Origin of the sequence: Serratia sp. BNK-23, assembly GCF_047456145.1 — a bacterium.
GTDB classification, from domain to species: Bacteria; Pseudomonadota; Gammaproteobacteria; order Enterobacterales; family Enterobacteriaceae; genus Serratia; species Serratia nematodiphila.
Genome location: NZ_CP179900.1, coordinates 2448645 through 2504214 on the forward strand (window position 1 = coordinate 2448645; position 55570 = coordinate 2504214).

Here is a 55570-nt window from a genome sequence, read left to right on the forward strand (position 1 = left end):
GAGATCCAGCATCTGGCCGGGGCGGGCACGCTGTTCGATACGCTGTTGGTGGTGGAAAACTACCCGGACAACGACGCCTTGCTTGGCGGCGCAGGTTCCTTGCGCTGCGATGCCATCCGTAACAAAGGCTATACCCACTATCCGCTGACGCTGCTGGTGCTGCCGGGCGAGCGCCTGCGTCTGCTGATGGAATACCGCGATTCGGTGCCGCAGCCTGAACGCTTCGCCGCGCGGCTGATGGCGCTGCTGCAACAGTGGATAGCGCAGCCGGATCTGCCGCTGCCGCGCTGGCAATTGCAAACGCCGCAGGAGCAGGCGCTGGTCGCGGCAGTCAACCGCACCGGGCAGGCGGTGGCGGACACCACCTTGCATCAGGCGATCGCCGATCAAGCGCGGCGCACGCCGGAACGCATCGCGCTGCAGGATGCCGGGCACAGCCTCAGCTACCGTGACATGCAGCGCCAGGCCGCGCTGCTGGCCGAGCGGCTGACGGCGGCCGGCATTCAGCCGGGGGATATCGTCGCGGTGGCGTTGCCGCGATCCGTGCGCCTCAGCCTGGCGCTGACGGCGATTGTGCAGACCGGCGCCGCCTGGTTGCCGCTGGATACCGGCTATCCGGACGAGCGGCTGGCCTACATGGTGGCAGACGCCAAGCCACGGTTGATCGTTACCGAGAGCGCGTTGGATGCCCGCTTCGCCGCGCTGGCGCCGACGCTGCGGTTCGATGCGCTGGATGACAGCGGGCGTGTGCCTGCGCCGCGCCCACCGGCGGGGAACGGCGATTATCCCGCCTACGTGCTGTATACCTCCGGCTCGACCGGGCGGCCGAAAGGGGTGGTGGTGAACCACCGGGCGATCGTCAACCGTCTGTTCTGGATGCAGCATGAGTATGCGCTTGATGCGCAGGACGTGGTCCTGCAGAAAACGCCGTGCAGCTTCGACGTTTCCGTTTGGGAGTTCTTCTGGCCGCTGATGGTCGGCGCGCGCCTGGTGATGGCGCCGCCGGAGGCGCACCGCGATCCGCAGGCGCTGACGACCTTGATCGACGACTATGGCGTGACCACGCTGCATTTCGTTCCGTCGATGTTGGCTATCTGGGTTGAGGCGTTGAACGAACGGGCGCCGCAGCGCGCCTCCGCCAGCCTGAAACGCGTGTTCTGCAGCGGCGAGGCGCTGTCGTGTGAACTGGCATCCCGCTATCAGGCATTGGTTGCCGCGCCGCTGCATAACCTGTATGGCCCGACGGAGGCGGCGGTCGATGTTACCTATCAACCGGCGTCCGGCGAGGCATTGGCGGCGGTGAGCGGCGCCGGCGTGCCGATCGGCAAACCGGTCTGGAACACCCAACTGAGCATTCTCGACGCCATGCTGCGGCCGGTGCCCGTCGGCTGCGCCGGCGATCTCTACCTGCGCGGCATTCAGCTGGCCGACGGCTATCTGCATCGGCCGGGATTGACGGCGCAGCGGTTTGTCGCCGATCCCGCCGGCAACGGCGCTCGCATGTATCGCACCGGCGATATCGCCCGCTGGCTGGAGGACGGCAGCGTCGAGTATTTGGGCCGCAGCGACGATCAGCTGAAGATCCGCGGCCAGCGCATCGAGCTGGGTGAAATCGAGCAGGCGCTGCTGGCGCAGCCGGGGGTAGCGCAAGCGGCGGTGCACGCCATCGAACTGGGCGAGGGCGCGACGGGACTGGGCGGCGCCGATATGCGGCAGTTGGTCGCCTGGCTGATCGCCCAACCGGGCGTGACGCTGGATACCGCCATACTGCATCAGGCGCTGGAGGCGCGTTTGCCGGCGCATATGATGCCGGTCAGCTATGTCATGACCGACAGCTTCCCGCTCAGCGCCAGCGGCAAGCTGGATCGCAAGGCGTTGCCGCGGCCGCAGCTGAGCCCGCAGAGCGGCCGCGTGCCGCACAGCGACAGCGAGCGTCTGCTGGCGGCGCTGTTCGGGGAACTGCTGGGGCGCGAGACGGTGTATGCCGATGACGACTTCTTCGCGTTGGGCGGCCACTCGCTGCTGGCGATGCGCCTGGCGGCGGAGCTGCGTCGGCGCGTCACCCGGCCGCTGAGCGTCGGGCAAATCATGTTCGCCCGCAGCCTGGAGAAGATGGCGCATCTGCTTGATGACGCGCAGGCCGCCAACTCGGCCGAAAGCCGCGGCGTCGGCGAATGCCTGCAGCTGCGGGCCGGCCAAGGCCCGGCGCTGTTCTGTCTGCACCCGGCTTCCGGTTTCGCCTGGCAGTACTCGGGGTTGAGCCGTTATCTGCCGGGGAGCTACCCTATCATCGGGCTGCAGTCGCCAAGACCGGATGGTGCCATCGCCACCTGCGAAGACATTGAGCAGATGGTCGATCGTCATCTCGCCACTCTGCGCCGCCTGCAGCCGCAGGGGCCTTACTACCTGCTGGGCTATTCGCTCGGCGGCACGCTGGCGCATTCGATGGCCGCACGTCTGCAGCAGCAGGGGGAGGAGGTGGCGTTCCTCGGCATGCTGGATACCTATCCGCCGGAAGGCCAGGACTGGACCGGCCCCACCGAGGAAGAGGCGCAGAAGGAGGTGGCGCAGGAACAGGCCGAGTTTATGGCGGAAGATCATGGCGATCCGGCGCTGATGGCGGAGAAGGCGGCGATGTTTGACAGCATTGTCGCCAACTACCGCGACGCGGTGCGCCTTCTTTCTCAGGCGCGCAGTCAGCGTTTCCACGGCACGGCGACGCTGTTCGTCGCCGACCGGACGCTGCCGCCAGAGATGGATATCAACGCCGTGTGGGCGCCGTATCTGGATGGGTTGATCTGCCATCACCAAGGCTGCGAACACGCAGACATCCTGTCGCCGGCCTCGCTGGAGACGCTCGGGCCGCTATTGCATTCGCTGCTGACGCGGCAATACGGGTTGGTATAACGCAGCCGGGCCGGGGCGTGCGCCACGGCCCGTACTAAAACATGATATGCAGGACACTATGGCCAGACCTTCTTTTTTTCTTGATTTCAGTTTGCTGAGAAGCAATGCGCATTTTCGCGCGATTTTCTGCGCCCGCATGCTGTCGGTGTTTTCCCTCGGCATGCTGGCGGTGGGGGTGCCGATTCAGATCCAGGCGATGACCGGCTCCACGTTGCAGGTGGGCGTGGCGGTAGCGCTGGACGGGGTGGGCATGTTTATCGGCCTGATGCTGGGCGGGGTACTCGCCGATCGCTACGATCGCCGCAAGCTGATCCTGTTCGCGCGCGGCACCTGCGGGTTGGGTTTTGTCGCACTGAGTCTGAACGCCTTCGCCCCGGCGCCGTCGCTGTGGGCGCTCTACCTGCTGGCGGCCTGGGACGGCTTCTTCGGCGCGCTGGGCATGACGGCGCTGATGGCGGTGATCCCGCTGCTGGTGGGGCGTGAAAACCTGGCGGCGGCGGGGGCCTTGAGCATGGTGACGGTGCGCATCGGCGCGATCCTGGCGCCGGCGCTGGGCGGGATTATCATCGTGTTCGGCGGCGTCGGTCTCGCTTTCGCCGTCGCGGCGGCCGGGACGCTGGGCACCCTTGTGCCGCTGGTGCGCTTGCCGACGCTGCTGCCGCAGCAGCAGGAGCCGGAACATCCGCTGCGCGCGCTCGCCAGCGGCTTCCAGTTTGTCTGGCACAATAAGGTGGTCGGCTCGGTGGTGTTGCTGGGGATGTTGATGAGCATCGTCGGCGCCGTCAGGGTGCTGTTCCCGGCGCTGGCGCAGGACGCTTACCACGTCGGCGCGTCCTCTATTGGTCTGATGTACTCCGCAGTGCCGCTCGGTGCGATGTTGGGCGCGCTGACCAGCGGCTGGGTGGGGCGTTTCTCTCGCCCTGGCGTGCTGATTCTGGCCGCCGCGATCGTCGCGTTCACCGCCATCGCATCGCTGGGGCTGTTCAGCCATCTGGCGCCGGCGCTGTTGGCGCTGGTGTGCTACGGCTATGCCAATGCCATCGCCTCACTTCTGCAGTTCATGCTGATCCAGAGCAACACGCCGGACCATCTGCTGGGGCGGGTGAACAGCCTCGGCACCGCACAGGACGTGACCGGCGATTCGATCGGCGCGCTGGGGCTCGGCGTTCTGGGCAAGATGTTTACCCCGTTGATGAGCGTGCTGTCGTTCGGTGCGTTCGCCGCCTTGTTGGGCGTGCTGGTGGCCTGCAGCGTGCGCACGCTGCGCCAGTGCCGGCCGGCGGACGCGTTGGTCGAGCACGATGAACCCGCGCCGGCAACCTCAGCGGCGGCGGACAATTAACCCCTTATGGCACCGGCGGTTCCGGCCGGTGCTGTTCCCCCCAGTGGCACATCATGTCGATCACCGGGATCAGCGAACGCCCGCGCTCGGACAGGCTGTACTCCACCTTGGGCGGGATCTGCGGATACTCCTTTCTCACCACTAGCCGATCTTTTTCCAGTTCTTTAAGCGTCGAACTGAGCGTCTTGTACGAAATGGTGCCGATGCAGCACGCAGATTTTTTCCCGCTGAGCAGAGCGTTCGTACTGAAGTTGGCGCTAATGAGCCAGAAGGATGGGGGAAATAAAACATTAACAAACATGAAGCATTTATGAAAAAAAAAGAAATTATGCTGGGTGTTTTAGGGAAGATAGAGAGAAAGGAAGCATGGGAAACTACGTTCTAAATGGTAATGTCATCAAATTACAACCGTTCGCATATCCTGATGTAAGCCATCTTCACAAGGATAGTCTTGTATTACTGGGTAAGACTCAGCAATTGATAAAGAGGACAAATATTGGATATGAACAAATGGTCAATAATGCTATTGAGGCAATAAAAACAGACAGGGTAAAATTATTGCAACATCGCCTTAGTAATCATGTAGATCCAAAAATATTCCCCAGTGAAAACGCGACCAGTCGTAAAGAGTTTTCTTTCTATCAGCATGCAGAACCTGTTTTTATAGATAAACTGCTCAGTGATGAATCGTTCATTGGGTTTATCAGTGATGCCGGGCGAAAAATAAAAGATGAGTCTAACATTATTCGGCAGGGGAATATAAGAACCGTCCCTGATGAAGAGGGTGGGTACACCGAGTTTATTGATATGTCAATGCTTAGTGTGTCATTGTATTCCTTACGTGCGTATGCACTGAAAAATGATGATACGCACTGTTTGTTTGTGTCTATTGTTTTTTCCGTTATGTTTGTACACGCTCATCCGCTTTTAGACGGAAACGGTCGTGCATCCAGGCTTTTTTTTAACATGATGCTGAATAATATATCATCTGATTACATCCCTCTCACCGAGCTGTGTTATGCAGCACGTAGTGGGTATGTTCTCAGTTTACGCGAGGCATTTTTGTTCTCAGAGTGGGATAACATCATCCGATTTTACTGTAACTGTATTCATCTGCTCTATGGTTCATCATTAAGTGATCTAAATAGCATGCAGTGAAAAATGCATGCTATTTAGCTAATTTATCGACAAAGGAGCATTTATGTTAACTGAAAAAGATCTGCTTTTGATCAAGACAACAACGATGACGGATACGCAAGTCGGTAAGGGTGACGGTTGGACTACCTCTAAGAGTTAAGTGAGGTGGTCTGTTAGGTAATACTTTATCTGACCGTTGATTGCAAAGTATGGTGGGGCCCCGCCATACTATAAAAAATAAAAGGTTCCAATATGGAAAAACTTTTGTTTTTGTTTAGGTACTTCAAAGCTTCATCAAGCCAAACGGTAAAATGGCAGTTTGTCTATGTTGTATTAATATCCGTTATCACCACGCTGATGTTCTCAGTGCAACCCGTAATTATGTCATATCTGGTCAATGCCATCGAAGTAAAAGCGTACAGTTTATCCGTTGCGGTGATTGGTCTTGCCATTAGCTATATTGCACTGATGAGCATAAAAAAGCTATCCTCGGCAGTTAACTTTATTTTGATAACGTCGTTGCGTAACAATGTTGTCATTAGTCTGACAGATAGTTATTTCAAAAGTTTGTTTACTTCAAATAAAATGACGACAAATGAGAATACCGGTGATGTCACACAGCGGTTGAATCAAGCAGTGGACGAACTGACAACGTTGCTGAGAAATATCTCGCATAATTTGTTACCTCCGCTCCTGCAGTTGTTTTTTAGTATTTCAATAATATTGATTTCTGGTGATGTGGTTGTCGCATTACTCTTCGTACTTTACTTTGTTATCTATCTGTGGACGAAGAGGAAATTTAACCCGAAAATTGTTACTTTGTATTCCGATTTTTATTCATCCTCGGTAAAAAAATACAGCATAATTACAGACAGTGTTAAGAATATAGATGCTGTTAGAGTTTGTGACTCTTATGATTTTTTGTTTTCTAGATATAAAAACTTACTCAACTCAATAGAAGAGAAACATGAGGCCTTGCTTAAGGCTGACTTCCGGTTCCTGCTGATTGAGTCTATTTTAAGCATTCTATTTTTTGGTGCCACTTTCTTACTCTCCTTTTATCGCGTCATGAGTCAAGATATCACGCTCGGTCACTTTGTTATGATATCTTCCTACATTATGCTATTGGCTTCCCCCCTTGAGAATATCGGCTCCATGTATACCGCAATGCAAAAATCCACGGTATCACTGTATAAGTTTATTACTGATATGGGCACCCCTCCCCGAAATGATCATCCGGTGATGAACAATGTCCAAGGTGAAAGTGTCTCTGTGACGCTCTCAAAGGTCCTGTTTTCGTATGAAAAAAATGGAACGAATGCAATCCATAACATGGACTTAACGTTATCATCCCCAGGTTTCTATACCTTGACCGGTCCAAGCGGGGCTGGGAAAAGCACCCTGGCTAAACTGATTGCTGGGGAGCTCATGCCTGACTCAGGCGAGATATATGTTAATCAAATGCCAACAAATGGCATGTCTGACAAAGCACGAGCTAAGTTAATGTTCCATGTATCGCAAAATGACTATATTTTCATGGATACTCTTCGCTTTAATTTACAAATTTCGTGCCCACATGCATCGGATGAAAAACTACTCAAGGCGTTGCAGTTAGCTCAATTTAATGATATTCCGTATAACGATCCTGCCGAATTGTTAGATTTGCCGATAGGAGATAATGGTATGACCTTGTCAGGGGGGCAGCGACAACGCCTGTCATTGGCCAGGTTGTTTCTCAGGCAGCCACAGATCATTATTCTCGACGAAGTCACCTCGTCACTGGATATTGTAAATGAAAGAGAAGTGCTGAAAAACATAAAATCAGCCTATCCTTTCGCTATCGTCATCAATATCAGTCACCGGCGTTCAACATTTGATTACTCAGATGAGATCATAGTATTGGATCAGGATGGCATTGTTGACCGAGGTAATTTGCCCTCGCTTGCCTGCAAAAATACGTATATTCAATCCATCCTGAAAAAGGGCGACTTGGACATTGCGGGTTAACATTGGTGTTATTGTTTCGGTAACACGCCCATTTTAGGGAGGAATGGCTGGACGACGTGCTCACCTACGGCTGGGCCTACGGCTGGGCCTACGGTTCCCGCAGCGGCTATAAGATGCAGAACAAGAAACTGGCGCTGGCGGTCACGGCGGGCGTGCGCGCAGAAGATTACGCGCGTGAAGGGCGTTATCGCTACTCGCTGGAGGAAATCTTCCGGCCGTTTGAAGTCACCGCCGGTTACGTGCGGGCCGACTATGCTTCGTTCTTTGCCTTTTACGGCAAGGAAGCCGCTTCGGACGGGGCGGCAGAGCAGGTTCAGCAGCACGAGCTGGACAGCAGCGCGCAGGGCTATCGGGCATTTCTCGCCGCCCTGAATTAACGATACGCCCCGGATGCGCCTGATAGTGCTGTTGCGAATGTCCGGGGAGGAATATGATTACCGTCTCCTATGATTAGCCGGTGATAACCCCATGCCTTCGGCCGAAACGTTTATTGCTTTTCTTGTTGCACTCACCCTCCTGGAACTGTCTCCCGGACCGGACATGATGCTCACGCTGGCCCGGGGTATCGGCCAAGGCCGCCGTATCGCGCTGCTCAATGTTTTCGGCATGGTTTTTGTCGCCGGCATGGTGCAGGTTTCCATGCTGGTGCTCGGTCTCGCCACCTTGCTGCATACTTATCCGCTGGCGTTGGACGTATTGCGTTGGGTTGGGGCCGCCTATCTGGTCTGGCTGGGGATAAAAATGCTGAAGGTAAGCCGGCAGCGTTCCGATGCCGTGCTGAAACCCCGGATGATGACCGGGTGGCAGGCGGTGAAAGAAGGGGCGATTAACAGCCTGACCAACCCTAAGTCGCTGCTGTTCATGTTTGCTTTTCTCCCGCAGTTTGTTAACCCTGAAACCGGGCCGGTTTGGTTGCAATTGCTCGTTTTAGGTTCCATTCAGAAGCTGGCCGGGATCCTTTCGCTGGGCTCTGTCGCTATGGCCTCCGGCACCGTGGGGCAATGGCTCGCCCGCAGTCCCCGTTTGTTGGTCTGGCAGCAGCGATTTACGGGCGTGGTCATGATGGGATTGGGCGCCAAACTCCTCCTCGGGGGCGGCGCTGTGTCAGCGCCGCGATAAGGGGAGCGGCTCGCGCTATTTCAGGTGAATGCTAAAGCCGTCTTGCCCCGGCGCCAGATGGGCTTTCAGCGTCAACTGCGGGATCAGGTAGTCACCGGCGTTTTGCCGCCGAAACGGAATCGGCTCGGTGCGCCACAGGTTATCGAGCCGCTGTCCGAGCTGCTCGCACAGTTCGGCAAAGCGCGTCTCGTCGGTCTTACCGGCGCGGTAGGTGACGAAAGGCGGCAGCACCTCGAAGCCTGGGTAATGCAGCATGCCGTGCTGGATAGGGAACAGAATATCGTCGATCGGCCCGTTGATGCCGCGCGGGGCGTAATGGGATCCCCACCCGCCGGCGCTGACGATCAGCATCGCCCGTTTGCCCGCCAACATACCCTCGCCGTAACGGTCGCCCCAATGGGTATCGGAATGTTCACCGACGCCGTAGGCAAAACCATAGGCATAGACGCGATCGACCCAGCCTTTCAGGATCGCCGGCATCGAGAACCACCACAGCGGGAACTGCAGCAGCACCGCGTCCGCCCAACGCAGCTTTTGCTGCTCCCGTTCAATATCGGCGCTTTGCACGCCGTTGGCGAATGCGCGCCGGGAATCCAGCGAAGGATCGAAACGGGGCCCTGATGCGCCTTCCAGGCTGTCGTCGGCGTCGATCGCCGCTTTCCACTTCATGGCGTACAGGTCTGACACCTGGACCTGATGGCCGGCCTGCGTCAGGCGCTCAACGGCGAAGTTTTTCAGTGAACCGGTCAGCGACAGTGGCTCTGGGTGGGCGTAAACAATCAATACATTCATAACAACACTCCTTGGGGTGAGAGCTGCAGGTTAGGGCGTCACAAGGTATATTAGAAATGAATTACTGTTACCCCAGGTATAACCATGAATAATTTAAGGCGGCTGGATCTCAATCTGCTGGTAACGCTCGACGCGCTGCTGGCGGAGAACAACGTCACGCGCGCGGCGCAGCGGCTCAATTTCTCTCAGCCGGCGGTCAGCGTGCATCTCGCCAAACTGCGGGCGATCTTTGACGATCCGCTGCTGCTGCCCGGCCCGCGCGGCATGCGTCCGACCGCCAGAGCGGAACAGCTGCGGGAACCGCTGAGTCAGGCGCTGGCGGTGCTTGAGTTGGCGGTGACGCCGGCCACGCCGTTCGATCCCGCCGTGGCGACTGATACCTGGCGAGTGGCTGCCTTCGACTATGGCGAATCCACCATCGTGCTGCCCGCGCTGAACGGTTTGCGCTCGGCGGCGCCCGGCACCCGGCTGGCGGTGCTGGAAACCGCGCCGGCACGCATCGCCAAACTGGCGGAACAGGGAGAGATCGATCTGGCGTTTCACACCCGCGAAGGGGCGCCGCCCGGTCTGCGTCAGCGTACGCTGTTCAGTGAACGCTATGTGCTGGTGGGCAGAGTCGGTCACCCTAAGCTGCATGAAAACCTGACGCTGGCGCAATTTTGCGAATTGGAGCAGGTGATGGTCTCGCCGGACGGCGGCGGTTTCTACGGCATCACCGACCAGGTGCTGGCGGACGTGGGGCTGACGCGGCGCGTGGTGCTTTCCGTGCCGCATTTTCTATTTGTGATCTCGGTACTGACGCAGTCCGATTTGGTGGCGATGTTGCCGGAGCGGCTGGTGCGCAACCAGCCTCTATTGCAGCAGATCACGCCGCCGCTGGCGGTGCCGGGTTTTGAAATGACCATGCTGTGGCACGAACGATCGCATAGAGATCCCGCTCACCGGTGGCTGCGCGAACATATCGTGCGTTCAGTGTGAGCGGAAACAGCGCGGGAAATTACATGAACAGGAAGCGGTCGGCCAGCGGAACACCACGCTCAAGGCGCGGTGGCAACGCGTCGTCACGATCGTCAGGCTGGGCAGCCTGTGGTGCGGTGTCTTCGGCTTTTTCGATCATCAGCTCGCCGAGCAGGGCCAGAAAACGAGTGATCTTTTGCATATTCCCTCCGGGCAATGATTAACCTGAGGATGATAGTAATCGCCGCCTAACCGGATGGGAAAAACTTAAAACTCATATCCTAAGAACCGGATCGCATATCGCGTGACCGGGCGACGGTTGCCCATCGCCCGGTGAACGGCTTAGAAGGTGACGTTAACCTTGGCCCACAGGGTGCGGCCCGGTTCATTCACCGCGCTGTTGGCCGAATACCCGAAGGCGCTGTTGCCCGCCAGGTTGAGGTGCTCGCTGTAGGTCTTGTTCAGGATGTTATCCAGACCGGCGCTCAGCTTGACGTTCTTATTCAGCTTGTAGGCGGCGTTGGCGGACAGCACGCCGAAGCCGGCGCTATCGGCAAAGTCTTTGCCCACCACGTTGCCTTCGTTGATCGCCACGCGGTGCTGGCTGCTGACCAGACGCCACAGGCCGGTGCCGCTCCAGTCGCCGTACTCGTAGGTCAGGCCCAGGCGCGCTTCCAGCGGCGGGATCTGCGGCAGCGGGCGGCCGTCGCTGGTGTTTTTACCCCAGGAGTAGGCCAGGCTGGCGTCGGTTTTCCAGTGTTCGCTCAGCTGGTAGCCCATGCCCATTTCACCGCCCATAATGTTGGCGTTGACGTTATCGGCCTGGCTGAGGCGCGCGTTGTGCGGATCGTATTTGAACAGGATGAAATCATCGACGCGGCCCAGGTAAGCGGAGACCCAACCGTTGAAGCGCTTGCCGTTATACTGCGCGCCGATATCAAGCTGCGTGGTTTTCTCGCTCTTGACGCTGGAGAACGGATCCTTGCTGCCGTTCGGGCCGAGCTTCGGCGAGAACAGCTCCCAGTAATCCGGGAAACGCTCGGTATAACCGACGCCGGCATACAGCATCAGCGGCAGCTCGGCCAGCGTGTGCTCAAGGCGCATAAAGCCGCTCGGCAGGGTGTCGGAACGCTCCGCATCGCCTCCGTTGCGGAAGTTCTCCACCAGGGTGCGATCGAGACGCGCGCCGCCGATCAGCTTATCCTGCTCGCTGGTGGACCAGGTCAGTTCGCTGAAGGCGCCGTAGCTGTTGAACTGGGCGTCTTTTTCCCAACTGCCGCGGCTCATGCTGCGGTGGGTGTTGGTTTGGGTGTCCAGGCCGCTTTCCAGCTTCACGTCCTGCCACTGCCAGGTGCCCATCACGCGGCCGCCGACGGTGCGGCGATCGAGCTGCATCGTCATGCCGGAGGACATCATATGCCCGCCATGGCCGCCCATGCTCATGCCGCCATGGCCGCCGTGCCCACCCATGCCGCCGCTGCCCGGCGAGCGCAGGGTGACGTTGTCCATCACGTGGTTGGCGTAGTTGTAGTAGACCTGCGCTTCCAGCTTATCCAGCACCTCGCCGATGTTGGATTTTTCCACCCGCATGCCCAGGCTTTCGCGCTTGAACTGCGAACCGTCCATGCTGCGGCCGGCATAGCGCGCTTCGCCGTTGCCGCGGCCCATGGTCACTTCCAACAGCGTATCGTTGTCCGGCGTCCAGCCGAGCGCCAGATCGCCGTTCCATTTGTCCCAGCGCGACGGCACGCGCGTATGGGTGCCGTCCTGATAATCGTTGGCGCGGGATTTGTTGGCCATCACCCGCAAGTAACCTTGCTCGGCGCCGAGGCTGGCGTCGATATTCTCGTCCCAGCGGCCGTTGGAGCCGGTCAGCACGCTGGCGCTGCCCTTGATGCCCGGCTTGTCGAAGCGCGGGCGTTCACGTTCGAAACGCACGGTGCCCGCCGACGATCCCGGCCCCCACAGCACCGTCTGCGGCCCTTTGGTGATGGTCAGCAGATCGAAACTTTCCGGCGAGATGTAAGAGGTGGGCGCATCCATTCTCGATGGGCAGGCGCCCAGCATTTCCGAACCGTCGGTGAGGATCTTCAACCGCGAACCGAACATGCCGCGGAACACCGGATCGCCGTTGGTGCCGCCGTTGCGGATCTGAGAAAAGCCGGGAATGGTTTTCAGATAGTCCGATCCGTCACTGGCGGGCACCGGCTGGCGCGGAGTTTTCGGTGACGTCACGATGGTTAGCGGAGAGTAGAGTGGTGCGGTGACGGTGATCACGTCGCCATCATTAACCTGTGTGTCGGTAGGGTGCTGATGCGCCTGCGCCGCGTGGCCGGCCAGCAGGAACAGCGGCATGGCGGTGGTAATGGCGCGGGTGGCGGCGTTCTTTTTATAAACGGGTTTAAACATCATCTTTCCTTAAGCTAACTTTTTCCGTTCTTGGCCGAGGGATTATTCAGGCGTGGGGAGGCCTGGCGAAAATCACCATCGGTAAATACGGGGGGTTAATTCCCTGAACGTGGAAATAACCGGGCTAATAATGTCGTCTCGATGATTAACCATTGGGCGAATTAATTCCGCCGGGTTGAAGCGATCAACGGCAATACAGAGAACGGCAATGGGCTTATTGTTAAATCAGAGGAAAGAGACGGGCGGCGCGCGCGGCTGTAATTCGGTGTGAACGACGTGGGCAAACAGGGGAACGAGATAGTGGATCGGCGGCGGGCGTGAAGCCAGCGGCAGGGACCAGAACAGCGGGGCGTGGCTCACGTCCAGCAGCGGCGCATGCAACAACAGCACGCAGTAGCCGCAGGCGCTGTCGTCCATCATCATCGCCATGTTGTGGTGGCCGCCGCCGTGCTGCATCAGCGGCTGCGCGGCTTTTTCAGGTTCAGGCGACGGCGAGTGCATCTCGTGATGTATCGGCATATCCATGCCGCAATCCGCCATGACGGCCGTTCCAGCACTTCCGGCGCGTACATGCTCCAGGGATCGCGAGATCACCGGCGCAATGAACAACATCAGAATGGCAAACATCCCTAACCAGGCGGCGGCCCGATTTCGCGATGCATGGGGCTGAATTAACGACACAATCGACCTAAAAAAGGGTTAACACAGGGTAGGGAATTGTACTGGTTTATGTCGAAATGTTAAAACCTTTTATTTCTGGTCAACGGCCTGTTGATGAATATATTATCGGATAAGCGCGTTAATTTTGGCCAAAGGCTATTTTTACTGCGCCAATAACATAACGGGGAAAATATTAATGACGGAAGAACTGGCGAGCACGATTATTCCGCTTTATGACGAACATGCCGCCGCCTGGGAACGCCTCAGACCCACCACGCTGTTTGAGCGGCCGTGGCTCGACCGCTTTTTACAGCTTACCCCGGCCAATGCACGGCTGCTCGATCTCGGCTGCGGCAATGGCGCGCCGATCGCCGCCTATTTTATTGAACAAGGGTATCGAGTCACCGGCATCGACGGTGCGCAGGCGATGATCGCACGCTGCCGGCAGCGTTTTCCACAGCAGGAGTGGCGGCAGATGGATATGCGCCAGCTGAATCTGGCGACAAGATTCGACGGCCTGCTGGCCTGGGACAGCTTCTTCCATTTGGCGCGCGACGATCAGCGCCGCATGTTTCTACTGTTCAGACGGCACGCCAAGCCGAATGCCGCACTGATGTTCACCAGCGGCCCTGCAGACGGCGTGGCGATCGGCAATTTCGAAGGCCAGCCGCTGTTTCACTCCAGCCTGGCGCCGGAGGAGTATACGCGCTTGCTGCAAGAGAACGGCTTCCGCGTGGTCGATCATGTGGTGGAAGATCCCGCCTGCGGGGGAAGAACGGTCTGGTTGGCGCAAAGCATTGAGTGACTATGTCACGTGCAGGTTCTTCGGAACCTGCACGTTAACGTTATTTAGCGCTGACGCGCCAAACGGTGTTGCCCACATCATCCGCAATCAGCAGGGCGCCAGCCTTATCGACCGCTAATCCAACCGGTGCGCCATAGAGTTCCTTCTCGTCGTCGGAGACAAAGCCAGTGACCACCGCTTTGAGTTTACCGACCGGCTTGCCTTGTTCAAACGCCACGTAGCTGACCCGGTAGCCGTTCAGCGGCGAGCGATCCCAGCTGCCGTGCTCGCTGACAAAGGCGCCGCCGCGATAGTCGGCCGGCAGAGCGCTCGCGGTGTAGAACAGCAGCCCCAGCGGCGCGACGTGCGAGCTGAGGGCGTAGTCCGGCTTGATGGCTTTCGCCACCAGATCCGGCCGCGCCGGCTGCACCCGACGATCGACGTGCTGGCCGAAATAGCTGTAAGGCCAGCCGTAGAAGCCGCCGTCCTGCACCGAGGTCAGGTAGTCCGGCACCAGATCGGCGCCGATCTCGTCACGCTCGTTGACAATCGCCCACAGCTTGCCGCTGTGCGGTTCCCACTGCAGCCCGGTCGGATTGCGCAGGCCGCTGGCGAAGATGCGGCTGGCGCCGGAGGCGGTGTCCACTTCCAACACGGCGGCGCGCCGGTACTCTACGGCCAGGCCATTTTCGGTGATGTTGCTGTTGGATCCAACGCCGACATACAGCTTTTTACCGTCCGGGCTGGCCAGCAGGGCCTTGGTCCAATGATGGTTGATGGTGTCCGGCAGATCGGCCAGCTCTTTACCCGGATCGCTGATGTGCGTTTCGCCCGGCTGATAAGCGTACTGCATGATATTGCCGGTGTTGGCCACATACAGGGTGTTGCCAATCAGCTGAACGCCGAACGGAGAATCGAGCCCCTCGAGGAAGACATGCTTTTCCCAACTGCCGTCGGCGGTTGGGCGCAGCAGGGTGATGCGGTTACCGCCTTTTCCCCCTTTACCTGACTTGCCCTTAACCAGCCCGGCGATCAGCTGCTTGGGGGTGCTGACCGCTTCGGTGCCCGGCCCGTTGGCCTCCACCACCAAAACATCGCCGTTGGGCAGGGTAAGCAACTGACGCGGGTGCAGCAAACCGTCTGCCACCTTGTCAATTTTTAAGCCTTCGGCGACTTTCGGCATCTGGTTTTGCTGCCAGCCCACGCCCTTTGGCACCTGCATCGGCGGCATCAGGAAGTCTTGCGCCGCCGGCAACGCCGGATCAGGCCCCATTTGTTGTTCCGGCGAAATGACGGCGCTGTTATCGCAGCCGGCCAGCGCCAACACGGCCGAAAGCGCAATCGCGATGGATGATAGCTTCATGAAAACCTCCTTATTTTGCGCGGGCGCTCACGGCCAGCAGAATGTTGGCGAAGCTCAGCAGCGCGACCACGATCGCAGACAGCACCAGGCCTTGCGGCACCACGGCATACGCATCCCGGCTATGCACGAAAGCGTTGATAATGGCGAGAACGATGGCCAACAGATTCAGCCAGAAATGGAGCTTGACCGATGAGCCCTGTAGCCGGCCGCTGCCGAACCACACCTGCACCAGGTTAATCAGCCGGGGAATAATGGCAAAAATCAGGCCGATGGCGATCAGCCAACTGGCACCATTGACCCATTGAATATTCGCCGCGCAGGCATAGATGATGTCGAAGATGAGCGCCGCGGTAAAAAATCCGTAGGGTATCGGATTGAGCCATTCATAGACGGCCACCGCGGCCGCTGAAGGCCTTGCTGTCGTTTGCGTGGTCATACGGTTATCTCCATGAAAAATGATAGATAAAAAAGGCGTTGGCCCCTTAAAGCTTTGTTCAGATTCATCGATTTGAACAATTTTGATTCTCATTTTTAGCATGCGATGTTAAAACCGAAACCATCACTTCGGCATTATCAATGGCTTAGCAATATCAGGAGGCAGGGCATGAGCATAGAACGCGTTCAGCGTTTTCTGGCCGAGCACGCACCGGAGACGACGGTGACGGTGCTGGCAAAGAACACCGCAACGGTGGCGCTGGCGGCGGAAGCCTTTGGCGTGGAGGGCGGGCAGATCGCCAAGACGCTTTCGTTTCGTGTAAACGACGGCGTGGTGCTGCTGGTGATGGCGGGAACCGCCAGAATCGACAACAAGAAGTACAAGCAATTCTTTGGCGTAAAGGCACGCATGCTGCCGACGGAGGAGGTGGAGGCGCTGACCGGCTATCCGCCCGGCGGCGTTTGCCCCTTTGCCGCACCGGCAACGGTGAGAGTTTACTGCGATCGCAGCCTATGCAGCTACAGTGAAGTGCTTCCGGCAGGCGGCAGCGATAACTCAGGCGTGAGAATTGCGCCGCAGCGGCTGGCCAGCATCACCGGAGCAGAATGGATTGACGTGACGGGGTAACTTTAAGTGACGATGTCACAATTGCGTTATGTTAAATCCAATGCATTACCTCGTGATTAATATGCTGTTTTAACTGGAAAAATCACTAGTCCATCGAATTGTGGCAAACTGCCTCGATATTATGGCCATCCGGGGCGATCACAAATGCCGCATAGTAGTGGGCATGGTAATTGGGCCGTAAACCGGGCGCGCCATTGTCTTTGCCGCCGGCTTTTAGCGCGGCGTGGTAGAACGCATCGACCTGCTCACGGCTGCTTGCGACAAATGCCAGGTGTAGGTGCGCCGGCTTTTCGTCGGTTTGAAACAGGCACAATGACACATTACCCCGATCGGGACAAAGTTCGACGCCATAGCCGGGCTCGCCTTCAGCAACGATTTTTACGCCCAGCGGCGCCAGCGCATTGAGGAAAAACGCTTTGCTTAGGGCAAAGTCGCTGACGCCAAATTTCACATGATCAAACATGGAGAGGCTCCTGGAGCGAGGAAGAATGTTTCCATTCAGTATAGCCAACGCCGTGGTGGGCGCCGAAAGCAATGAAACGCGCGCCAATGCGCATTTGGCGTGCAAATACTGCCCGCTTAAATGACGCGTTTGGGAGAAATCTGCAGTATCGTAGCCGCCACGTTTTATCAGATTTCACGTAGCGCGATCAAAAAAGCAGGGGGTTTTTGGCCAATACCGGCAGGTATGAGCCATTGGAAACCATGCCCGGTCATCATTATTGGAGTGGAAAATATCAGCGCGCATCATCACGATCCCAAGGATTGATATATTGCTGGAGGTTGAAAGTCTGCCGGCGTTGGATAGCTTGAATGACAGGATGCGTGACATGGGATATACGCCGCGTAGCGAGAACGGCATTGCCTGCAGGCGTTACGACATCAAGGGAAACGGCAAACGCACGCATCACGTGCATGCATTTATTGCTGGAAGTGAACAGGCGATCTGACATTTGGCGTTCAGAGATTATCTGCGCAAGCATTATGATGTTCTCAGCAATACAGGGCAATCAAATACCAGGCAGCAGAAGACTGCCGGCAAAATCCAGTGGACTTATGGCCGGTTGAAAAACGAATTGATTCAACGGCACGAGCAGTTGGCGCTGGCCTGGTTGGCCACAGGTGAAACCCCATGAATCATGGCCTGGACGGCATAATCCACATACCTGCATCTAGGTGCGCATAATGTATATTATGTTAAATTGAATTACTGGATACGCACCGGGATTATCCTGCCCGTCCTTTCTCACCTCACCTTCAAGGCTTTATCAGGCGGATATCCTTTTTTATGTTTAAGCCCCCATCTCAGTTTAACCCTTAGTCGGCGTACCTTGATGAAACCGCATCTGCCAACCTGCCTTGGCTGTCAGAAGCCAAATCGATGAACGTTCGGTGCAACGAACGGCGTGGCCCTGCGCATCACGCTGAAAACTTTTATACGTCAGCAACACGGCGCCTTCGCTGATTTGCGCCAGCTTAAAACCTTCGGCAAAAATATGCGGATGTTCAGTTTCCATTTCCAGCGCCGCAACGGTTTGGCGTTTGTCATAACGCAGCCCTGAACGACCAATCTCTTCAAAGTCTTCATGCAGCAATGCCGCGACGCGCCGCGGATCGCGCCGCACCGGCGGCTGATGCAGTTCAACCTCAAGCGCCTGGATTTGGCTGTGCCACTCTGCAAAATGGGTCAAAATACCCTCCTTTTTGATCGCGCTACGTGAAATCTGGCAAACTCCGGCAGTCAATCTGCACCAGAATGACACTCGTGAGACGTGAGACCTGATTATTCCCAGGACTCCTTCTCATAAGGCTTTTGCCAGTTCTTTTCCGTGACGGGCACGAGTTCCCCGTTGAACGTGTAGGTGCAACAACGGCATCTCACCGGCACATCTTCTGCGGTAAATGCCGGGTTCACTTTCTGCAGTATCCCGCGTTCATCGACACACAGTCCGCTGTAATAGCTAGATTCACCACAGCAGACATAGCTCCGCCAGTTTTTACGGTGCAGCGCCACCAGGTAAAAAATGGGTGCTGGTTTGTCCAATCGACTAACCGCTTCGCTATGTACTTCATTCCAGGGTTGGCCCACTTTACTGAGCAGAAATTGAAATAGCGGCGTGTAATCCATGCCATGTTGTATCCGCCCATGCATGCTTTCACGCAACGGCAACTGCTCATCGTCCGCCTGTTTGCCATGGCGTCCCCAACGGTATTCACCACCGCTGGCGATGGACCCTTTGGATGTAACACTTTCTCTTCTATAGAGTTTTTTCTTTGTATCGCGATGAGCTCTCATCAAGCCTCCAAAGTGACGCTGTCACCAAAAGAAAAAGCCTCACGCCTGTTTATCTCCCAAATGCGACCGCCGAACCCGCAATTCCCCGTGCCGCCAGGCGCCGTCTGCCGTGGCGCGATTGTCGATCAGGCGATTCAAGGCTTCTTCAACCAGCCGGTCGATGCGTTGGCTATAGCTGGTCAGCGCCCAATTGGCTGAGCCGGCCTCATCGATATCGTCGAAGCCCACCACGGCCATCGCGGACGACGGCGCCGTTTGCCTGAGCGCTTCGAGTGCCCCCAGCGCCAGCACGTCATTCTCGCAGAACAGCGCCTCAACCCGCTCGCTTTCCTGCGTTGCCTGCAGGTATTCGCTCATCAGCTGGAAACCGCGTTGGCGATCGTAGTGGCCGGCGGTGAGCACCCGATCCAGCCGAAAGCCGGCGGCCATCAGTCTGTCGCGGTAGCCTTCCATGCGCAGTAAATGGCTGCTTTGCGTGTCCGGCCCCTTCATGTAACCAAAGCGCCGATGCCCTTGTTCTATCAGCAGCGCAGCGATCTCTTCGCCGGCGCGGTAGCCGTCGATATTGACCACATCAATGTGTTCGCTTTCCGTATTGCGGCACACCTGCACCAGCGGGATCTGATGCAGATCTTGCGCGATCGCCGCCCACTCTTTGGTTAACACCGTCGCCAGGAACAGAATTCCGTCGACCTGCAGCTGATCGGCCATCGCCATCACCGCCCGGTAGTTTTCCCCCGCAGTGATGTTCAGCAGCAGCGCCATATAACCGCGAGTTTGCAGCTGTTTGGTGACCATATCGAGCATCATCATCGAATGCGGGTTCTTCATCTCGTCGATGGCCACGCCAATGATGTGCGTGCGTTTTTGCGACAGGCTGCGCGCCAGCAGGTTTGGCCGATAGCCCAGCTCGGCCGCCGCCGCCAACACGCTATCACGCGCGCTGTCCGAGATCGACGCACCGGGCGTAAAGGCGCGCGATACCGTCCATTTAGAGACGCCTGCCTTTTCGGCGACGTCGCTGGCGGTGGCTTTGTGGTGTTTTTTCATGGTTGCGTCGATCCCTGCTTCGGTGAAGTTAAACTATACCCTGCTCGCTCAGATCCCCTAAGCGCCTGCCGGCATATCAGCTGCAATTATGTATCGTTTTTGCACCCGATTGCAATTTGCTGTGCAATCGGGTGCAAAACGTAAAGAGTTTGTGATCGTCCGCGCTATTTTCACCTTTCCCCTGTTGACCAAATTTTATCCATGGCCGACATTCACGGTGGCATTCAGAGACTCATCGCCGTTTTTTCTTCTGATTTGCACCCGGTTGCAAAAACGCTGTTTTTACATAACACCTCTCTTCTCAACAGGATACCGTAATGAAAAAAACCAGACTGCTGTTGATGTTAGCCTGCTCGCTGTTTGTCGTGACCGCTCAGGCCAAGAGCTATCAGGTCGGCGTGGCGCTGGCCAATTTCGATCTCAACTTCGTCTCCATCCTGCGCAGCCAAATGGCGCGAGAACTGGCTGCGCAACAGCTGCAAGGCCAGTTCGTCGATGCCAAAGGCGATGTCGCCCTGCAGGTGCAGCAGGTAGACGATCTGATTAATCAGGGCGTGGACGCCATTATCCTCAACCCGGTTGATACGCAAGGCGTCCAGCCGATGATAGCGGCCGCCAAACGCGCCGCTATCCCCCTTATCTTCGTCAACCGCAAACCCGAAGTGCCGCTGAGCGGCGCGACGGCCTACGTCGGCTCCGATTCGGCGCTCAGCGGCCGCCTGCAGATGGAGGCCCTGGCGAAAAAAATGAATTACCGCGGCAACGTGGCGATCCTGATGGGCGCCCTCTCCAACGAAGAAACCCGCGAACGCACCCGCGCGGTGGAGGCGGTGATCGCCAAACACAAAGACCTGAACGTGGTAGAGAAACAGACCGCCAAATGGCAGCGCAATGAAGCGGTCGACGTGGTCTCCGGCTGGTTGCTGAACGGCGTACCGATCGATGCGATCGTCGCCAACAACGATGAGATGGCCATCGGCGCGATCATGGCGCTGAAGCAGGCCAAAAAGAACGGCGTACTGGTTGCCGGTATCGACGGCACGCCCGACGGCCTGCAATTTATCAAAAATGGCGACCTGGCGGTGACCATCTTCCAGGATGCCAAAGCCCAGGCGATCGGCGCGGTGCAAGTGACCCGAGCGATGTTGGATCGCGCCAAAACCGAGTCTTACAACTGGGTGCCTTATGCCACCGTGACGCGAGAAAACTACCCGCAATTTGCACAGATGAACCAGAAATAAACCGTTGCCACTCTCTTTTCAACCCATTTTGCACCCGAGTGCAATACCACAATATCAGGAGTCAGCATGTTAAATGGTGAAAGAAGCATCCCTCGCCCGCTGCGTTGGGCGATGATCGGCGGCGGCCGCCTCAGCCAGGTGGGCTACAAGCATCGTTCCGGCGCACTGCGCGACAATACCGCCTATCGGCTGGTTGCCGGCGCTTTTGATATCGACGCGGCGCGCGGACGTGAGTTTGGCGTCAATCTCGGTGTGCCCGCCGAACGCTGCTATGACGACTATCAACAGCTGCTGAAACAAGAGGCCAACCGCGAAGATGGCGTTGAGGTGGTGACCATCGCCACCCCTAACGGCACCCACTATGAAATTACGCGCGCCGCGCTGAATGCCGGCCTGCATGTCATCTGCGAAAAGCCGCTGTTCTTTACCACGGCGGAGGCAAGAGAAATCAAGGCGCTGGCGGCGGAGAAAGGCCTGATCGTCGGGGTGACCTACGGCTTCTCCGGCCATCCGCTGCTGATGCAGATGCGCGCCATGATCGCGAACGGCGACATCGGCGAAATACGCATGGTCGAATTGCAGTACACCCATGGCTTCAACGCCAATGAAAGCGCGGACACGTTCGAGGCGCAAAAGTGGCGCGTCGATCCGAAAATCGCCGGCCCCTCCTTTGTGCTGGGCGACATCTCTACCCACACCTTCTACATCTCACAGCTGGTCATGCCCGACATGAAAATTGCCTCCCTGCTGTGCGATCGCCAGAGCTTTATCCGTTCCCGCGCCCCGCTGGAAGACAACGCCATGGTGCTGATGCACTACGAAAACGGCGCCGTCGGGCGCATGTGGGCCTCCGCCATCAACGCGGGCGCGATGGACAGCCAAAGCATCCGCGTGGTGGGCTCACGCGCCAGCCTGCAATGGAGTGATTCCACACCCGGCGAATTACGCTATGAGATCCAGGGGCGGCCCAGCCAGACGCTGCACCACGGCATGCCCTATCTGGACGACAGCGCCCTGGCGGAAGAGCGGCTCGGCGCGCTGCATACCGAAGGGCTGGCCGAATCTTGGGCCAATATTTACCTCAAGTTCGCCATCGCCATCAGCGCCAGTCAGCGCGGCGATCGGCAGACGCTGGCCGCGCTGATCTATCCGGATATCGATGCCGGATTGGAAGGCGTGCGCTGGATTGAAAACTGCGTTCGTTCCGCCGACAACGGCGCCACCTGGGTTAATTACCAATAAGGAAAGCACCATGAAACTTTCGTTCTGTACCGACAGCCTGGGCCATTTACCCTTCGAGCCGATGCTGGATCGGCTGCTGGAGCTGGGGGTGCGCGGTGTGGAGATGACCACCGGCGGTTGGTCCCCGGCGCCCCATCTGGATACCGAGGAACTGCTGGCCAACCCCGCCAAACGCCGGCAGCTGCAGGAAGCGCTGGCCAGCCGCGGCATGGAGATCGCCGCGCTCAATGTCTCCGGCAATCCGCTCGATCCGGGCGAGCTGGGGCAGCGTCATCTGCGCCAAACCGACAATACGCTGGAGCTGGCCGGCCTGCTGGGGGTGAAGAAGATCGTGATGATGAGCGGCCTGCCGCCGGCCAGCCCGCATGACACCATCCCCAACTGGATCACCTATACCGTCAGCTGGCCGCCTACGGTGAAAAACTGTCTGGACTATCAATGGAATGAGGTGGCGATCCCCTATTGGCAGGCGCTGGTCGCCCGAGCCAAAGCGTGCGGCATCGAGCGCTTTGCGCTGGAAAACTTCAGCGCCATGCTGGTGTGGAACCCGGAAACGCTGTTCCGGCTGCGCGAGGCCGTTGGCCCGATGGTGGGCCTGAACCTCGATCCCAGCCACTTGATCTGGATGGGCGCGGATCCCATCGCGGTAGCCCGCGCCCTCGGTCCCGCCATTCACCATGTACACGGCAAGGACGTGCGCCTGGAGCGCGGCGTCGTCGAGATCAACGGGCTGCTGGAGACCAAACCGATCGACGAGATAGCTGGCCGGGCCTGGAACTATGTCGCCGTCGGCTGCGGCCGGGATCTGCAGTGGTGGAAGGAATTCTTCTCGGTGGTGCGCATGATGGGTTACAACGACTGGGTGTCGCTGGAAATGGAAGACTTGACCATGTCGGTCGATGCCGGCATCGACTCTTCCGTTCAGGCGTTGCAGCAGACGATCAGCAGGTAGCCTCAGGCGCGGCGGCTACGGCCGCGGCGCCCCCTTTCACTCCGGTTCACTCGCCCCGGCCGGCATTTGCCGCTGATACTGAAACGGCGACTGCGCCATCACCCGTTTGAAGACGGTGCTGAACGCGCTTTCCGAGCCATACCCCAACGAGTAGGCGATCGACGAGACGTTTTCTTTACCGGCCCGCAGGCGATCTGCCGCCTGCAGCATACGCCAATGCGAGAGGTATTCCATGGCGGTGCTACCAACCAGCCCTTTGAAACGTTGAGCGAATAGCCGGCGATGCGGGCCAGCTCTTCCTGCGTCGAGTTACACGCCGGCTCGGCGTGCATGGCGGCGATCGCCAGACTGATCTGGCGCCGTGGCGTGAACGCGGTGAGGATACGGCCTTCCCCGGCGATGCGATGAACCCTGTTCAGGCGCTGTAATACCCACCTTTCAAACGGGCTGCCTATGTAGCCCTTCTGTTTTATGTGACGACGTCACATATGTCTTGCCTTCTGTCTCTGAGTCGATTGTTTAAAATTAATTGCCAAAGCAACTGTTGCCATTTAACCTATATCCACTGTTTGCCGAGGTATTCCATGTCATCGAAAGAAAAATCCCTCTATGCCCTCACCAACGCCCTGCAACCGGTTCGCCGGGTGTGGAAACAGGCTGCGACGCTGGCGATCGCCAAATCCGGCATCTCCATGTCGTTGGCTACCGTCGTGGTTCTGGTGCATCGCAATCCGCAGGGCATCAATCAGCGCGATCTGGCGGAAGAAGTCGGCGTCAATCCCGGCGCGCTGGTGCGTCTGTTGGATCAGGCCGCCGCGTTAGGCTTCCTCGAGCGGCAGGAGTCGGCCGGCGATCGTCGGTTTAAAACCCTGCGCATTCTGCCCGCCGGCGCCGAGCTGGCCAAAAAGGTCGAAACCGCGGCCGATAAGCTGCGAGTCGAGCTGATGCACGACGTGCCGTTGGAAGATATTGAAACCGCCACGCGCATTCTGCGCCTGTTTGAAGAGCGCGCAGGCCACTATCTGCAACAGGCCGGCAATGAGCCATGAGAATCGGTAAACCGCAGCTGCTGTATGCCGTGAAACTGTTTATTTCCGCCATGCTGGCCTTCGCGCTGGCGGAAAGCATCGGCCTGCAAAATCCCTATTGGGCAATGGTGACCTGCTGCGTGCTGAGCAATCCGGTCAGCGGCGCCGTACGCGCCCGCGCCACCTACCGTTTTTGCGGCACGCTGTTCGCCGGCGTGCTGACGCTGGGCCTTTCGGCCTGGCTTAGCAACACGCCGGTGCTGTTGATCGTCGCCGCTGGGCTGTCATCGTCACTGATGCTGGGCCTCTCTTATCTCGATCGCACGCCGCGCGCTTACTTTTTCCAGCTGGGCGCCATCACCATGATGCTGGTCGCTATCGCCTACATCAATCACCCGGACACGATGTTCACCATGGTCGTCACGCGGGTGACGGAGATCTGCCTGGGTATTTTGGCGGTGACGCTGGTAGACAGCGTGTTGTTCCCATCGTCGCTGGCGCCGGTGCTGCGCACGCGGCTGAAAGCCTGGCTGTCTGACCTAGCGCGTTGGCAGGAGGACAGCCTCGACGGTAAGGGCGGCGACGCCCAGACCGACGCGGACCGTATCCGTTTGCTGGGCGACATCGCCTCGTTCAATCAGATGATGACCACCCTTGGCTATGACAGTTCGGTCGATAAGCCCACCCGTCAGGCGGCGATTTCGATACAGCAACGCGTACTGCAAATCGTGCCGCTGCTCTCGGCCATCGGCAGCAGCATCGCCGCACTGCCGGTCGGTCTGCGCCCCCGCCTACAGCCGTGGCTGAATGAGGTCCGGCGGCAGGCCGTTGAACCCGCACCGCACGCTGCCCCCTCGGTGAGCTTGTTGCCACCCGCAGCGTCGCTGTCGCCGTGGGAAACGCTGATCGTCGACGAGCTGGCTGAACAGGTTGAGCAGTGGTTAACGCTGTGGGCCGAGGTACAGCAGTTGAACGCATTCCTGGACGGCGAGCCGCTGCCCGCGGCGCTGCAGGCGCAGATGATGCGCAGCCGCGTCTTCTCGCCGCCGCCGGATACCGGTATGGCGTTGCGCATGTTCGCCGGGATTTTGACTACTTACGTGCTCCTGTGCGGCCTCTGGTATTTCACCGGCTGGGAACAGGGCGCCAACATGGTGCTGTTAGGTGTGGTTGCCATCGGCTTCTTTGGCGTCGGCGACAACCCTGGCGCAGCTATCGCCACCTTTGGGCGCTTCGCCGTCATCGCTATGGTCCTCGGCGCCCTGCTCAGCTATGTGCTGCTGCCGCTGGCCGGGGATTACGGCAGTTTCCTGATCATGATGGGGCTGTTTTTGCTGCCGCTCGGCGTGTGGGCGGCAAGCAACCCGTTGGCGACGTTGGCGATCGCCCTGTCGCTCAGCAACGTCAACTTTCAGGGGCACTATGCGCCGAACAATATGGGGTTGTATCTGGAAAGCACCACCGGCACGCTGATCGGCGTCTATTTCGCATTCCTGTGCGCCGCGCTGTTCCGGCGCTGGGGCACTGATCAAGTCGTAGCGCGGCTGATGCGGCAGGATGCGCAAGAGATGCTGCGCCTCAATCGCCACATCACGGAGCGCGACTTACAGCGCTATCAGGCCCGCGCGTTGGATCGCATCACCGCGCTGGGTAGCCGCCTGGCCGTCGTTGGGCAAGCCGATCGCAGCCCACAGCTGTTGATGCGCTTAAAAACCGGTATCGACCTGATTCGTCTGCAGCAGGCCGGCGGGCTCACTCCTGGCGCTTCGCCGAACGCCGGTCTGCCGGCGGCGTTCCGCCAACTTTCTCTGCACGCCGAGGCACCCTCCGAGCTGCTGGGCCAGATCGACGCCGGTCTGCAACAGGCCTGGCGGCAGAACGATCGGCGCGCGCTGCGGCCACTTACCCGGCTACGGCTGCTGCACTTCCCCACGGCTTTGCACTGGAATCCCTGACATGATCGGTGAAATCAACATTGACGGCGTATTCATCTCGCCCTTGCTGCTGTGCCTGGTGTGCGCGTTCTTCTCGCGCATGGCGCTTTCCTGGACGCTCAACGCGGTGGGCATCTATCGCTGGGTCGCGCAGCGCCCGCTGTTCGACACCGCCCTGTTTCTTATTCTGGCCGGGCTGTTTTTCCACGGCCTGAAATGGCTTACCACCCCCTGAGGCCCCCATGTTTCGTGAACGTACCCTTGCTCTGCTACGCCCCGCGCTGACCCTGATTGCCGTTTTGATCGCGGCAGGTGTGCTGTGGCAGCTTTATCTTTATTACACCTACGCCCCGCAAACGCGCGACGGCAAGATCCGCGCCGACGTGGTGCCGCTGGCCACGGACGTTTCAGGCAAGGTGGAGGCCGTGCACATTCACGACAACCAGATGGTGCATAAAGGGCAGCTGCTGCTCAGCCTGGACAAAGTACGGCTGCGCAACGCGCTGGATCAGGCCGAGGCCGCCGTGGAGCGCGCCAACGTCCAGTTGGCGTCATCCCAGCGCGAAAACCGGCGTTATCAGGCGTTGCAGTCGGCTATTTCACAACAGGAACGCGACAATCGCCGCGATGCCCAATCGCTGGCGAAGGCCAATCTGGATCAGGCCCTGGCGGATCGGGCGCTGGCGCGCATCAACCTGCAGCGCGCCGATCTCTATGCGCCGGTGGATGGCGTGATCACCAACTTCTCCCTGCGCCCCGGCGCTTACGCGAGCGCTGGTCAGCCGATCATGGCGTTGGTGGATTCCAACAGTTTCTACATCGCCGGATACTTCGAAGAGACCAAGCTGGGCCGCATCCAGAACGGTGACAAGGTGGTGATCCGCATCATGGGGGAACGGCAGCCGCTGTACGGCCACGTCGACGGGCTTTCCGCCGGCATCAACGACAGCGAGCGCACCACCGCCGCCGGCACTCTGCTCGCCAACGTCAACCCGACATTCAGCTGGATCCGTCTGGCGCAGCGCATCCCGGTGCGCATCGCGATCGACACCGTTCCCCACGGCGTCGAGCTGATCGCCGGCCGCACGGCGACGGTCAGTCTCAAGGATAACGGGGAATAATCCGCCGCTAACCGTATCGATGGGCTTTATGGCGTGATGGCCAACTTAATCACGCCATCGCGTTTCTCCGCGAACAACGCGTAGGCCTCTGCGATATTCTCCAGCCGAAAGCGATGCGTCACGAACGGCCGGAGATCCAAACCGCCATGCTGGATGACGTTCATCATTCTGCGCATCCGCTCCTTGCCGCCGGGACACAGAGCCGTACGGATCGTATGATCGCCCAACCCATAGGCAAGTGCACTCACCGGCAGATGGAGGTCTTCGCTATAAACGCCAAGGCTGGATAAGGTGCCGCCGGGTTTTAACACCCGCAGCGCTTGATTGAAGGTGGCTTGCGTCCCCAAACACTCGATGCTGGCGTCCACACCACGCCCCGCCGTAATCTTGAATATTTCATCAATCACATCGGTTTCCTTGTAATTCAGCAAGACGTTTGCCCCCATCTTTCCCGCCATCATCAGCTTTTCGGGAGAGCTGCTGATGGCAATAATCAGGCTGGCGCCCTGCAGACGAGCGCCCGCAGTGGCGCATAAACCAATCGGCCCCTGGGCGAAGATGGCCACCGTGTCACCAATTTTAATGTTGGCATTTTCCGCGCCTTTAAAACCGGTAGACATCACATCCGGGCACATCAGCACCTGTTCATCCGTCAGACCGTCCGGTATGAGCGCCAGATTGGCTTCAGCATCAGGCACCAGTACATATTCAGCCTGGGTACCATCGATAACATTGCCGAAGCGCCAACCCGCCGTGGCTTTATATCCGTGGCAACGGCATTCCGGCAAATAGGCTCCGTCCTGGGCAGGAAATCCATCCTGGCAGGCATAGGATGTAAAAGAGGGGCAAATGGCGCCGGCCAACGCCCGCTGCCCTTCATTAAAGCCTTTAACATTGCTCCCGAGCTTTTCTATAATCCCAACCGGCTCATGACCCACGGTCAATCCGTGAGGCACGGCATATTCGCCCTTAAGAATATGAATATCGGTACCGCAGATTGTCGTCGTGGTTATTTTGAGCAAAGCATCGTTGGGGCCAGGAGAAGGAATCGGCTTTTCAATGAGTTCTATTCTCCCCCTGTCGATAAAGGCGGCGGCTTTCATCATGCGCATGGTGGAAGATCCTTTGGTTTCTGTCGAGGTAATTACAAGAAAGAATAATCAAAACGGTTATTTTCTCTATTTTAATTTCTTGTGAATTAATCACTTTCATCAATAGTTCCAATAGCGAAGTAAAATAATAAATATAATTAACCGAAGAATTAACCCCACCCCGACAAACTATTTACCTTCATATTTTCGAGTAGAGCATCGCTTAAGAAAAGAATGGTTAACACCCTAGCGAAAGCCGCATAATTTCTCTTTCTAAATACCCTGCGCTAAGCGAAAATATGCGTTATCTGATTGATAGAACATGCAGGAAACGCCATGTCACGATTCATCCTCATCCCGCTGAGCCTGGCACTTGCCGGCTGCGCGCCATTGCAACCTGATGGCTGTGAAAAAGCCGGTGCGGTGAACGATTGTGTCTATGCCTGGCGTGCAGGCAGCAATGTTCCAGCGGCAAAGCAACCACCTAATCTGGGATGCGACGGCCAAGTCTTTTATGAGCGGCCATACTATTCCGCCTCTGCGAAGGCTGAAAAACGTGAAGGCGAAGTGAGCGCAACGTTTGATGTTGATGATAAGGGTAAAGCCAGAAATATCGTACTAACGGGCACCCCGGAGTTCTATCGCGACGCCAAAAGCGCTATCGCACGCAGCTGCTGGATACCAGGCAGCGTTAATGAAACAGCGTTGTTTACTTTTAAACTCTCTGGTGATGCTGAAGCCAACCGATAAGCGCAGGATTGGTTCCCTTGCAACGGTTGACTTAACGGGTGTCGGCGGCATTCGCCGCCATTACAACATCCACTCGATCGGCAGCCAGCCGGCCACGGTGAGAACGATGCGTTTTACCCAGCCGGCGCCGGGTTCTTGCTGGTGCACCTCGGTGTGGCCGTCTTCGAAGGCTTCGTTCCACACCATTTTGCCCTTGGGCGTCAATGTCGGCCGATAGGCGGCGTACTCGAGCGGGCCATCAAACAGTTGGCGGGTGTCGGCCGCCAGCGTCGGGCTGTCGATCAAAAAGCCCATTTCGCAGTTCAGGTGCGCCGAGCGTGGATCGAAATTGAACGAACCGATAAACACCCGCTTATCGTCGATGGCGAAGGTTTTCGCGTGCAGCGCCGCGCCGGACAGCCCCAGCGGTTTGAGTTCCTTGCGCCCCGTCGGTTGGCCGGCGCGCAATTTCAGCTCGAACAGCTCGACGCCCGCCTGCAGCAGCTCACGTCGGTATTTGGCGTAGCCGGCATGGACCACCAGCACGTCGGTGGTGTTCATCGCGTTGGTCAGCACACGGATGGATTTCCCCTGTTTGGCAAGCGATTCAAAAAAGCTCGCCCCTTCCCGGCCCGGCACGAAATAGGCGGAAACCAGCTCCAACTGCTGGTTGACGCCGCCGATGATCTTGCTGAGCTGCGTCACCATCAAACGATCGCGCGACGCTTTGCCCAATCCCTTCGCCGGATCGTCGGCCACCAGCTCGACCTGGGTGAATTCCGGCTGCACGGCGCCATCGCGAAAGCGCACCGCACTGGTTTCCAGCTGCACCGCCAGTTTGCGGGCCCGGTCACTGCTTTCGGTCGCGGTGGCCTGCGTCAGGAAAGCAGGAAGATTGCCTTTGCCTCGGATAATTTGCTCAACGCCAAACACCGAAGCGCTGTTCCAGTAGCGATCGAAGACCTCGGCGGTTTCCGCCACCACGTTACCGACGCTTAACACGTCGAGATCGAGGAAATAGTTTTCGTCGCCGACCTGGAAATACTCGTCGCCGATGTTGCGGCCACCGATGATCGCCACAGCGCCATCGACGATATAAGACTTGTTATGCATGCGCCGGTTCATGCGCATAAAGTCAAAGGCGTAGCCGGCAAACTTCGGCGTGCGCACGGTTGATGGGTTGAACAGACGGATCTCGACGTTTTCTTGGGCGTTCAGCGCCGCCAGGGTCTCGTCCATCGCGACGCCGTTATCGTCCAAGAGCAGCCGCACGCGCACGCCGCGCTGGGCGGCGTCATACAGGGTTTTCAGCAGGATCTGCCCGGAGGTATCGTTATGCCAGATGTAATACTGGGCGTCGATCGACCTTTCCGCCATTCGCGCCAGCGCCAGGCGGCTGGCGAATGCATCGTGGCCGCTGACCAGCGGCACCACGCCGCTCAGGCCGGGATGCGCCGCCATCAGTTCGGCGGCTCGCGCCGGCAATAGCGCGGCAGGATCCGCCGGCAACGCCGCCTGCGGCAGACGCTGCGAAATATCCGGCAAACGAAAGAGGACTCTTGCCGCAATAATGGCGATCGTCACGGCGAGAATCAGATACACGACAATTTTTATCACGGGACGCGGCCTCTGAAGTTGACTGCTTTGCTTTATACGTCATTAGGTTGCTTCAATCTATAGGAGAAGCGCGCTATGCCATAAGGCTATAGCGTAAAGCGCGAAGGCGAAACGCCAAACAGTTTTTTGAACGCCACCGAATAGGCGCTGTGACTCTCGTAACCGCTTTCGAAGGCGGCGTGGATGATCGAGTTGCCGGCCAGCAGCAGCGGAATGGACGACAGCAGCCGCAGGCGTTGTTTCCACTGGCCGAAGGTGATGCCGGTTTGTTGGCTGAAATGGCGTTGAAAGGTCTTTACGCTGATCGACAGTGAATCGGCCCAGGCCTCAATACCGCGTTCGTCGGCCGGCGTGATGACCAACTGCCGGCAAATTTCGGCCATTCTCGCCTCTACCGGCCAAGGCAGATGCAGCGCCAGCTGCGGCTGCAGGCTCAGCTCCTCCAGGAACAACGCTCTGAGCAGCGCATTGCGTTTGGTCTCCCCCCCTTCAGGCGCCAGCGTCGCCAACTGGGCGATCAGTTCTCGCAACAGCGGTGAAACCTGTAATACGCCGTCGCGCAGCGGCAAACGCGCGGCGGTGATTTCATCGACCAAAATCCCGTAAACGCAGATGTTGCTCTGCATGACGATCTGATGTTCTACCCCCGGCCGCAACCAAACCGCGGTGGTGGGCGGCACGATCCAGCGACCGCTGCTCGCCTCGACCGCCATAACGCCCTGTTGCGAATAGAGCAAATGACAGCGTTTATGCGAGTGGTAAGGAATGACGAAGCCCGCCGGATAGTGTTTCACCAGCCCCGTCACCTCGAACGAGGAATTTTCGTGGCTGCTGAGGTCAATGCGTTTCGTTTCGGCGTTGTCGACTTCGAATCCCATGATCGTTTGTCCCTTTTGATAACGCGAATGTCTTTTATTTGATAGAGGGAGCGCATGATCCTCCATATAGTGACGTTCTCGCAAGCCACACCAGGGGCCTTATGCGAAGAAACTCACTATTTACACCAAAATTTCATCGTTCTGCGTAAAACGGAGGCGATGACGTTGCGCATGCGCTGCGCGATGGCGGCTCGTTGCGGGGGCGACGCGGCCGAAAGTGATGGAGAGGGAAAGCGCGGTGGCATAATCAGGAGGTGTACGCATCAATCAGCAGGTAGCTCGGCCTGGGGGACGGCTTACTGCTGAAGGGATAGGGAGAGCGCCTAGGCTCTCCTCCATCCAACGTTGTTATCTCATCAACGGGCCAACTCGGCGCCGTCCAGCTCGGAAATCGCCAGACAAATCACTTCCGTGATGGCCTGTACCGTATAAGCGGTATTGGCAGGAATGATCAACATCTCATGGGGTTGCAACGTCTGATCGTCAACCTTCAGTTCACCGCTCAGCACCATCAGTTTCACCCAGCCCGGATGAAAACGCGCCGGTTGCCGGCTGCCCGCATCCAGCTTCAGCAACGCCGTATGGCCAGGCGTCTCCCGTTTCAAAATGTGAAAGTGTACCCCATCGTAAGGCATGTTTTCGTAATGCAGTGACGCCAGTGTTCTCTTATGCATGGTAAGTGTCCTCGTGACCGGTGAGTAGCTGCTCCGCCTTCGGTCGCCGTAGAAACGATTGGCGGCTGTCCCTACCGAAAGCACAGGCTCGCAGCCTCTTGGCGAACGGATTAACTGTCGTACTTGCAGCGGCCCGATCGACCGCCGTTTCATGCCTAACCTGCCTCAGGCATGCTAATAAATATATAAGAGCCTCGCCGACGGCGCAAAAAACCGCTGCAACGTTGAGCGCATTACGGTGTGAATCCGTAGCCGGAAAGATTATCCAGCAGCCCGATCAGTGAATCGCGCCGGGCGGTAGCCGCGAGGAATGGCGGGATTAACGCCGTGCAGCAGCTCGTCGCTGACCAGCCGACCCAGCGTCGGAGCGCACATCACGGCCGGATGCATCACCGCCACATAGAGACAGGTGGCGCCCAGCGGCCCGAGGATGGGATAACCGTCGCGCGGCCTGGGGCGCAGCCCCACCGAACACGTCTGCAGCTGCAATGGCGCCGAGCCGTGCAGGCGGTTTTGAATCGCCGATTGCGCGTCCTCTTCCACGCGTTTGACATTGCCGCCAGCGGGATAATCCTCCGCCGCGAGCAGATCGCCATTTTGCGCATGACGCACTTCAATGTCGTCGCCCGCAATCAGCGTGTTCACCGCCTGCGCCGCCGCGTGATAGCGCAACAAAATTGCCGGCGACGCCTCGATCGGCAACGAGAATTCGCTGCCGTCCAGCAGCGCCGAGATCCCCGTACCGCAGGCGAGCACGACCCGTTCGAGCAGCCGCTGTGTCACCTCTTGCGGTTCGACCGCGCCATCGCGCGCCGCAAAATAGGCCTGGCTATCGGGCCGCCCGAGCGCCGGCTCCAGCGCCATCACCTCGGCTAAGGACAGACGCCGATTGTCGGGGTTTTGCGTAGCCGGCGCCTGACCATAGCTGAGCGCGCCGGACCAATTCACCCACAATTCCGGGATCTCCTGCGTCAGGCGCATCCAGTCAGCCACGATCTCGCGCCGCAGAAACGCGTCGGGAGCGCCATCAGGTACGCCTTCGCTGATCCAGCCGAACGAGCTGCCTGTGGCCCCCGCCGCGGGATACGCCTGCTCAACGACGATAACGCGCTGCCCCTGACGCGCAAGATGATAGGCGATCGATGCCCCGACAATCCCGGCGCCCACGATAATAATGCGTGATGATGTTCCATTCATTAATGATACCCGTGCCTCATTTCAAATGTTGTCGCCAAAGCAGCCAGGCCGCCAGACAGGCTACCCCGCCGCCGCAGGCCAGCACGGCGTAAGACGCGCCCCAACTGTGGGTGGTATCCATCACCACGCCAAAGGATAACGGGGCGAACGAACCGATGCCGAACCCCAGCAACGATCGCCAGCCCATCACACTGCCAAGCTGTTGCGGCGGCACGTTGTCCGCCATCGCAGCCGACAGCACGCCGGAGTCGCCGAGGATGAAGAAACTGCCGATGCTGACGAGCAGCAGCGTCCAGCCCGGCCCCCAGTCCGCCGACCACCCCATCAACAGCGAACCCAATGCGCCGGCGGCGCCCATAAACATCAGCACCGACGCGCGATTGAAATAGTCCGAAACGGTGCCGACAATCAATGTAGCCACCATGCCGGCCAGGTGGATCACCGCCGCGACGATCAATCCGGCGCTGAGCGGATCCAGAGAGAAGCCGCTCAACGCCTCGCTGACCAGGCTGGGCGCCCAGGCCCAGTTGCCGAGCAGCTCCCAGCTGTGGGCGATATACCCGATCAGCAACAGCAGGGTCGCGTAGGTGATAGCATAGCTTTCACGTTTCGTCTTCCTCCCCAGCGTGCGCGGTTGCGGTTCCCGATAACCGACCAGGGCCAACGATCCCGCCAGCGCTCCCAGTAACGCACCGGCGGCGCACAGAGAAAACGCCACGCCTGCGCCCCAGCGCATGGCGCTCCAACCGGCGATGAAAACCGACAGAAAATACCCCAGCGAACTGGCCGCCAGCACCATGCCGATGGCATAACCACGCCGCGCCGGACCGTTCATCCCCATCGCCAACAGCAGCGCCGGCGTATAAGCCCCGCCCTGCGTCAAACCGACGAAGGCCATCAACACCAACGCGCCGAGATAAGAATGGGCAAATACGGCGAACAGCATCAACGCAGCGGCGCCCAGCCAGGAGAACAGCAGATAAACCCGGCGGGCGCCCAACGAATCACACCACCAGGAGGCCACCAGCAGCGCCAGGGCGTTGGTCAGGCTGAACACCGTCTGCACCGTGCCGGCCGAAGCGGCGTCGAGCTGCCACTCGCTCCTGATGGTCGGCAGCGCGCCAGCGAACATCATGGTGCCCAGGCAGAGGCCTGCCCGGCTTACGCAAAGCAGAAAGAAAGCTCGCATCTCAGCGCCGCCTCCCTGTCCATCGATGGGTGAGGATGACTCGACTAACACGGATAACTGACGGGACGAAACTTAACATGGCGCACTCGGCAACGCGGGAAGGATGCGCCATAATAGTGAGCAAAATCAACGGCTGACAAACGATCTTTCGTCCCTCATTTGGTTGAGCTAAACTCAACCTATGAAAAAAGTTCACTCCCTGCCGCACCTGCCCGCTTTCGAAGCCGCCGCCCGTCTTGGCAGCTTCAGCGCCGCTGCGGATGAGCTGTTTCTCACCACCGGCGCGGTCAGCCGCCATATTCGCAGCCTGGAAGCACAGCTGGGGATCACGCTGTTTTATCGCGCACACAAGTCCGTGCGGCTGACGCCGGCCGGTGAGAATTTTTCGCGCACCGCGTCTCGGGTGATAAGCGAATTGTTTGCGGCGGAAAGCGCGCTGAAAGCGAGCGCCGGCCGGCAGCGGCTGGTAGTGCACAGCCTGCCGACGTTTACCATGCACTGGCTGATGCCAAAGCTGGCGGCATTCAATGAGATACATCCGGGGATCGCGGTTGATATCACCACCAGCACCGGCGCCGTCGATCGCAATACGCCGTTTGACGTGGCGATCCGGCGCGATCCCGCGCACTTCTCCGGGCTGAAGGCGATCCCTTTCCTGCAGGAAGACAGCTTGCTGGTCTGCAGCCAGAGCTATTTGCGCGCCATGCCGGTCAGTGCGCCGGACAAGCTTGGCGAGCATACCGCCATCCGCATTCGCGCCCGGGAAGATTTATGGCACAGCTGGCTGAATACCTACCCGACGGCGCTGGACGCCTCACCGCCGCCGCTCACGCTCGACCATACCTTCGCCGCCATTCAGGCGGCCGAAGACGGCCTGGGGCTGGCCGTCGTACCTTACCTGTTCTGCGCCAAACATCTGTCGTCCGGTCGGCTGGTGTCGCCTTTCCCGGCGTTGACTATCCGAACCGGCGTTTACTCCCTGCTGCTGCGCGATCGGGACGATGAGGTCGTGAGAAAATTCGCCGCCTGGCTGCAGACGTTCCAGGCCTAAGCGCCGTATTGGAAGCGCACCGCGTTAACGGTATTCTCAGGCGTGGAGCGTCAGCCCTTTTATCGCCTTATCCACCGCTTTCTTCGGCCCGCGCAGCGCCAGGCCGACCAAGTCCAGGTTGTCCGCGTTTTCAGCGAGAAAAACCTGCCGGTTGGCTTCATCGTGCCCGGTCGAGAACATGGCGTGCACATAGGGGATCAGCGTCAATTCCCGTTCCAGCCCTTTACGATGCGCATTTTGCAGGCCCGGCAGATCCGCGGCGAAAATCAGCATCGGCTGCCTGGAAATGCCGCCGTAGCGTCTGCCTTCCGCATCCACGTAACATTCGCCGATGATCTCCGGGGCCGCAGCGGCGATCCCCGTCGCCAGAAAGGCCACCACGTTCAGCCGCTGCCAGGTTTGCAGATCGTCACGCACGATAAACGCTATCTTGGTATCAAACATGTTTCGCTTTACTCCGTTGTGCTCTTAAAAGCGCATCATCGGCGATGAGCGAGTCAGCGGTATAGAACGTTTGTGCACTGGCGTTGATAGGCCGCCGGCGATAAACGGTAGGCGCGCCGGAACCAGCGGCCCAAATGACTCTGGTCGGCAAAGCCGACCTGCATGGCGACCTGCGCCGGCTCTTCCCCCTGCGCCAGTAACAGTCGCGCGGCACGCAGCCTCAGCCGGATCAGGTAAGCATGTGGCGACTGGCCGAAAGCGCGGGTGAATTGGCGAGTCAGACGGAAACGATCCAGGCCGCACTGAAGCGCAAGTTCCTCCAGACTGGGATTATCCGCCATGTGCTCGTGCAAGTAGTCCCGTAAACGATTCATCTCAATCAAAGCGTCATCGCTTTGGGACGTTGGCCTGACGCGTATATGCCGCGCCAAAAGCGTCAGCAGTTGGTCCAGGCTTTGATCGCGCGCCAGCCGGCCTTCCCTCTGATGCAACGCAAAAAAAGCCTGTTGTATCGCGGTCGCCAGCATCGGATCGTCGGTCAACGTGCTGTGGAAAGCGCCTTCCAGCACTGAGGCGTCCCCCAATCCGCGGCGCTGCATCGCGTCGGAGACCCAGCGCTGCGGTAGATAAAGCATCGCATAGGTAAACCCTTCGGCCTGCGGCGCATGGCCATCGTGCACCGCGCCCGGCTCGATCAGCATGGCGCGCCCCGGCCGGCTGGTATGCAGCGAGCGGTGACAATTGAAACGCTGCAAGCCCTGCTGCGTGACGCCCACCAGCATTTCATCATGATCGTGAGGATCGTAGGCATGCCCCTGAAAGTGGGCGTTGACGCTCTCGATACCGGTTTCGTCATCGCGCCGCAGTTCGAGCCAGTCGGTATGTTGATGATTTGACGCCATGCAATAAATCCGGAGTTCTGCTCACAGGAAAAGAAAAAACAGCTTACCCTGAGACCGCCACCGTTGCACGCTCACAGCTCGCAGATGGCATAAGTGCCCTTTCCGGCCGATTTCGCCTGATACATTGCGCCGTCGGCGCGGGTCAGCAGCATCTCCTCCGTCACATCGCCGCATGGGGAAATGGCCGCGCCGATGCTGGCGGAAAGCCGTACCTTCTGCGGCCCGATCTGCGTAATTTTGGCCAGTTGCGCCAACACGTTTTCGCAAAATTCGCTGACTTCGCGCCGCGGATCCGTCAACGGCCACAGGATCACCGTGAACTCGTCACCGGCCAGGCGCGAGACGCTGTGGTGCTCGCCGGCGCAGGCGCTGAGCAATGTGGCGAATGTCTTCAAGATCGCGTCGCCGAAGTCATGACCATAGCTGTCGTTAAGGGTTTTGAACCCGTCGAGATCGATAAACAACAGCGCCATCTGCCGCTGATGGCAACAGGCCTGCAGCGTGCCCGACAACCGGCGCAGAAACGCGCGGCGATTGGTCAATCCGGTCAGCATGTCGTGGGTTGCGTCATATTCCAGCCGCTGCTGCAGCCGCTTCAACTCGGTAATGTCCATCGACAGAATGTAAAACCCCTGCGCTTCACACGGCACCAGCGTGGTGTGGATCATCAGCAACCCCTTCTGGGTCTGGAGCTCATTCTCGAAACTCACCATTTCGCCCGCGAGGGCCCGTTCGATCATCGGTTTTGCTATCCGATAAACGCTTTCCCCCATGAAATCGCGCACCGTCATTTCTCTGAGACTGGACTCCTCCAGCCCGAACCAGGTTTTGTAGGCGCTGTTGGCGAACAGGTAGCGTTCATTGCCGTCGATCTGGCTGATTAAGGCCGGCATGTTGTCGGTAATGGCGCGCAAACGCTCCTTCTCCGCACTGAGCTGACATTCGGCGAGCACCCGGGTTTCAATCTCTTCGTTGAGTTTCTTGACGACCACGTTCAGCTCTCGCGTGCGGATTTCGACGCGTTGTTCCAGCTCGTGTTGCAGAGCGAACAGATCGGCCTCCGCCGCCTTGCGCTCGCTGATATCGACGATAACCGAGATGAAATGGTCCGGCTTGCCGTTAGGCAGCCGGTTTAACGCCACCGTCAGCTGCACCCAGATGATCGAGCCGTCGGCGCGGAAATAACGTTTCTCCAGCGAGTAAGTGCTGATCTCGTTTCTCAGCAGCTGCTGCAGTTTTTCCAGATCGGTGTTGAGATCGAGCGGATAGGTAATGTCCTGAAAGGTGCGATCCATCAGCTCGCGCTCGGAATAGCGCAACATTTCGCAGATGCGCGGATTGACCCGCAGCCAATACCCCTGCAGCGACACCAGCGCCATCCCTACCGCCGCCTGGGCGAAGGTCTGTTCGAACAGGGCTTCCGAGCGTTGCAGATTGGACTTCAGGTTTTCGGTATAGACGTGGCGTTCAATGCTCTGCAAATACTCCTCCACCACGGCAGCGAAATCGTGCAGGTCAGCCAGTTGTTCCGGGGAAAACGGCTGCGGCTGGCTGTCGATAATGCACAGGGTACCGAGCGGCAAGCCGTCGAGCGACAGCAGTGGCTGCCCGACGTAAAAACCGATCCGCGGCCCGCCAATCACCAGCGGATTATCGAAAAAGCGCGGGTCTTTGGCGGTATCGGGCACCACCAGCGCTTCGCGTTGCAAGATAGCATGGCCGCAAAACGAGATATTGCGCGGCGTTTCCCGGGCATCCAGACCGTAACGCGATAAAAACCATTGGCGATCCCGGTCGATCAGCGACACCAGCGCGATGGTCACGCCGAAGTATTTCGCCGCCAACCGCGTGATGCGATCCAGTTTTTCCACCGAGTTTGAATCCAGCACGTTCAGCGAATGCAATACCGACAGGCGTTCGGCTTCGTTTTCGGGGAAGCAGGGTTCGAGCATGTTGTCTCCCATTGTGTCACCGACGGACCCGGCATAGCCGGCGTGAGTCCGTTCAGCGTTTCCGTCGATTAGCGGCAAATATCCTTGTCCATCATAGACTCACTCAGTATCAATCCGATTGCGCATTCTCGCCAGCTTTGCCAGGCGTTGCGTTTGTCACCGCGCTGCGCTACAGTCGTTCACAAGGTGATGGTGTTCCACCTTTCCCAACCGCCGCGTTCGCTCGAACCGGATGATGACGCCTGATATACAACTTCGCTTTATTTTTTAGGCAGGTATGTCAGGAGTCGCTATGAATGAAATCTCACGCTTTACCCCTTTTCCACTCCAGCCCGATGCCGACGCGCGGGAAATGCCGCTTTACGTTTTCGGCCATAAAAATCCCGACAGCGACAGCATCTGCAGCGCGCTGGTGGTCGCGGACTGGCTCAATCACCTCGGCAAACCGGCCGTCGCTTTCCGCCTTGGCGAACTGACGCCGGAAACCCGCTACATACTGGCCGCCGCCGGCGTACAAGCGCCTGCGCTGCTGACAGAAGATCTCCGTGACCGTAAAGTCTGGCTGGTCGATTTTACCGACGTCGAACAAGGGCCGGCCTCATTGCCCGACAGCGATGTGGTCGGCGTTATCGACCATCACCGGCTGGGCACGTTAGTCACTCGCAACCCGCCCGATGTCTGGGTTCGCGCCGTCGGCTGTTGCGCCACCGTGATCCTGCAGATCCTGGCGGCGGAAAGGCCGATGCCGCTTTCTTCCGCCCAGGCCACGCTGCTGCTGGGCGCCATTTTGAGCGATACCGTCGCGCTGAGCGCGCCGACCGCCACCGAACAGGATCGGCTGGCGGTCTCGCGGTTGCGCGCAATTGCTCATGTCGACTATGACGCCTTCACCGCCGGCCTGCTCGCCGCCAAAACCGATCTCTCGGGGCAATCCGCCGCGCAGTTGCTGCACCGCGACGCCAAGAATTACCGCATCCAGAGCGTCTCGCTGCTGCTGTCGCAGATAGAAGTGCGGACCATGAGCGACATCGATCCGCTGTTGCCCGCACTGCAACAGGCGCTTGAACACGCGAAGCAGGAAGCCGGGCTGGAGATGGCCGCGCTATTGGTCACCGATATCACCTGCCGTCGCTCCACCCTGTATTTCTCGCCGAACCAGGTGCTCGACATTCGTCAGGTGTCTCTGCCCGGCATGACGAGCCGGAAAAAAGAGGTTTTACCGTGGTTAACCCGCCAGATCGCTAACGCAGGGAGATAAGTCATGCCGCTCTACCAACATGCTTTACTGCTGGTGCAGGATGAACGCGACGGCCGGCTGCTGTTGCATCATGCCGAACGCCTCAATCAGCAGATGAATACGCGCATCACCGTAGCGCACATCAGCGCCGACTATGCCGAGCTGGACTACCTCAGCGATTCGCTGACCAAAGATCGCCAGTCCAGCGAGGTGATCGCCGCCAAGGCCATGCTCAGCCGTCTGGTGGAGGACTGCTCAATCCCCCTGGAGGTGCGCGCAATTGTCAGTATCCATCGCTTCAAAGACGTCGAAGCCCTGATTGCCCGCGAAGGCGTCGATCTGTTGCTGTTAGGCCATCAGAACCGTCCGTTCGGCGTCTTTTCCTCCTTCGGCTTCGAGTTCATTAACCATTTGTCCATCGACGTGCTGATAAAGCATGTGCCAACTCCCTAGAATGAGGTGACTACCCATGAGCTATGAGATTGAAAGCGTAACCGCCAGAGAAATCCTGGATTCGCGCGGCAACCCGACCGTCGAAGTCGAAATGAGCGCGGCGGGCGTCGTAGCCCGGGCTTCGGTCCCCTCCGGCGCCAGCACCGGGTCGCGCGAGGCGGTGGAGCACCGCGACGGCGATCCGCGCCGTTTCGGCGGCAAAGGCGTATTGGAGGCGGTGCACAGCGTCAAAACGGCGATCAATGAGGCGCTGCGCGGGGTGGATGTGCGCCAACAACAGGAGATTGACCGCCGGCTGATCGCGCTGGACGGCAGCGAGAACAAGAGTCGATTGGGGGCCAACGCCCTGCTCGGCGTTTCTCTGGCCGCCGCCCGCCTCGCGGCGCAATTGTCTCAGTTGCCGCTGTATCGTTATCTGGGCGGCATCGGCGCCAACCTGCTGCCGGTGCCCTGCATGAATATCATCAACGGCGGCGTGCACGCCCGTTGGCAAGGGGCGGACTTTCAGGAGTTTATGATAGCCCCTCTGGGCGCGCCGTCGCTGCGCGAGGCCGTGCGCTGGGGCAGTGAAGTCTATCAGGCGCTGCGCCAAATCCTGTTGGAACAAGGCCTGTCGGTCGGCGTCGGCGACGAAGGCGGTTTCGCGCCGGCGGTCGCCTCAAACCGCCAGCCGCTGGAGCTGATCGTGCAGGCGATAGAGAAAGCCGGCTACCGACCGGGAGAAGATATCGCTATCTGCATGGATCCGGCCTCGAGTGAATTCTACGCCGACGGCAAATACCGCCTGCGCAGCGAGAACCTCGAGTTGGACGCAACCCAGATGACGGCCTATTACCAGCGGCTGGTACAGGATTTCCCCATTGTGCTGATTGAAGATGGCTTGGCTGAGGACGACTGGGCCGGCTGGCGTATTCTGAGCGACGCCCTGGGCGACCAGGTGGAGCTGGTCGGCGACGATCTGTTCGTCACCAACGTGAAATACATCCAGCGCGGGATTGATGAACGGTTGGCTAATGCCGCGCTGATCAAGCTGAACCAGATCGGCACGCTGAGCGAAACCTTCGCCGCCGTGCAGCTTTGCCAGGCAAACGGCTGGGGCGCCTTTATCTCGCACCGCAGCGGCGAAACCGTCGACAGCTTTATCGCCGATATGACGGTTGCGATGCGAGCCGGCCATGTGAAAACCGGCGCGCCGTGCCGCGGTGAGCGCATCGAAAAATACAATCAGCTGATGCGCATTGAGGACCAATTGGGCACCGCGGCGGTATATGCCGGGCGCTCCGCCTTTAAACGCCGCTAATCTGTGCAGGCCGGCCACGCACCGGCCAACTTTTCATTTTTGACCTGGCATAACCCCGCCACGCCGGATTCCAGCAAGGTAAGTCGGGTCGCCAGCAATGCTTCTCGCTGCTCATTCAGCGTGACCAACATCCGCTCGATTTCCGCCAGACGGGTCTCGACGCCCTGTATCAACCCATCCTCATAAGCGCTGCCCTGCAGCGCCAGCACGCGTTGGATCGCCTGCAGCGAAAAGCCCAGATTCTGGCCAATTTGAATCAGATGCAGCCGTTCCAGCGCGCTTTCGCTATACACCCGATAACCGTTGACGCCGCGCACCGCTTTGGGCAGCAGACCCTGCTGCTCGTAGTAGCGTATCGCCGAGGCGGCCACGCCGGCCCGTTCCGCCAATTCTCCGATCTTCATGCCCTATTGACCTTAAAGTTAACTTTAAACCTAGTATAGCGCCATTCCCCCTGCGACAGGAGCGCAAACCCGATGTTTACCCCACTGACACTGCCCAACGGCAGCCGCCTGACCAACCGTTTGGCCAAAGCCGCGTTGGAAGAAAATTTGGCCGATGAAGGCCAACTGCCCGGCCCCGCGCTATGGCGCTTGTATCGCCGCTGGGGTATCGGCGGCGCCGGTCTTATCATCACCGGCAACGTGATGATCGACGGCCGCGCCATGACCGGACCCGGCGGCGTGGTGCTGGAACAGGATACGCCGCTCGCCTCGTTCGAAACCTGGGCCAAGGCCGCGCGCCAGGAAGGCGCGCAGGTTTGGATGCAGCTCAGCCACCCGGGCCGCCAGGTAATGGCCGACATGGGTGGCAACGCCTGGGCGCCCTCCGCCATTCCGATGGCCATGGGTAAGTACAGTAAAGCGTTCGCGCAGCCGGAAGCCATGAGCGAAGCGCAGATTGCCGAGGTGATCGCCCGCTTTGCCGCCAGCGCGCACGCCGCCGAACGGGCCGGTTTTACCGGCGTGCAGATCCACGCGGCGCATGGCTACCTGATCTCTCAGTTTTTGTCGCCGTTGGCCAACCAGCGCAGCGATCGTTGGGGGGGCGAACTGGCAAATCGCGCCCGCCTGCTGCTGGAGGTGGTGCGCGCGGTGCGCAAGCGGGTCTCGCCAGGTTTTTGCGTGGCGGTAAAGCTCAATTCCGCCGATTTTCAGCGCGGCGGCTTTTCGCCGGACGAAGCCCGGCAGGTGTTGCTGATGCTCAACGAACTGCCGGTCGATCTGGTGGAGTTATCGGGCGGGAGCTATGAAAGCCCGGCGATGCAGGGCGAAACGGCAGACGACAGTACCCTGGCGCGTGAAGCCTATTTCCTGACCTTTGCCCGCGATCTCGCCGCAGTAGCCCGCATGCCGGTGATGACCACCGGCGGCATCACCCGCCCGACGGTGGCGCAACGGGTGCTGAACAGCGGCGTCGCGGTGGTCGGCATCGCCACCGCCATGGCGGAAATTCCCGATCTGCCGCGCCGTTGGCAAACCGGCGAAGCCCCTCATGCGCTGCCCGCGCCGGTAAAATGGCGCGACAAAACGCTGACGCTGCTCGCCCGCATGGCGCTGATCAAGCGCCGCATGCACGCTCTGAGCCGCAATCGGACGCGCAACGTGCGTTACTCCCCGCTGTGGTCGCTGCTCATCGATCGGTGGCGCACCCGCCGCACTCTGCGGCGCTATCATGCCTGGTTACGGCAACGTTAATGACCGCGGCGCCGGCAGACATGCCGGCACCGCACAAAAATCCCGCTGTTTTGATCGCGCTACGTAAAATCTGCAAGAAATCACCACTCTGGATACTGCGCTTTTAACGCTCGACCGCTTATATTCATCACAAATTTTGTGTATATAACCGCTATAGGACTTAAGGTGGTGAATAGATGAAAATAAGCCGCTATTTTCTATTTATGTTATTAATCGGAAATTCACCTTAATAATAAATGCATTAAAGAAGCAGCCAAAGGAAAGCAGAAAAGGATTTTTACGCAATGTTAAAGAAATGTTGTTTTCTGCCGGCAAAACCAACGGTCAACAAATCAACAACATATTGATGAGCCTAAGAAAAAACTAAACAATTCAAAACAAAATCGGCTATTGAGTCCCAGGCGAAAAAGCCATATATTGGTCGCGCTTTTCACAAGGCAGTTACTTTTCTAATTCATTAATTCAATCGTTGCGTCTTGAGACCTTCGGTTGTAGGAGAGATATGATGACGGATAAAGTCCGTATTGATACTTTAGTTGCAAACTCATTAAACGGAAACAATGAAACCTATTTGGCGCGTCAAGCCGAATTTGAGTCGAATGTTAGGAGTTATCCGCGCAAATTGCCGTTGGCAATTGCGAAAGCCCAGGGCGTTTGGATCACTGATGTTGAGAATAATCAATATCTTGATTGCCTGGCCGGGGCGGGAACGTTGGCTCTTGGACATAATCACCCCGACGTCCTGCAAAGCATCCAAAATGTCATTACCAGCGGCTTGCCGTTACATACTCTCGATCTCACGACCCCGTTGAAAGATCGTTTCTCCGATTACCTGCTCTCTCTGTTGCCTGGCGAAGGCAAAGAGTATTGCCTGCAGTTCTGCGGCCCGTCCGGCGCCGATGCGGTGGAAGCCGCGCTGAAGCTGGCGAAAAAGCACACCGGCCGTTCCGGCGTGATCAGCTTCTCCGGCGGTTATCATGGCATGACCCATGGCGCGCTGTCGGTCACCGGCAACCTGTCGCCGAAGGCGGCGATCAACGGCATGATGCCGGAAGTGCAGTTCATGCCTTATCCGCATGAATACCGCTGCCCGCTGGGCATCGGCGGTGAAGCCGGCGTCAAGGCGCTGACCTACTACTTCGACAACCTGATCAACGACGTGGAAAGCGGCGTGCGTAAACCGGCTGCGGTGATCCTGGAAGCCGTTCAGGGCGAAGGCGGGGTTAACCCGGCGCCGGCCGAGTGGCTGCAGCGCATCCGCAAAGTGACCCAGGAACACGGCATTCTGCTGATCATCGACGAAGTTCAGGCCGGTTTCGCCCGTACGGGCAAGCTGTTCGCCTTCGAACACGCGGGCATCGAGCCGGACATCATCGTGATGTCGAAAGCGGTCGGCGGCGGCTTGCCGCTCGCGGTGCTGGGCATCAAAAAAGAGTTCGACGCCTGGGAACCGGGCCACCACACCGGCACCTTCCGCGGCAACCAGCTGGCGATGGCCACCGGCCTGACCACCCTGCAGTACCTGAAAGAGCATAAGGTCGCCGACAAAGTGGCCGCTCAGGGTGAGTGGCTGAAAGGCAAGCTGGCCGAGCTGCAGAAACGTTATCCGGTGATCGGTCACGTCCGCGGTCTGGGCCTGATGATCGGCATCGAGATCGTCAAGCCGAACGAAGCGCAGGATCACATGGGCTGCTACCCGGCCGATGGCGAGCTGTCCGCGCTGCTGCAGAAGAAATGCTTCGAATCCGGTCTGATCCTGGAGCGCGGCGGGCGCAATGGCTGCGTGCTGCGTCTGCTGCCTTCGCTGCTGATCACCAACGATGAGCTGGGTATTTTCCTGGATAAATTTGAGCAGGCGCTGTTGGCCGCCGGCGTCAAGCCAGTCTGATTGGAGCGAATGACCGCGATGTCCAAGTTAAACCCGATTCTGGCTTCCTCGGCGCACAGCGCCGAGGCTTACCGCCAGGCGATCGCGCAGAGCAGTGAAGCCGTCGTGCAGTGGCTGCAACAGCCCGAGATGTATCAGGGCAAAAGCGTTGCCGAACTGCGCGAGCGCATCCAGCTCGACTTCACCCCGCAAGGCCTGGGCAACCAGGCGGCGATCGAGCGCGCCATCGAGTACTTTTTGAAAGACAGCCTGTCGGTGCACCACCCGCAATGCGTGGCTCACCTGCACTGCCCGAGCCTGGTGATTAGCCAGGCCGCCGAAGTGCTGATCAACGCCACCAACCAAAGCATGGACTCCTGGGATCAGAGCCCGTCGGCCACGCTGATCGAAATGAAATTGATCGAGTGGCTGCGCGCCCAGGTCGGTTACCAGCCCGGCGACGCCGGGGTGTTCACCAGCGGCGGCACCCAGAGCAACCTGATGGGGCTGATGCTGGCGCGCGATGCGTTCTTCGCGCGTCAGGGCCACTCCGTGCAGCAGGACGGTCTGGTGGGCGATCTGCGCAAGCTGAAAGTGTTCTGTTCTGAAAACGCCCACTTCTCGGTGCAGAAGAACATGGCGCTGATGGGCCTCGGCTACCAGTCCGTCACCCTGGTGAAAACCGATCGCTTCGCCCGCATGGACGTGAACGATCTGGCGGACAAACTGGCGCAGGCGAAGGCCAACGGCGAGCAGGTGATGGCGATCGTCGCCACCGCCGGCACCACCGACGCCGGCGCGATCGACCCGCTGCGCGATATCGCGCGGCTGGCGGCGGAGCAGAAAATTTGGGTGCACGTGGATGCGGCCTGGGGCGGCGCGCTGCTGCTCTCCGAGCAGTACCGCGACTACCTGGACGGCCTGGAGTTGGTGGACTCCATCACCCTGGACTTCCACAAGCAGTTCTTCCAGACCATCAGCTGCGGCGCCTTCCTGCTGAAAGACGCGCGCCATTATGAGCTGATGCGCTATCAGGCGGCCTACCTGAACTCCGAGTTCGACGAGGCGCAAGGCGTGCCGAACCTGGTCTCCAAATCGCTGCAGACCACCCGCCGCTTCGATGCGTTGAAGCTGTGGATGGGGCTGGAAGCGCTGGGGCAGAAGCAATACGCCGAGATCATCGATCACGGCGTCACGCTGGCGCAACAGGTGGCGCGTTACATCGCCGACCAGGAATCGCTGGAACTGGTGATGCAGCCGCAGCTGGCCAGCGTGCTGTTCCGTTACCGTCCGGCGCAGCTGGCGGCGAAAGGCGACGCGGCCGTCGCCCTGTTCAACCAGCGCATCGGCGACGCCTTGCTGGAATCGGGCCGCGCCAACGTCGGCGTGACCGAGTTCGATGGCGTGACCTGCCTGAAGATGACGCTGCTGAACCCGATCGTGACGCTGGAAGACATCAAGCTGTTGCTGGCGCTGGTCGAGAAAACCGCACAGCAGCTGCCGGCGTAACGTCGTCCCCCTGCCTGTAAAGCCGATAACGTTTGTTATCGGCTTTTTTATTGCTCATCAATCGCAGGAGACGCAGCGCTTACGCTGATATACTGCAGCAAACGCCTTCCCTTATTTCCAGCGCCACAGGATAAACGCATGACCGACCCGGATTTCAACCTGCTGATCGCGCTCGACGCGCTGCTGACGGCGGGCAGCGTTGCCGGCGCGGCGCGCCGTCTCGGTTTAAGCCCCTCGGCGATGAGCCGCACCCTCAGCCGACTGCGCGCGGCCACCGGCGATCCGCTGTTGGTGCGCGCCGGCCGTCATATGGTGCTGACGCCCTATGCCGAAACGCTGTGCGAGCGGGCGCGGCACGCGACGTTCGAAGCACGCGCTGTGTTGCGCCCGGCGCAGGGAGCATTGGATCCCGCCGCGCTGGATCGTACCTTCACGCTGCGCGCCAACGACGGCTTCGTCGAGGCCTTCGGCCCGGCGCTGATCGCCGCCGCTGCCGAACAGGCGCCGCGGGCGCGGTTGCGCTTTGCGCCCAAGCCGGAGAAAAGCGACCGCCCCCTGCGTGAAGGGCTGGTCGATCTGGAGATCGGTGTGCTGGGTGACATGGGGCCGGAAATTCGCCTGCAGGCGCTGTTCCGCGATCGCTTCGTCGGCGTGATGAGAACCGCACATCCGCTAGCGCAGCAGCGCGAGATCGGCGCCGCCGACTACGCCGCCTGCGGCCACGTGGTGGCCTCGCGCAGCGGGCGCATCCTCGGGCCGGTAGACGCCGCGCTGGCGGAGCTGGGGCTGGCACGCCATATCGCCGCCGTGGTGCCGAGCTTTCCCGCCGCGCTGGCGGTGGCGCAAGCCTCGAACCTGTTGGCGTTGCTGCCCGCCTCTTTCCTGCAGGCTCAACCTGCCGATGGCCCGCTGCGCGTCTTCGAGCTGCCGGTAAGAACGCCGCCCATCACCGTCTCGCAGATGTGGCATCCGCGCCTGGACGCCGAGGCGGATCACCGCTGGCTGCGGCAGTTGGTGTTGGCCGTCTGCCGCCAACGCGTGCAGGAACCGCTTTGCGAATAGTGACAATGTCACTAAGTTTTGCCCTGCTGATGTCGAGTGATCTAGCCGACGGCAAAACCCCCATAGCCTGAGGGTTGTTCCCCCTCGCGCGATGGGAGAACATAGCATTCACGATGCCTGACTCAGTGAAATGCCCATGACGCTTCCCCCTCTCTGGCCGGTGTTCGACGGCCATAACGATCTGCTGCTCAACCTGTGGCTACAGCATGACGACGATCCGGTCGCCGCCTTTTATTCCCGCGTCACGCCGGGCCACCTCGATTTCTCCCGCATGCAGCGCGGCGGATTCTGCGGCGGGCTGTTCGCGGTATTTATTCCCCCGGTCAGCTATATCGCCCAGATGCGTAATCAAACGCCGGAGGAGGCGCAGGCCGCCTTCGATCCGCTGGCGATCGCCGAACGGCAGATCGCTATCCTTTATCAGCTGGAACAGGCTTCCCAGGGGCGGCTGCGCATCTGCCGCACCGCCGCCGAGATAGAACAGTGCCGCCTCAACCGGCAAATGGCCGCGGTGCTGCATATCGAAGGCGCCGGCATGATCGATGCGGAGCTGACGCAGTTGGAGGCCTTCTACCGGCTGGGCGTGCGCAGCATCGGGCCATTCTGGAATCTGCCGAACGCCTTCGGCACCGGCGTCAGCGGGCCGTTCCCCGGCTCCCCCGATACCGGCCCCGGCCTGACGCCGGCCGGCGAGGCGCTGATCCGCGCCTGCAACCAGCGCCGCATCATGATCGACGTCTCGCACATGAACGAGAAAACCTTCTGGCAAACCGCCGCGCTGAGCCGAGCACCGCTGGTCGCCACCCACTCCAACGTCCACGCCCTCTGCCCGCAGCCGCGCAACCTGACCGACGCACAGCTGGAGGCCATCTCCCAGAGCGGCGGGATAGTCGGCGTCAATTTCGGCACCGCCTTCCTGCGCGCTGACGGTAAACGTGACAGTGCAACGACCGACCTAACAGAAATTGTTAAACACGTTGAGTATTTGATCGCTAAACTTGGTGAAGATCGCGTGGGATTTGGCTCTGATTTTGACGGGGTCAACGTACCGCAACCGTTGGAGGACGCCGCCGGCCTGCCGCGCCTGACGCAAGCGCTGGCGCAGGCCGGGTTCGATAACCGGCTGCTGGAGAAGCTGACCTGGCGCAACTGGCTGAACGCGCTCGCCGCCACCTGGGGTGAATAACCCGGTTACGCTTTAAAGGTTGCGATCTTCGTCACATTTCGCCAACATTGGGCCGGCCTAATGCGAAAATTTCTCATTGGGCTCGAACTATCACGATGCATGTAAAGGAGCACCGCTATGACTACCTGGACTAAACCTGAGTTTGTTGACCTGCGTCTGGGGCTGGAAGTGACGCTGTACATTTCCAACCGTTAATCGCCCGTCTGCCCGCCTTTCGCGCGGGCATTTCTTTCCCTCTTTTTCTGGTTCAGACATGCAGATAAAAGTTCTCGGCTCGGCAGCGGGCGGCGGCTTTCCCCAGTGGAATTGCAACTGCGACAACTGCCGGGGCGTTCGCAGCCACAGCATCAACGCCACGCGCCGCACGCAGTCTTCCATCGCCGTCAGCGACGACGGTAAAAACTGGGTACTGTGCAACGTTTCACCGGACATTTGCCATCAGCTGCTGGCCTCGCCCGAATTGAACAATCCCGACGTGCTGCGCGGCACCGGCATCGGCGCGATCGTGCTGACCGACAGCCAGATCGATCACTGCGCGGGCTTGCTCAATTTGCGTGAGGGCTGCCCGCACCACGTCTGGTGCACCCCTGAAGTGCATGACGATCTCAGCACCGGCTTCCCGCTGTTTCCCATGCTCTCCCACTGGAACGGCGGGTTGATTCACCACCCGGTAACGCCCGGTGAACCTTTTCACACGGCGGTCTGCCCAAACGTGCGCTTCACCGCCATTCCATTGCTCAGCAACGCGCCCCCCTATTCGCCGTACCGCGATCGTCCGCTGCCGGGCCACAACGTGGCGCTGTTCATCGAAGATACCGCGCGCGGAGCCGGGCTGCTGTACGCACCGGGCCTCGGCGAGCCGGACGAGAACTTGATGCCCTGGCTGCGCCGGGCGGATTGCCTGCTGATCGACGGCACGCTGTGGCGCGACAACGAGCTGGCCAACGCCGGCGTGGGGCGCAATACCGGCAAGGACATGGGGCACCTGGCGCTGGCGGAAGAGCACGGGCTGGCGGCCCTGCTCAGCGCCTTGCCCGCCAAACGCAAGATCCTGATCCACATTAACAATACCAACCCGATCCTCAATGAAGACTCGGCAGAGCGGCAAAGTCTGACCGCCGCCGGCATCGAAGTGAGCTGGGACGGCATGAACATCGAACTGTAGGGAATCGCCATGACGCAACCACGCCCCCTGACGCCGCAGGCATTTGAAGCGGCGCTGCGCGCCAAAGGCGCTTATTACCACATTCACCACCCGTACCACATCGCAATGCACAACGGCGAAGCGACCCGCGAGCAGATCCAGGGCTGGGTGGCCAACCGTTTCTACTACCAGACCAGCATTCCGATCAAGGATGCGGCGATCATGGCCAACTGTCCGCAGCCGGACACCCGCCGTAAATGGGTGCAGCGTATTCTGGATCACGACGGCTACGGCGGCAGCGAAGGCGGCATCGAGGCCTGGCTGCGCCTCGGCGAGGCCGTCGGCCTGCAGCGCGACGCCCTGCTTTCTGAACAGCTGGTGCTGCCCGGCGTGCGCTTTGCGGTGGATGCCTACGTCAACTTCGCGCGCCGCGCCTGCTGGCAGGAAGCCGCCTGCAGCTCGCTGACCGAACTGTTCGCGCCGCAGATCCACCAGTCGCGCCTCGACAGCTGGCCGCAACACTACCCGTGGATCGACGCCGCCGGTTACGACTATTTCCGCAGCCGCCTCGGCCAGGCCAACCGCGACGTGGAACACGGCCTGGCGCTGGCGCTGGACTATTGCGACACCGTAGAAAAGCAGCAGCGCATGCTGGAAATCCTGCAGTTCAAGCTGGACATTCTGTGGAGCATGCTGGACGCCATGATCATGGCCTATACCCTGAACCGCCCGCCTTACCACAGCGTGACCGCCGCGCGGGTCTGGCACAACCAGAGGCTGGTGTAATGACGCTGAACCCTGAACATACCCCGGTATTCCGCCGTGGCTACCGCCTGCAATGGGAGCCGGTGCAAAACAGCCACGTGATCCTCTACCCGGAAGGCATGGCCAAGCTGAACGACAGCGCCGCCGCCATCTTGCAGCTGGTCGACGGCAACACCACGCTGAATGGCATCATCGCGCAGCTGAACGCCCGCTTCCCCGGCGCCGACGGGTTGGCGGACGACGTGCTGGAGTTTTTCCAGCGCGCCTACGAACAAAAATGGGTGACCTTCCGTGACTGAACCACGTGCGCCGGCGGTGAATCCGCCCCTCTGGCTGCTGGCGGAGCTGACCTACCGCTGCCCGCTGCAGTGTCCGTACTGCTCCAACCCGCTCGATTTTGCCGCGCAGGAAAAAGAGCTGACCACCGCGCAGTGGATCGAGGTGTTTCGCCAGGCGCGGGCGATGGGCAGCGTGCAGCTCGGCTTCTCCGGCGGCGAGCCGCTGGTGCGTAAAGACCTGCCCGAGCTGATCGCCGCCGCGCGCGATCTCGGGTTTTACACCAACCTGATCACCTCCGGCATCGGCCTGACCGAGAAGAAACTGCAAACCTTCGCCGACGCCGGGCTGGATCATATTCAGATCAGTTTTCAGGCCAGCGACGAAACGTTGAACGCCGCGCTGGCGGGCTCCGCCAGGGCGTTTCAGCAGAAGCTGGCGATGGCCAGGGCAGTCAAGGCGCTCGGCTATCCGATGGTGCTCAACTTCGTGTTGCATCGCCATAATATTGGCCAGATCGACCGCATCATCGAACTGGCGATCCAGCTGGATGCCGACGACGTCGAGCTGGCGACCTGCCAGTTCTACGGCTGGGCGCACCTGAACCGCGAAGGGCTGCTGCCGACCCGCGAACAGATCGCCGAGGCAGAAGCGGTGGTGAAACGCTATCGCGAGCGCATGGCCGCCGACGGCAAACTGGCCAACCTGCTGTTCGTCACGCCGGATTACTACGAGGAGCGGCCTAAAGGCTGCATGGGCGGTTGGGGCGCCATCTTCATGAGCGTGACGCCGGAAGGCATGGCGTTACCCTGCCACAGCGCCCGTCAGTTACCGATTACGTTTCCGTCGGTGCTGGAGCACGATCTGCAGCATATCTGGTACCACTCCTTCGGCTTTAACCGCTATCGCGGCTATGACTGGATGCCGGAGCCCTGCCGGTCCTGTTCGGAGAAAGAGCAAGACTACGGCGGCTGCCGCTGCCAGGCGTTCATGCTGACCGGCAACGCCGACAACGCCGACCCGGTGTGCGGCAAATCGCCGCATCACGGCACCATTCTGGCGGCGCGTGAAGCGGCGAATCGCTCGCAGATCGGTATCGATCAGCTGCGCTTTCGCAATCAGACCAACTCCCGACTGATCTTCAAGGGCTGACGATGACACTCGCCGCTTCGTGGCAGCTCGATAACGGTTTGGCCGTCAGGGCGATAAGCACCCCGGCCGCTGAGGGCGCCGCCGCACTGGTGTGCATCGAAGCGGGCAGCTTTCAGGCGCCTGCCGCCTGGCCCGGCCTGGCGCATCTGCTGGAGCATATGCTGTTTCGCGGCAGCGCGAACTTCAGCGCGCAAGATGGGCTGATGGGCTGGACGCAGGCGGCCGGCGGCCGGCTAAACGCCACCACCCAGGCCACGCAAACCGCGTTTTTCTTTGAAGTGGGCGCTGCCCCTCTGGCGGAAGGGTTGGCTCGGCTGAGCGATATGCTCGCCGCCCCGCAGCTGGCGGCTGAGGCAATCGCCCAGGAGATCGAGGTCATCGACGCCGAATACCGCCTGCTGCGCGCCGACGGTGAAACCCGCTGCGAAGCGGCGCAGCGGCAGATGTTCAGCGGATTTGACGCGCTGCATCGCTTTCATATCGGCAGCCGCGCCGCTTTCGGCAGCGATATTTCCGCATTGCAGCAGGCGTTGCGGCAGTTTCACCACCACTATTACCGCGCACCGAACATGACGCTGTGGCTGCAAGGCCCGCAATCGCTCGAGCAGCTGCATGCGCTGGCACAGCGCTACGGTGGCGGCTTGCCGTCGGGCAGCGCCACGCCGCCCGAGACATTGCCGCCGCTGGCCGCCGGACAAGATTACACGCTGTCTCTTCCCGGCGCGCCGCAGCTGCGGCTGGTGTTTGCCCTGCCGCACTGCCGTTCACGCGGCTGGCTGCGACGGCTTGAGCGTTTATTGCTGGACGATGCCCCAGGCGGGCTGCTGGCACGGCTGCGCGCGCACGCGTGGGGTGACGCCGTTCGTCTGGATTATGCCCGCTGCGGCGAAAACAGCGCCCTGCTGAGTTTTATTTTCACCGTCAATCACGGCTCGGCGTCTGAGGCCGCCCATATCGAAAGCGCCTTGCTAGCATGGCTGCAGGCCCTGAACGCGCTGACACCGGGCCAGCTCGAGCATTTCGGGCAACTGGCGAACCGCGATTTTCACCGTTTGGCGCCGCTCGATCAGCTGCGGGCCAGGGCATTGGGGCTGCCGCCGACGGAACAGCATGACGACTGGACACGGCAACTCGCTATGCTGATGGCAGCGCCGCGCCGCCGCCTGGCCGTGCTGCCCGAGGGGGGCGGTGAAACGCGCGAAATCCAAGGGCTGCCGCTGACCCTTGGCCCCTTCGTCGGCGCCGCGCTGACGCCTACAGCGGAGCCTTTCCGCTTTTTCTCCGCTTCGGCGGCGCTGCCGATACCGCCCTTGCCGGCCGGCCAGGCGCCGCTGCAGCATCTACGTTCCGGCGAGGCGCAGCCGGTGCTGTTGCTGCGCCCATCGTCGCATGGCTCACTCAGCGAAGAACAGGCCTGTGGTTTGCAGGCGGCATTGCGCCCCGGAGCGGCCGAGTTAGCGCATCGGGAGGGACATTTAAGCGTCGAACGCCACCAGGGTGTGTGGCTGCTGCAGCTGGCGGGCAGCCACGGGCTGATCTGCCACGGCCTGAACGTCGTGAACCGGGCCCTGGCGGCGCCGTCGTCGGCCGTCATCAACGAGGCGGCGAGAAACCTGCGCCACGCGCAGTTAAAACAACAAAACGATATCGCCATTCGCCGCCTGTTAGCCCAATTGCCGGCGGCGTTGAACGTCTCTACGGCAACGGCGCCACACTGGCATGCCACCCTGGTCGGCGGCGATGGCGAGTTAAAACGGCGGCTGTCACATTTGCTGTATGACTTCCCCTACGCCATAACGGCTGAGCCGCAAACGCCGCCGCGTTTACCTCCTCCTGTCACGCTGACGGAAAGCGGCGCCGAACACGCCTTGCTGCAGTTTTACCCGCTGCAAAGCGATGAAGCCGAAGGCCGCTGGGCGCTGCGCGTGCTGGCCCGGCTTTACGCGCCGCGCTATTTTCAGCGGCTGCGCGTGGAACGCAACGTGGGCTACGTGGTGCAATGTGCCTTCCACCGCTGCACCCATGCCGAAGGCCTGCTGTTCGCGCTGCAATCCCCGACGTTCACCGCGGAACAGCTGCGGCAGTTAACCGACGAATTCTTGCAGCAGATGCATCATGAGCTGACGCACGTTAGCGTTGGTGAGCTGGAGCAAACGCAACAGGCGCTGCAACAAAACTTGCAACGCCTCAGCGCCGAGCCGTTGCAACGCGCGCGGGAGATTGCGTTGGAAAATCGCGCGACCATTGCTGCCGCTGCGCCAATCACGCTGACACAACTGTTGCACTGGCAGCAGCGGCTGTTCGTTGCCGGCTGATATTGCGCCGGTGTCCACCCGACGCAATATAAACGCAGCAAGACAACGAATAACCAAGGGAACGATATCTCAGAAAATCGTGAGCGGAGCGACGTGAAACGTGATGACCGCGTTCAGAAGCGCCGGCCGAGGCCGAGGGATAAGAAGGCGTTGTTGGCTAGTTATTTCTCTTCAAGATCTTTCCTGTCTCAGCCCAGATTTGACTACGGTAATGATCGTCTTCCTGAGAGAAGAAAAGTACGGTTAGCCCATCCTTGTCCAACAGCGCAATGCCATCGGGGGCGGGACGCCATGCGGCAGGCTCTTGCGGCAATACGTCGGGCGTGCAATCAGACAAGAATTTCAGGCTATAGCCGCCAGCCGAATCCACACTCTCCGTGTTGAGCTGCACAACACAAGATTTTGATTTATCACTGACCGTCCACTGCCCGGATAGCGTTTCGGCGGAAGGTAAAACCAGGCTACTTGCCATAGAGACT

The 55570-nt window shown here is 59.6% G+C and carries 55 protein-coding genes, 2 pseudogenes and 1 riboswitch (1 of these 58 running past the window's edge); of the genes and pseudogenes, 34 read left to right on the plus strand and 23 right to left on the minus strand.

Annotated features, from left to right (window positions below):
* Positions 1-2907, plus strand: the 3' end of a protein-coding gene (locus ACMGF9_RS11515; RefSeq protein ID WP_414160244.1) for an amino acid adenylation domain-containing protein. 5604 nt of this gene lie to the left of the window's left edge; 2907 of the gene's 8511 nt are visible here — the last part of the coding sequence; the start codon falls outside the window, past its left edge; the stop codon is at positions 2905-2907.
* Between the two features lie 58 nt (positions 2908-2965).
* Positions 2966-4249 carry an enterobactin transporter EntS gene (gene entS, locus ACMGF9_RS11520; protein ID WP_075686259.1) on the plus strand — a complete coding sequence of 428 codons (1284 nt, stop codon included), beginning with the start codon at positions 2966-2968 and terminating at the stop codon, positions 4247-4249.
* Positions 4250-4253: 4 nt separating this feature from the next.
* Here entS and ACMGF9_RS11525 read toward each other — a convergent pair.
* A pseudogene (locus ACMGF9_RS11525) lies at positions 4254-4457 on the minus strand (winged helix-turn-helix transcriptional regulator); the annotation flags it as partial.
* A gap of 158 nt (positions 4458-4615) precedes the next feature.
* Here ACMGF9_RS11525 and ACMGF9_RS11530 point away from each other — a divergent pair.
* The 4 genes from ACMGF9_RS11530 (at position 4616) to ACMGF9_RS11545 (ending at position 8512) form a co-directional block, all read left to right on the plus strand.
* Positions 4616-5407, plus strand: a complete 792-nt coding sequence (locus tag ACMGF9_RS11530; RefSeq protein ID WP_015377903.1) for a Fic family protein — start codon at positions 4616-4618, stop codon at positions 5405-5407.
* A 231-nt stretch (positions 5408-5638) separates the two neighbouring features.
* Entirely contained in the window at positions 5639-7393 is a 1755-nt protein-coding gene (locus tag ACMGF9_RS11535) for an ABC transporter ATP-binding protein (protein ID WP_015377901.1), read from the plus strand.
* A 47-nt stretch (positions 7394-7440) separates the two neighbouring features.
* Positions 7441-7770, plus strand: coding sequence for an NAD(P)H-dependent oxidoreductase (locus ACMGF9_RS11540; RefSeq protein WP_414160637.1), 330 nt, complete (start codon positions 7441-7443; stop codon positions 7768-7770).
* 91 nt (positions 7771-7861) lie between these two features.
* Entirely contained in the window at positions 7862-8512 is a 651-nt protein-coding gene (locus ACMGF9_RS11545; protein ID WP_031299646.1) for a LysE family translocator, read from the plus strand.
* 15 nt (positions 8513-8527) lie between these two features.
* On the opposite strand, the gene ACMGF9_RS11550 is transcribed toward ACMGF9_RS11545, so the two are convergent.
* A complete protein-coding gene (locus ACMGF9_RS11550; RefSeq protein WP_021503708.1) occupies positions 8528-9304 on the minus strand; it encodes an NAD(P)H-dependent oxidoreductase in 777 nt (258 codons plus the stop codon).
* Positions 9305-9388: 84 nt separating this feature from the next.
* On the opposite strand from ACMGF9_RS11550, the gene ACMGF9_RS11555 reads away from it, so the two are divergent.
* Entirely contained in the window at positions 9389-10282 is an 894-nt protein-coding gene (locus tag ACMGF9_RS11555; RefSeq protein WP_166445121.1) for a LysR family transcriptional regulator, read from the plus strand.
* Positions 10283-10301: 19 nt separating this feature from the next.
* On the opposite strand, the gene ACMGF9_RS11560 is transcribed toward ACMGF9_RS11555, so the two are convergent.
* The 3 genes from ACMGF9_RS11560 to ACMGF9_RS11570 form a co-directional block, all read right to left on the minus strand.
* On the minus strand, positions 10302-10463 hold the full coding sequence (locus tag ACMGF9_RS11560; protein WP_015377897.1) for a hypothetical protein: 162 nt from the start codon (positions 10461-10463) through the stop codon (positions 10302-10304).
* A 140-nt stretch (positions 10464-10603) separates the two neighbouring features.
* Positions 10604-12670, minus strand: a complete 2067-nt coding sequence (locus ACMGF9_RS11565; protein WP_015377896.1) for a TonB-dependent copper receptor — start codon at positions 12668-12670, stop codon at positions 10604-10606.
* A 225-nt stretch (positions 12671-12895) separates the two neighbouring features.
* Positions 12896-13297: a DUF2946 domain-containing protein gene (locus ACMGF9_RS11570; protein WP_166445120.1), complete on the minus strand. Its 402-nt coding sequence runs from the start codon at positions 13295-13297 to the stop codon at positions 12896-12898.
* A gap of 229 nt (positions 13298-13526) precedes the next feature.
* On the opposite strand from ACMGF9_RS11570, the gene ACMGF9_RS11575 reads away from it, so the two are divergent.
* Positions 13527-14135, plus strand: coding sequence for a class I SAM-dependent DNA methyltransferase (locus ACMGF9_RS11575; protein WP_015377894.1), 609 nt, complete (start codon positions 13527-13529; stop codon positions 14133-14135).
* A 40-nt stretch (positions 14136-14175) separates the two neighbouring features.
* Here the strand turns inward: ACMGF9_RS11575 and ACMGF9_RS11580 are convergent, their stop codons facing one another.
* Both ACMGF9_RS11580 and ACMGF9_RS11585 read right to left on the minus strand, forming a co-directional pair.
* Positions 14176-15477: a PQQ-dependent sugar dehydrogenase gene (locus ACMGF9_RS11580; RefSeq protein ID WP_015377893.1), complete on the minus strand. Its 1302-nt coding sequence runs from the start codon at positions 15475-15477 to the stop codon at positions 14176-14178.
* A 10-nt stretch (positions 15478-15487) separates the two neighbouring features.
* Complete coding sequence (locus tag ACMGF9_RS11585; protein WP_015377892.1) at positions 15488-15913, minus strand: DUF2231 domain-containing protein; 426 nt, start codon at positions 15911-15913, stop codon at positions 15488-15490.
* A 168-nt stretch (positions 15914-16081) separates the two neighbouring features.
* Between ACMGF9_RS11585 and ACMGF9_RS11590 the strand changes: the two genes are divergently transcribed.
* The gene (locus ACMGF9_RS11590) at positions 16082-16540 is read left to right on the plus strand and encodes a YbaK/EbsC family protein (RefSeq protein ID WP_021503703.1); all 459 of its coding nucleotides are present in this window, start codon (positions 16082-16084) and stop codon (positions 16538-16540) included.
* A gap of 85 nt (positions 16541-16625) precedes the next feature.
* On the opposite strand, the gene ACMGF9_RS11595 is transcribed toward ACMGF9_RS11590, so the two are convergent.
* The gene (locus ACMGF9_RS11595) at positions 16626-17003 is read right to left on the minus strand and encodes a VOC family protein (protein ID WP_015377890.1); all 378 of its coding nucleotides are present in this window, start codon (positions 17001-17003) and stop codon (positions 16626-16628) included.
* A gap of 259 nt (positions 17004-17262) precedes the next feature.
* Here ACMGF9_RS11595 and ACMGF9_RS11600 point away from each other — a divergent pair, with 259 nt between their 5' ends.
* The gene (locus ACMGF9_RS11600) at positions 17263-17490 is read left to right on the plus strand and encodes a GrpB family protein (RefSeq protein WP_071824286.1); all 228 of its coding nucleotides are present in this window, start codon (positions 17263-17265) and stop codon (positions 17488-17490) included.
* Between the two features lie 3 nt (positions 17491-17493).
* Positions 17494-17676, plus strand: a complete 183-nt coding sequence (locus tag ACMGF9_RS11605) for a hypothetical protein (protein WP_261438153.1) — start codon at positions 17494-17496, stop codon at positions 17674-17676.
* A 174-nt stretch (positions 17677-17850) separates the two neighbouring features.
* Here ACMGF9_RS11605 and ACMGF9_RS11610 read toward each other — a convergent pair whose 3' ends face one another.
* The 3 genes from ACMGF9_RS11610 to ACMGF9_RS11620 form a co-directional block, all read right to left on the minus strand.
* Positions 17851-18231 (minus strand): DUF4440 domain-containing protein, encoded by a 381-nt coding sequence (locus ACMGF9_RS11610; RefSeq protein ID WP_004937905.1) that lies wholly within the window; start codon positions 18229-18231, stop codon positions 17851-17853.
* 92 nt (positions 18232-18323) lie between these two features.
* Positions 18324-18836: a hypothetical protein gene (locus ACMGF9_RS11615; RefSeq protein ID WP_015377889.1), complete on the minus strand. Its 513-nt coding sequence runs from the start codon at positions 18834-18836 to the stop codon at positions 18324-18326.
* A gap of 39 nt (positions 18837-18875) precedes the next feature.
* A complete protein-coding gene (locus tag ACMGF9_RS11620; protein WP_076741247.1) occupies positions 18876-19886 on the minus strand; it encodes a LacI family DNA-binding transcriptional regulator in 1011 nt (336 codons plus the stop codon).
* 317 nt (positions 19887-20203) lie between these two features.
* On the opposite strand from ACMGF9_RS11620, the gene ACMGF9_RS11625 reads away from it, so the two are divergent.
* From ACMGF9_RS11625 to ACMGF9_RS11635, 3 genes are all read left to right on the plus strand, one after another.
* Positions 20204-21127 carry a substrate-binding domain-containing protein gene (locus ACMGF9_RS11625; protein WP_172574726.1) on the plus strand — a complete coding sequence of 308 codons (924 nt, stop codon included), beginning with the start codon at positions 20204-20206 and terminating at the stop codon, positions 21125-21127.
* 66 nt (positions 21128-21193) lie between these two features.
* Entirely contained in the window at positions 21194-22369 is a 1176-nt protein-coding gene (locus ACMGF9_RS11630) for a Gfo/Idh/MocA family protein (protein WP_176325920.1), read from the plus strand.
* Between the two features lie 10 nt (positions 22370-22379).
* The gene (locus tag ACMGF9_RS11635) at positions 22380-23321 is read left to right on the plus strand and encodes a sugar phosphate isomerase/epimerase family protein (protein WP_414160245.1); all 942 of its coding nucleotides are present in this window, start codon (positions 22380-22382) and stop codon (positions 23319-23321) included.
* A gap of 36 nt (positions 23322-23357) precedes the next feature.
* Here the strand turns inward: ACMGF9_RS11635 and ACMGF9_RS11640 are convergent.
* Positions 23358-23612, minus strand: a pseudogene (locus ACMGF9_RS11640) (helix-turn-helix domain-containing protein); the annotation flags it as partial.
* Between the two features lie 293 nt (positions 23613-23905).
* On the opposite strand from ACMGF9_RS11640, the gene ACMGF9_RS11645 reads away from it, so the two are divergent.
* From ACMGF9_RS11645 to ACMGF9_RS11660, 4 genes are read left to right on the plus strand one after another with little or no spacing between them, the layout of a single operon-like run.
* Positions 23906-24370, plus strand: coding sequence for a MarR family winged helix-turn-helix transcriptional regulator (locus ACMGF9_RS11645; protein WP_015377885.1), 465 nt, complete (start codon positions 23906-23908; stop codon positions 24368-24370).
* Positions 24367-26304, plus strand: coding sequence for an FUSC family protein (locus tag ACMGF9_RS11650; protein ID WP_414160246.1), 1938 nt, complete (start codon positions 24367-24369; stop codon positions 26302-26304). Before ACMGF9_RS11645 ends, ACMGF9_RS11650 begins: the two co-directional genes overlap by 4 nt.
* A gap of 1 nt (position 26305) precedes the next feature.
* Positions 26306-26518, plus strand: a complete 213-nt coding sequence (locus ACMGF9_RS11655) for a DUF1656 domain-containing protein (protein ID WP_015377883.1) — start codon at positions 26306-26308, stop codon at positions 26516-26518.
* 7 nt (positions 26519-26525) lie between these two features.
* The gene (locus tag ACMGF9_RS11660; RefSeq protein WP_021503694.1) at positions 26526-27404 is read left to right on the plus strand and encodes an HlyD family secretion protein; all 879 of its coding nucleotides are present in this window, start codon (positions 26526-26528) and stop codon (positions 27402-27404) included.
* Between the two features lie 26 nt (positions 27405-27430).
* Here ACMGF9_RS11660 and ACMGF9_RS11665 read toward each other — a convergent pair whose 3' ends face one another.
* Positions 27431-28516 carry an NAD(P)-dependent alcohol dehydrogenase gene (locus ACMGF9_RS11665; RefSeq protein ID WP_015377881.1) on the minus strand — a complete coding sequence of 362 codons (1086 nt, stop codon included), beginning with the start codon at positions 28514-28516 and terminating at the stop codon, positions 27431-27433.
* Between the two features lie 315 nt (positions 28517-28831).
* On the opposite strand from ACMGF9_RS11665, the gene ACMGF9_RS11670 reads away from it, so the two are divergent.
* Positions 28832-29245, plus strand: coding sequence for an energy transducer TonB (locus tag ACMGF9_RS11670; RefSeq protein WP_075684946.1), 414 nt, complete (start codon positions 28832-28834; stop codon positions 29243-29245).
* Between the two features lie 60 nt (positions 29246-29305).
* Here ACMGF9_RS11670 and ACMGF9_RS11675 read toward each other — a convergent pair whose 3' ends face one another.
* The 5 genes from ACMGF9_RS11675 to ACMGF9_RS11695 form a co-directional block, all read right to left on the minus strand.
* Positions 29306-30841: a phospholipase D family protein gene (locus ACMGF9_RS11675; RefSeq protein ID WP_414160247.1), complete on the minus strand. Its 1536-nt coding sequence runs from the start codon at positions 30839-30841 to the stop codon at positions 29306-29308.
* Between the two features lie 86 nt (positions 30842-30927).
* Positions 30928-31719 (minus strand): AraC family transcriptional regulator, encoded by a 792-nt coding sequence (locus ACMGF9_RS11680; RefSeq protein ID WP_015377879.1) that lies wholly within the window; start codon positions 31717-31719, stop codon positions 30928-30930.
* Between the two features lie 356 nt (positions 31720-32075).
* On the minus strand, positions 32076-32393 hold the full coding sequence (locus ACMGF9_RS11685) for a cupin domain-containing protein (protein ID WP_015377878.1): 318 nt from the start codon (positions 32391-32393) through the stop codon (positions 32076-32078).
* A gap of 261 nt (positions 32394-32654) precedes the next feature.
* Entirely contained in the window at positions 32655-33590 is a 936-nt protein-coding gene (locus tag ACMGF9_RS11690; protein WP_414160248.1) for an NAD(P)/FAD-dependent oxidoreductase, read from the minus strand.
* 16 nt (positions 33591-33606) lie between these two features.
* Positions 33607-34779 (minus strand): MFS transporter, encoded by a 1173-nt coding sequence (locus ACMGF9_RS11695; RefSeq protein WP_230199802.1) that lies wholly within the window; start codon positions 34777-34779, stop codon positions 33607-33609.
* Positions 34780-34960: 181 nt separating this feature from the next.
* Here ACMGF9_RS11695 and ACMGF9_RS11700 point away from each other — a divergent pair, with 181 nt between their 5' ends.
* The gene (locus tag ACMGF9_RS11700; protein ID WP_015377875.1) at positions 34961-35830 is read left to right on the plus strand and encodes a LysR substrate-binding domain-containing protein; all 870 of its coding nucleotides are present in this window, start codon (positions 34961-34963) and stop codon (positions 35828-35830) included.
* Positions 35831-35866: 36 nt separating this feature from the next.
* On the opposite strand, the gene ACMGF9_RS11705 is transcribed toward ACMGF9_RS11700, so the two are convergent.
* The 3 genes from ACMGF9_RS11705 to ACMGF9_RS11715 all read right to left on the minus strand — a co-directional run bounded on the left by ACMGF9_RS11705 (position 35867) and on the right by ACMGF9_RS11715 (position 39128).
* Complete coding sequence (locus tag ACMGF9_RS11705) at positions 35867-36274, minus strand: DUF2000 domain-containing protein (RefSeq protein ID WP_075684956.1); 408 nt, start codon at positions 36272-36274, stop codon at positions 35867-35869.
* A gap of 53 nt (positions 36275-36327) precedes the next feature.
* Positions 36328-37176, minus strand: coding sequence for an AraC family transcriptional regulator (locus tag ACMGF9_RS11710; RefSeq protein ID WP_015377873.1), 849 nt, complete (start codon positions 37174-37176; stop codon positions 36328-36330).
* Between the two features lie 71 nt (positions 37177-37247).
* Positions 37248-39128 carry a diguanylate cyclase domain-containing protein gene (locus ACMGF9_RS11715; RefSeq protein ID WP_015377872.1) on the minus strand — a complete coding sequence of 627 codons (1881 nt, stop codon included), beginning with the start codon at positions 39126-39128 and terminating at the stop codon, positions 37248-37250.
* A gap of 176 nt (positions 39129-39304) precedes the next feature.
* Positions 39305-39380, plus strand: a riboswitch (Fluoride riboswitch).
* A 40-nt stretch (positions 39381-39420) separates the two neighbouring features.
* On the opposite strand from ACMGF9_RS11715, the gene ACMGF9_RS11720 reads away from it, so the two are divergent.
* Genes ACMGF9_RS11720 through eno form a run of 3 tightly spaced genes read left to right on the plus strand, consistent with a single transcriptional unit; the run spans position 39421 to position 42118 of the window.
* Positions 39421-40386: a DHHA2 domain-containing protein gene (locus ACMGF9_RS11720; protein ID WP_080497467.1), complete on the plus strand. Its 966-nt coding sequence runs from the start codon at positions 39421-39423 to the stop codon at positions 40384-40386.
* 3 nt (positions 40387-40389) lie between these two features.
* On the plus strand, positions 40390-40818 hold the full coding sequence (locus ACMGF9_RS11725; protein WP_004937850.1) for a hypothetical protein: 429 nt from the start codon (positions 40390-40392) through the stop codon (positions 40816-40818).
* Positions 40819-40834: 16 nt separating this feature from the next.
* Complete coding sequence (gene eno, locus ACMGF9_RS11730) at positions 40835-42118, plus strand: phosphopyruvate hydratase (protein WP_075684958.1); 1284 nt, start codon at positions 40835-40837, stop codon at positions 42116-42118.
* Here the strand turns inward: eno and ACMGF9_RS11735 are convergent.
* Positions 42115-42522: a MerR family transcriptional regulator gene (locus ACMGF9_RS11735; RefSeq protein WP_004937845.1), complete on the minus strand. Its 408-nt coding sequence runs from the start codon at positions 42520-42522 to the stop codon at positions 42115-42117. The two genes, eno and ACMGF9_RS11735, sit on opposite strands and share 4 nt — an antisense overlap.
* Positions 42523-42594: 72 nt before the next feature.
* Between ACMGF9_RS11735 and ACMGF9_RS11740 the strand changes: the two genes are divergently transcribed.
* The 11 genes from ACMGF9_RS11740 to pqqF all read left to right on the plus strand — a co-directional run bounded on the left by ACMGF9_RS11740 (position 42595) and on the right by pqqF (position 55091).
* Positions 42595-43815, plus strand: coding sequence for an NADH:flavin oxidoreductase/NADH oxidase family protein (locus ACMGF9_RS11740; RefSeq protein ID WP_414160249.1), 1221 nt, complete (start codon positions 42595-42597; stop codon positions 43813-43815).
* 505 nt (positions 43816-44320) lie between these two features.
* Positions 44321-45703 carry a diaminobutyrate--2-oxoglutarate transaminase gene (locus ACMGF9_RS11745; RefSeq protein ID WP_004937838.1) on the plus strand — a complete coding sequence of 461 codons (1383 nt, stop codon included), beginning with the start codon at positions 44321-44323 and terminating at the stop codon, positions 45701-45703.
* Positions 45704-45721: 18 nt separating this feature from the next.
* On the plus strand, positions 45722-47191 hold the full coding sequence (locus tag ACMGF9_RS11750; protein WP_031299643.1) for a pyridoxal phosphate-dependent decarboxylase family protein: 1470 nt from the start codon (positions 45722-45724) through the stop codon (positions 47189-47191).
* Positions 47192-47329: 138 nt separating this feature from the next.
* Positions 47330-48253 carry a LysR family transcriptional regulator gene (locus ACMGF9_RS11755; RefSeq protein WP_015377867.1) on the plus strand — a complete coding sequence of 308 codons (924 nt, stop codon included), beginning with the start codon at positions 47330-47332 and terminating at the stop codon, positions 48251-48253.
* A gap of 136 nt (positions 48254-48389) precedes the next feature.
* Complete coding sequence (locus ACMGF9_RS11760) at positions 48390-49439, plus strand: dipeptidase (RefSeq protein ID WP_015377866.1); 1050 nt, start codon at positions 48390-48392, stop codon at positions 49437-49439.
* Positions 49440-49556: 117 nt separating this feature from the next.
* Positions 49557-49634: a pyrroloquinoline quinone precursor peptide PqqA gene (gene pqqA / locus ACMGF9_RS11765; protein ID WP_004937827.1), complete on the plus strand. Its 78-nt coding sequence runs from the start codon at positions 49557-49559 to the stop codon at positions 49632-49634.
* A gap of 58 nt (positions 49635-49692) precedes the next feature.
* Positions 49693-50604, plus strand: a complete 912-nt coding sequence (gene pqqB, locus ACMGF9_RS11770; protein ID WP_076741260.1) for a pyrroloquinoline quinone biosynthesis protein PqqB — start codon at positions 49693-49695, stop codon at positions 50602-50604.
* 9 nt (positions 50605-50613) lie between these two features.
* A complete protein-coding gene (pqqC, locus tag ACMGF9_RS11775; protein WP_130054977.1) occupies positions 50614-51369 on the plus strand; it encodes a pyrroloquinoline-quinone synthase PqqC in 756 nt (251 codons plus the stop codon).
* On the plus strand, positions 51369-51647 hold the full coding sequence (gene pqqD / locus ACMGF9_RS11780) for a pyrroloquinoline quinone biosynthesis peptide chaperone PqqD (protein ID WP_015376770.1): 279 nt from the start codon (positions 51369-51371) through the stop codon (positions 51645-51647). The genes pqqC and pqqD overlap by 1 nt, the downstream gene beginning before the upstream one ends.
* Positions 51640-52776: a pyrroloquinoline quinone biosynthesis protein PqqE gene (gene pqqE, locus ACMGF9_RS11785; RefSeq protein ID WP_033634064.1), complete on the plus strand. Its 1137-nt coding sequence runs from the start codon at positions 51640-51642 to the stop codon at positions 52774-52776. The genes pqqD and pqqE overlap by 8 nt, the downstream gene beginning before the upstream one ends.
* 2 nt (positions 52777-52778) lie before the next feature.
* Positions 52779-55091 carry a pyrroloquinoline quinone biosynthesis protein PqqF gene (pqqF, locus tag ACMGF9_RS11790; RefSeq protein ID WP_021504591.1) on the plus strand — a complete coding sequence of 771 codons (2313 nt, stop codon included), beginning with the start codon at positions 52779-52781 and terminating at the stop codon, positions 55089-55091.
* Positions 55092-55248: 157 nt separating this feature from the next.
* Here the strand turns inward: pqqF and ACMGF9_RS11795 are convergent, their stop codons facing one another.
* On the minus strand, positions 55249-55563 hold the full coding sequence (locus tag ACMGF9_RS11795; RefSeq protein ID WP_004928502.1) for an AprI/Inh family metalloprotease inhibitor: 315 nt from the start codon (positions 55561-55563) through the stop codon (positions 55249-55251).
* Positions 55564-55570: the final 7 nt, after the last annotated feature.

Coding starts and splice junctions, on each gene's coding strand:
- entS (WP_075686259.1), top strand. CDS start 2,966: ATGGCCAGACCTTCTTTTTTTCTTGATTTCAGTTTGCTGAGAAGCAAT.
- ACMGF9_RS11530 (WP_015377903.1), top strand. CDS start 4,616: ATGGGAAACTACGTTCTAAATGGTAATGTCATCAAATTACAACCGTTC.
- ACMGF9_RS11535 (WP_015377901.1), top strand. CDS start 5,639: ATGGAAAAACTTTTGTTTTTGTTTAGGTACTTCAAAGCTTCATCAAGC.
- ACMGF9_RS11545 (WP_031299646.1), top strand. CDS start 7,862: ATGCCTTCGGCCGAAACGTTTATTGCTTTTCTTGTTGCACTCACCCTC.
- ACMGF9_RS11550 (WP_021503708.1), bottom strand. CDS start 9,304: ATGAATGTATTGATTGTTTACGCCCACCCAGAGCCACTGTCGCTGACC.
- ACMGF9_RS11555 (WP_166445121.1), top strand. CDS start 9,389: ATGAATAATTTAAGGCGGCTGGATCTCAATCTGCTGGTAACGCTCGAC.
- ACMGF9_RS11560 (WP_015377897.1), bottom strand. CDS start 10,463: ATGCAAAAGATCACTCGTTTTCTGGCCCTGCTCGGCGAGCTGATGATC.
- ACMGF9_RS11565 (WP_015377896.1), bottom strand. CDS start 12,670: ATGTTTAAACCCGTTTATAAAAAGAACGCCGCCACCCGCGCCATTACC.
- ACMGF9_RS11570 (WP_166445120.1), bottom strand. CDS start 13,297: ATGTTTGCCATTCTGATGTTGTTCATTGCGCCGGTGATCTCGCGATCC.
- ACMGF9_RS11575 (WP_015377894.1), top strand. CDS start 13,527: ATGACGGAAGAACTGGCGAGCACGATTATTCCGCTTTATGACGAACAT.
- ACMGF9_RS11580 (WP_015377893.1), bottom strand. CDS start 15,477: ATGAAGCTATCATCCATCGCGATTGCGCTTTCGGCCGTGTTGGCGCTG.
- ACMGF9_RS11585 (WP_015377892.1), bottom strand. CDS start 15,913: ATGACCACGCAAACGACAGCAAGGCCTTCAGCGGCCGCGGTGGCCGTC.
- ACMGF9_RS11590 (WP_021503703.1), top strand. CDS start 16,082: ATGAGCATAGAACGCGTTCAGCGTTTTCTGGCCGAGCACGCACCGGAG.
- ACMGF9_RS11595 (WP_015377890.1), bottom strand. CDS start 17,003: ATGTTTGATCATGTGAAATTTGGCGTCAGCGACTTTGCCCTAAGCAAA.
- ACMGF9_RS11615 (WP_015377889.1), bottom strand. CDS start 18,836: ATGAGAGCTCATCGCGATACAAAGAAAAAACTCTATAGAAGAGAAAGT.
- ACMGF9_RS11620 (WP_076741247.1), bottom strand. CDS start 19,886: ATGAAAAAACACCACAAAGCCACCGCCAGCGACGTCGCCGAAAAGGCA.
- ACMGF9_RS11625 (WP_172574726.1), top strand. CDS start 20,204: ATGAAAAAAACCAGACTGCTGTTGATGTTAGCCTGCTCGCTGTTTGTC.
- ACMGF9_RS11630 (WP_176325920.1), top strand. CDS start 21,194: ATGTTAAATGGTGAAAGAAGCATCCCTCGCCCGCTGCGTTGGGCGATG.
- ACMGF9_RS11635 (WP_414160245.1), top strand. CDS start 22,380: ATGAAACTTTCGTTCTGTACCGACAGCCTGGGCCATTTACCCTTCGAG.
- ACMGF9_RS11645 (WP_015377885.1), top strand. CDS start 23,906: ATGTCATCGAAAGAAAAATCCCTCTATGCCCTCACCAACGCCCTGCAA.
- ACMGF9_RS11650 (WP_414160246.1), top strand. CDS start 24,367: ATGAGAATCGGTAAACCGCAGCTGCTGTATGCCGTGAAACTGTTTATT.
- ACMGF9_RS11655 (WP_015377883.1), top strand. CDS start 26,306: ATGATCGGTGAAATCAACATTGACGGCGTATTCATCTCGCCCTTGCTG.
- ACMGF9_RS11660 (WP_021503694.1), top strand. CDS start 26,526: ATGTTTCGTGAACGTACCCTTGCTCTGCTACGCCCCGCGCTGACCCTG.
- ACMGF9_RS11665 (WP_015377881.1), bottom strand. CDS start 28,516: ATGCGCATGATGAAAGCCGCCGCCTTTATCGACAGGGGGAGAATAGAA.
- ACMGF9_RS11670 (WP_075684946.1), top strand. CDS start 28,832: ATGTCACGATTCATCCTCATCCCGCTGAGCCTGGCACTTGCCGGCTGC.
- ACMGF9_RS11680 (WP_015377879.1), bottom strand. CDS start 31,719: ATGGGATTCGAAGTCGACAACGCCGAAACGAAACGCATTGACCTCAGC.
- ACMGF9_RS11685 (WP_015377878.1), bottom strand. CDS start 32,393: ATGCATAAGAGAACACTGGCGTCACTGCATTACGAAAACATGCCTTAC.
- ACMGF9_RS11690 (WP_414160248.1), bottom strand. CDS start 33,590: ATGAATGGAACATCATCACGCATTATTATCGTGGGCGCCGGGATTGTC.
- ACMGF9_RS11695 (WP_230199802.1), bottom strand. CDS start 34,779: ATGCGAGCTTTCTTTCTGCTTTGCGTAAGCCGGGCAGGCCTCTGCCTG.
- ACMGF9_RS11700 (WP_015377875.1), top strand. CDS start 34,961: ATGAAAAAAGTTCACTCCCTGCCGCACCTGCCCGCTTTCGAAGCCGCC.
- ACMGF9_RS11705 (WP_075684956.1), bottom strand. CDS start 36,274: ATGTTTGATACCAAGATAGCGTTTATCGTGCGTGACGATCTGCAAACC.
- ACMGF9_RS11710 (WP_015377873.1), bottom strand. CDS start 37,176: ATGGCGTCAAATCATCAACATACCGACTGGCTCGAACTGCGGCGCGAT.
- ACMGF9_RS11715 (WP_015377872.1), bottom strand. CDS start 39,128: ATGCTCGAACCCTGCTTCCCCGAAAACGAAGCCGAACGCCTGTCGGTA.
- ACMGF9_RS11720 (WP_080497467.1), top strand. CDS start 39,421: ATGAATGAAATCTCACGCTTTACCCCTTTTCCACTCCAGCCCGATGCC.
- ACMGF9_RS11725 (WP_004937850.1), top strand. CDS start 40,390: ATGCCGCTCTACCAACATGCTTTACTGCTGGTGCAGGATGAACGCGAC.
- eno (WP_075684958.1), top strand. CDS start 40,835: ATGAGCTATGAGATTGAAAGCGTAACCGCCAGAGAAATCCTGGATTCG.
- ACMGF9_RS11735 (WP_004937845.1), bottom strand. CDS start 42,522: ATGAAGATCGGAGAATTGGCGGAACGGGCCGGCGTGGCCGCCTCGGCG.
- ACMGF9_RS11740 (WP_414160249.1), top strand. CDS start 42,595: ATGTTTACCCCACTGACACTGCCCAACGGCAGCCGCCTGACCAACCGT.
- ACMGF9_RS11745 (WP_004937838.1), top strand. CDS start 44,321: ATGACGGATAAAGTCCGTATTGATACTTTAGTTGCAAACTCATTAAAC.
- ACMGF9_RS11750 (WP_031299643.1), top strand. CDS start 45,722: ATGTCCAAGTTAAACCCGATTCTGGCTTCCTCGGCGCACAGCGCCGAG.
- ACMGF9_RS11755 (WP_015377867.1), top strand. CDS start 47,330: ATGACCGACCCGGATTTCAACCTGCTGATCGCGCTCGACGCGCTGCTG.
- ACMGF9_RS11760 (WP_015377866.1), top strand. CDS start 48,390: ATGACGCTTCCCCCTCTCTGGCCGGTGTTCGACGGCCATAACGATCTG.
- pqqA (WP_004937827.1), top strand. CDS start 49,557: ATGACTACCTGGACTAAACCTGAGTTTGTTGACCTGCGTCTGGGGCTG.
- pqqB (WP_076741260.1), top strand. CDS start 49,693: ATGCAGATAAAAGTTCTCGGCTCGGCAGCGGGCGGCGGCTTTCCCCAG.
- pqqC (WP_130054977.1), top strand. CDS start 50,614: ATGACGCAACCACGCCCCCTGACGCCGCAGGCATTTGAAGCGGCGCTG.
- pqqD (WP_015376770.1), top strand. CDS start 51,369: ATGACGCTGAACCCTGAACATACCCCGGTATTCCGCCGTGGCTACCGC.
- pqqF (WP_021504591.1), top strand. CDS start 52,779: ATGACACTCGCCGCTTCGTGGCAGCTCGATAACGGTTTGGCCGTCAGG.
- ACMGF9_RS11795 (WP_004928502.1), bottom strand. CDS start 55,563: ATGGCAAGTAGCCTGGTTTTACCTTCCGCCGAAACGCTATCCGGGCAG.